Raw genomic sequence first — 57671 nt, forward strand, 5'->3', positions numbered from 1 at the left:
TTTAAAGAAAGCGTAATAGCTCACTAGTCGAGTCGGCCTGCGCGGAAGATGTAACGGGGCTCAAACCATACACCGAAGCTACGGGTATCATCTTCGGATGATGCGGTAGAGGAGCGTTCTGTAAGCCTGTGAAGGTGAGTTGAGAAGCTTGCTGGAGGTATCAGAAGTGCGAATGCTGACATGAGTAACGACAATGGGTGTGAAAAACACCCACGCCGAAAGACCAAGGTTTCCTGCGCAACGTTAATCGACGCAGGGTTAGTCGGTCCCTAAGGCGAGGCTGAAAAGCGTAGTCGATGGAAAACAGGTTAATATTCCTGTACTTCTGGTTATTGCGATGGAGGGACGGAGAAGGCTAGGCCAGCTTGGCGTTGGTTGTCCAAGTTTAAGGTGGTAGGCTGAGATCTTAGGTAAATCCGGGATCTTAAGGCCGAGAGCTGATGACGAGTGTTCTTTTAGAACACGAAGTGGTTGATGCCATGCTTCCAAGAAAAGCTTCTAAGCTTCAGGTAACCAGGAACCGTACCCCAAACCGACACAGGTGGTTGGGTAGAGAATACCAAGGCGCTTGAGAGAACTCGGGTGAAGGAACTAGGCAAAATGGCACCGTAACTTCGGGAGAAGGTGCGCCGGTGAGGGTGAAGGACTTGCTCCGTAAGCTCATGCCGGTCGAAGATACCAGGCCGCTGCGACTGTTTATTAAAAACACAGCACTCTGCAAACACGAAAGTGGACGTATAGGGTGTGACGCCTGCCCGGTGCCGGAAGGTTAATTGATGGGGTTAGCTAACGCGAAGCTCTTGATCGAAGCCCCGGTAAACGGCGGCCGTAACTATAACGGTCCTAAGGTAGCGAAATTCCTTGTCGGGTAAGTTCCGACCTGCACGAATGGCGTAACGATGGCGGCGCTGTCTCCACCCGAGACTCAGTGAAATTGAAATCGCTGTGAAGATGCAGTGTATCCGCGGCTAGACGGAAAGACCCCGTGAACCTTTACTATAGCTTTGCACTGGACTTTGAATTTGCTTGTGTAGGATAGGTGGGAGGCTTTGAAGCGTGGACGCCAGTTCGCGTGGAGCCATCCTTGAAATACCACCCTGGCAACTTTGAGGTTCTAACTCAGGTCCGTTATCCGGATCGAGGACAGTGTATGGTGGGTAGTTTGACTGGGGCGGTCTCCTCCTAAAGAGTAACGGAGGAGTACGAAGGTGCGCTCAGACCGGTCGGAAATCGGTCGTAGAGTATAAAGGCAAAAGCGCGCTTGACTGCGAGACAGACACGTCGAGCAGGTACGAAAGTAGGTCTTAGTGATCCGGTGGTTCTGTATGGAAGGGCCATCGCTCAACGGATAAAAGGTACTCCGGGGATAACAGGCTGATACCGCCCAAGAGTTCATATCGACGGCGGTGTTTGGCACCTCGATGTCGGCTCATCACATCCTGGGGCTGAAGCCGGTCCCAAGGGTATGGCTGTTCGCCATTTAAAGTGGTACGCGAGCTGGGTTTAGAACGTCGTGAGACAGTTCGGTCCCTATCTGCCGTGGACGTTTGAGATTTGAGAGGGGCTGCTCCTAGTACGAGAGGACCGGAGTGGACGAACCTCTGGTGTTCCGGTTGTCACGCCAGTGGCATTGCCGGGTAGCTATGTTCGGGAAAGATAACCGCTGAAAGCATCTAAGCGGGAAACTTGCCTCAAGATGAGATCTCACTGGAACCTTGAGTTCCCTGAAGGGCCGTCGAAGACTACGACGTTGATAGGTTGGGTGTGTAAGCGCTGTGAGGCGTTGAGCTAACCAATACTAATTGCCCGTGAGGCTTGACCATATAACACCCAAGCAATTTGCTGACCTGAAAAGGCACCAGATTGCGGTGTGTGAAGACGAAACGAACCGAAAGTTCGAAGTTCACAAACACCTAGCTGTCACATACCCAATTTGCTGAAGCGAGGCCATCTGGTCCCGAGTCAGTACCCGAATTTCTTGACGACCATAGAGCGTTGGAACCACCTGATCCCATCCCGAACTCAGCAGTGAAACGATGCATCGCCGATGGTAGTGTGGGGTTTCCCCATGTGAGAGTAGGTCATCGTCAAGATTAAATTCCGAAACCCCAATTGCGAAAGCAGTTGGGGTTTTGTTTTAGTAGAAGTTCCTGTTTTTGCTGGTTTGTTACCGTGTTGACGGGCCAGATAAAGAATTTCTTGACGACCATAGAACATTGGAACCACCTGATCCCATCCCGAACTCAGCAGTGAAACGATGTATCGCCGATGGTAGTGTGGGGTTTCCCCATGTGAGAGTAGGTCATCGTCAAGATTGAATTCCGAAACCCCTGTCTGCTAACGCAGACAGGGGTTTTGTCATTTAAGCGTGTACGAAAGATCATGCCGTTCTGCGAGTCTTGCTGCTGCGTCTTGCCCGCCACTTGCGCCACCAGATATAAACGCCCGTCCCTGACAACCCCGCAATCAACACACCCAGTACCGCGATCATTACCTGCCCTGTCACCCCGATGATCCGTCCCCCATGTATGGGCAACTGGAGTCGATAGAACTGCTCTCCAAGCGTGCCCTGTCCCGCGACCTCCTGTCCCAATAATCGGCCATCGGTACCGTGAAAGAACAACCAGGATTTACCGTGAGCGTCCGTATCGTGCTGTCCAAATCCTGCGCCGTAGAAGTTGTACTCAAAGCTGTAATACAACTCGCCGATCGCGGCCGTCAGTCCTAATCGTTCCCCTTCCTGCAATGCCCTTTCGTACGCCTGTTGATAGCTCAACTGTGTCGTCCCCAGTTGATTGGCGGGCATTCGTCCTCTGGCTTCATAAACGCTCGGCTCGATGGGCGAAAACAAAGAAACCGCAGGCTTGAACACTTGGCTCGGCAAGTTCATTGCTACGCTGCTGACGGCGATCGGTAACAGCAGTAGCCACAACCACAATCCTCCGGCGCGATGCAGGTCGAAGTTCAAGCGGTAGGCATGCCCGCCTTTGACCTTCCAAGCAGTCGCCCACTTCTTCCAGAAGGGCTTGCCCCGCGGCAAGGTCAGGAACAATGCGACAAAGCAGTCGATCACCCACGCGATCGCCACCCCACCCATCAACAGCAATCCCCAGTTACCGGGCAATGTCAGGTTGTAATGAAACTCCAGAATGAACGGGATGAAGTTCTCTCGTTGAAAACAGCATTCACCCCAGTAGCGCGCGCCTTTTTGCTCCGCGCTGATCGGGTCCAGATAGAACACCTGATTGCGCTCATCGAACGGCTGGCCCGTCGCCGGATCTTTACGCGGAACGGCCGCCAGCAGCGCCGTATGCCCCGCCTCCTGCGGATACTCCATGTACCAGACTTGCAGTTTCGGATGTGCAGTTTGCACCGCCTCTACCAACGCGCCGGGCGGCAGGCGCTCACCCACTGACGTCGCTTTATAGAATTGCGGATTCAGCCATTCATCCAGTTCATGATTGTACGCCAGCACACTGCCTGTAAGGCCCGCCAGCAATAGAAACACCGCAATGGCCAGGCCGATATATCGATGCAATAAAACCAGAAACGCACGCATACAGAACACCCCCGAAGAAACGACAAAGCCAGCCCCTGATATCAGGGGCTGGCTTTTTATGCACAGGACACGGCTTTAGAACTGATAGCTGACGGTCGCCGCTACGTTGCGTTCTTCGCCCATGTAGCAGAAGTTCAGACTGGCGCAGGACGCGACATAGGATTCATTGGTCAGGTTGTTCGCGTTGAGCCGTACATCAACACCCTTCAAACCAATCTTGCCCAGGTCATAACCAATCGAGGCGTCGAACAACGTGTAAGACGGCACCCTCATCGTGTTTTCCGCATCGGCCCAGCTGTAGCCGACATATCGCACGCCGCCACCCAGGCGAAGACCATCAAGTGCGGCGCTGTCGAATTTGTAGTCAGCCCATAGCGAGGCCATGTGGCGCGGCGCTTGAGTCGGCGAGTTGCCCTTGTTTTCGATTACATCGCTCGGCGTACTCAAAGTGCTGATCATCGATTTTGAATATTCGATATCAGTGAAGGTGTAACTGCCGAGTACTTTGAAGTTGTCGGTCAGTTGCATGTGCGCCTCCACCTCCAGACCTTGCGAGCGCACAGCGCCGACTGCGCGATAGAAGTTTTCCTGCGGCAGTTTGGTCGCGAGGTTTTCCTGGTCGATGCGGAACAGCGAGGCGGTGAACAGGTTATCGGTGCCCGGCGGCTGATACTTCAAACCGACTTCCCACTGTGTGCCATCGGTAGGGGCGAGTGGATTACCGGCGCTGTCGGCATAGGAGTTCGGGTTAAACGACTCGGAGTAGCTGATGTATGGCGCCAGACCGTTATCGAACAGGTATAACGCGCCGGCGCGGCCAGTGAGTTTCGTGCGCCGATCATTGATTTCTGTACCAACCGGACGCCCCGCTTCGGCGATGCGGTTTTCATCGGATGTCTCGACCCAGTCCTGACGCAGGCCCAGCGAGAAGCGCCACTTGTCCATCTCGATCAGGTCTTGCAGGTACACACCGGTCTGTTCGAGGCGACGCAGATAGCTGGTGTCGCCGTACATTTCGATCGCCGAGTTGCCGTATACCGGATTGAACGCATTGATCGGCGCCAGCCCACCACTGGTCCAGTCGACCACGGTTTTGCGCCGTTGATAATCCGCGCCCATCAGGACTGTGTGCTTGGTCGCGCCGGTGAAGAATTCGGCCTGCAGCATGTTGTCGACGATAAACGCATGCAGGCGCTCATCACCGCCGGTGTAATAACGGTTCAGTTCATTGCTGGTCGGAGTGGTCCAGCCATAGGCGTAGACCTGATCCATGTTCACTTTGGAATCGAGATAACGGAAATTCTGCCGCGCCGTGAAGACATCGTTGAAGCGATGTTCGAACTGATAGCCAAACGACTGCTGGTCACGGGAGTAGCCATCGATCCCCGGCTCGCCCTCGAAGAAGCGCGGTGAGATGCGCTCGCCATTGTGCTGATGGATTGTGCCGTCCGCCGGAACGCCGCCGTGATAGCCGCCGTCCGGATCGTGCTGCAGATAGGCTTGCAGAGTCAGCGAGGTGTCTTCGCTGAAATCGATGCTCAACGTCGGCGCAAGGGCGAAGCGTTTTTCCTTGTTATGGTCGAATTGCGTGTCGGACTGATCGCTTAGTCCGGTCAGACGATAGGCAATGCGCTTGTCGTCATCGACCGGACCGCTGAAGTCAAAACCAACCCCACGCTGGCCTTGCGTCCCCACCGTGGCTTGCACCTGATGGTAGGCCTCATACAACGGCTTTTTGCTGGTCAATGCGACCAGGCCTCCGGGCGAACTGCGGCCGTACAGCACGGACGACGGGCCTTTGAGAATGTCCACACGCTCAAGGAAATACGGATCGACCTGCATGGTGCTGTAGGTGCCGCTGTCGCCCATCGACTTGAGGCCGTCGAGGTAGATGTTGTCCACCGAGCCGTCGTTGAAACCGCGCATCGCCACGTAGTCGTAACGGTGCGTAGCGCCATACGGGTTGGTCAGCACGCCCGGGGCGTAGCGCATCGCTTGCGAGACGGTCTGCGAGCCTTGGTCATCCATTTGCTCGCGCGTGACCACCGATACGCTTTGCGAGGTTTCCAGCAATGCGGTACTGGTCTTGGTGGCGATCTGGCTGTGCGTGGCGTTGTAGCCGGCCATGCTGCCCAGCGCGTTGCCGAGGGCAAAACCTTTGATATCAGTGGTCGGCAAGGCCAGAGCTTCGCTTTCAGCGAGTGGGCGCAGAATGTAGCTGCTGCCGTCCTGGCTGACGGCTTCCAACCCTGAGCTGCCGAGCAAATGGCTCAAGGCCTGGTCGGTCGAATATTCACCCTGCACGCCGGGTGATTGCTGACCTTGAGTCTGTTGCGGTGTCATCGCCAGGGTGATACCGGCCTGCCGGGCAAACTGATTCAACGCCTCGCCCAATGGCCCGGCAGCAATGTTGTAGCGGTGGCTGATCTCGGTGCCGGTGTTGGCGGCCAGACTCAGGCTCGGTAACACGCTGACGCCCAGCGCGGTGGTCAGCAGTGCGGCCCGAACCGCATGGCGCAGCAGTGTCGATTCTGCAGTGAAATTCAGAGGGTTCTTACAAGTGGCGCGGACAGTCATTGTGGATTTCCGTAGGCAGTCGCGGGGGCTGAGTTGAAGTGCTTACTGACTAAGCCGGACTGCCTGCGAAAACCCGCCAAAAAATGTTCAGACCGCACGCTCCAGAGTCACCCACCAACGGGTGCGATAACGCAATTGCACCGGCAGCGTCTGCGGCAGGACCGCCAGCAGCCTGTCGGTGTCCTCCAGACGGAACACCCCAGAGAGGCGCAAGTCTGCGATATCCGCCGCGCAACTCAGAAACCCCGGGCGATAACGGGCGACTTCAGCAAGAAAATCACCCAGGCGCATATTGCGCGTGACGATCAAACCGTCGAGCCAGGCGCCCGCATCCATATCCGGCGTAGGCGCTGCGCGCAAACCGCTTTGGTTGACCAGAAAACTTTGCCCGGCGAGCGCTTCGAGGGAATGACCGCCAGCGCGAACCAACACTCGGCCGCGGGTAACGCTGAGCCGCGTGCACTGATCGTCCTGCCGCAAAATGAAACGCCCATCGACCGGCGCATAACTGCCGTGGCGGTTCTCTACGCGCAGCGGTCGATCGGATGCCGCGCCTTCGTCAGAGCCGCCGCAGGTAACGATGATCTCGCCACGGGTCAGTTTGATCAGGCGCTGCTGCGCGGTGTAATCCAGGTCCACGGCGCTGGCGGTGTTGAGTTCGATCCGCGTGCCGTCGGGTAACTGGAAACCGCGCCGTTCGCCGGTCGCCGTCGCGTAGTCGGCGCGCCATTGCTGCCAGGCGGCGCTGTCCTTGGCCAGCCATGCGGCGGAGCCCATCAACAGCGCGCCCGACAACAACTTCAAAGCCTGGCGTCGGCCCAATCCCTGCGCACTGTTTTCCAAGGTATTGAAAGCGACCTGCGCGCCCGGCACGGCGCGCAGACTGGAACTCAATTCGGCTTGCAGCGACTGCACCCGCTGCCAGGCGATTTCATGTTCGTGATGCTCGGCGCGCCACTGCTCGCATTGGCGAGTCAGACGCGAATTGCCGTGGTTATTGCGCAGCCGCAGCAGCCAGTGAATCGCTTGCTTGACCACGTGGTGACGCGGTTCGACGCGGCGACCGAGTGAGAGATTATCCACAGGCATCAGCTTTCATATCGCAACACATAGCAGTGATACAGCGCATCGGCGACGTATCGTTCCACTGAACGTACCGACACGCCCAACTGCTCGGCGATCTGTTTGTGAGTCAAACCCTCGCACTGCGCCAGGAGAAACGCCTGACGCACTTTCGGCTTCAAACCCTCAAGCATGCGCGCAATGCTTTCCAGCAGTTCCAGCACCAACGCGCGCGATTCGGCGTCAGGTACTTCGCCTTCAGGCAAATGAGCAATGGTTTCCAGATAGGCCCGCTCGATTTCCTCGCGACGCCAATGATCGATCACCAGGCCGCGCGCGATGGTCCGCAGGAAAGCGCGAGGCGCTTTGAGTTCGAGGCGTTCAGTACGTTGCAGCAGGCGCAGGAAAGTGTCCTGAGCCAGATCCGCCGCATCCGCTGCGTTGCCCAGCCGCGCGCGCAACCAGGCATTGAGCCAGCCGTGATGACTACCGTAAAGCGCCTGTACGACCAACTCAGGTGAAGACATGACACGCCAGCCCGAACGTCACAAATGATAATTAGTCGCATTGTCATCAAGGGTTACAGATTTTGCAACCGTCGTCCCTATGGCGGTTGTGAAAAATTCCCTCGCAGCCGCTCTGGCACGCCGTTCGGCGGGAATCCTGTCCTAAAACCGTCCATTTCTCACGCGGCCCTAAGATTTCTCCGCCGTTGGCCGACAGACTGGTGAGAAATGCGTGCACCAAAGTAGAGCGGCCAGAAGAACGCTGCCTGCGCTGTACATGGAATGTTGCAACCGGAACGCATCCCCACTTTTGGCATAAGAAGTCCCATGAAATGAATCTCAAGTTCAGCCATAAAATCCTCCTGGCCGCTTCGGGCGTCGTCGTCCTGGCGTTCGCGCTGTTCACGCTCTACAACGATTACTTGCAGCGAAACACCATTCGCCAGAACCTGCAGTCTTCCGTGCAGCAGGCCGGTGACCTCACCGCCAGCAGCGTGCAGAACTGGATGAGCGGACGGATTCTGGTGCTGGAAAACCTCGCGCAGAACGTTGCCCATCAAGGCAGGAATGCCGACTTGCCGGGTCTTGTCGATCAGCCGGCCTTCACGTCGAACTTCCAGTTCACTTACGTCGGCCAGGCCAACGGTGTCTTCACCCAGCGCCCTGATGCGAAGATGCCGGACGGTTACGATCCGCGTCAGCGGCCTTGGTACAAGCAGGCCGTGGCCGCCGACAAAACCATGCTGACCCCGCCGTACATGGCGGCCGTCGGTGGCCTGGTGGTGACCATCGCCATGCCGGTGAAAAAGGACGGTGAATTGCTCGGTGTGGTCGGTGGTGACCTGAGCCTGGAAACCCTGGTCAAGATCATCAACTCGGTGGACTTCGGTGGCCTCGGCCATGCGTTTCTGGTCAGTGCTGACGGTCAGGTGATCGTCAGCCCGGACAAAGACCAAGTGATGAAAAACCTCAAGGACATCTACCCGAACACCAGTGTGCGCATCGAGAAGGGCAACCAGAACGTCGTGCTCAACGGCCAGGAACGCATTCTCTCGTTCACCCCGGTCAGCGATCTGCCGAATGCGCAGTGGTACATCGGTCTGTCGATCGATCGCGACAAGGCCTACGCCGCACTCAGCCAATTCCGCACTTCGGCGTTGATCGCCATGTTTGTCGCGGTCGCGGCGATTGCTTTGCTGCTGAGCCTGTTGATCAATGTGTTGATGCGTCCGCTGACCACCATGGGCCGCGCGATGAAAGACATTGCCCAGGGCGAGGGCGATCTGACCCGGCGTCTGGTGGTCGAGAGCAAAGACGAGTTCGGTGAACTGGGCAGCGCGTTCAACCAGTTCGTCGAGCGCATTCACGCTTCGATTTCCGAAGTGTCGTCGGCGACTCGTCACGTTCACGACTTGTCGCAACGGGTGATGGCGTCGTCCAACGCTTCGATCGTCGGTTCCGACGAGCAAAGTGCGCGCACCAACAGCGTGGCGGCGGCGATCAATCAGCTGGGCGCCGCTACTCAGGAGATCGCGCGCAACGCGGCGGATGCTTCGCAGCACGCCAGTGGCGCCAGCGAGCAAGCTGACGACGGTCGTCAGGTGGTCGAGCAAACCATTCAGGCGATGACCGAGCTGTCGCAGAAAATCAGCCTGTCGTGCACACAGATCGAAACCCTGAACGCCAGCACCGACAACATTGGCCACATTCTCGATGTGATCAAAGGCATCTCGCAGCAGACCAACCTGCTGGCGCTCAATGCCGCCATCGAAGCCGCGCGTGCCGGTGAAGCCGGGCGCGGTTTTGCCGTGGTTGCCGATGAGGTGCGCAACCTTGCGCATCGCACCCAGGAATCGGCGGAAGAGATCCACAAGATGATTACCTCGCTGCAGGTCGGCTCGCGTGAGGCGGTCAGCACCATGAACGCCAGCCAGGCGTCAAGCGAGCAGAGCGTGGAAGTGGCGAATCAGGCCGGTCTGCGTCTGGTCAGCGTGACCCAGCGTATCGGCGAAATCGACGGTATGAACCAGTCGGTGGCAGCTGCGACTGAAGAGCAGACTGCGGTGGTGGAAACTCTCAACGTCGACGTCAACCAGATAAACCTGTTGAACCAGCAGAGCGTGGCCAACCTCAACGAAACGTTGAAGGATTGTGATGCGTTGTCGCAGCAGGCGAACCGGTTGAAGCAGTTGGTCGACAGCTTCAAGATCTGATTCACAGATCGCAGACCGCGTTATCGTTCTTCGCGAGCAGGCTCGCTCCCACAGGGAAAATGCATTCCAAATGTGGGAGCGAGCCTGCTCGCGAAAGCGGCGGTTCAATCACCGCCAAACCGATGCCTTAAACAAACAACTTCAAGACATTGCCCATCGCATCATCGGCAAACCCCTGCACGAAATCCCTGAATCCCGGCAACGCCTCTTCTCCGCCGGAAGCTGGTTCAGCAATGATCGTCCAGGTCGCTCGCGACTTCCCTTCGCTCAGCGATTCCACCTGCATTGCCGCCCACAGATTCGCCACCCCCAGGGTGTTGTAAATCGTCGTCCAGGTCATGCGCTGTGCCTGTTCATCGCGCGAGTTGAGTTGTTCGACCACGACGTTGCCGTCCTTGAAGATTTTCTTGCGCAGCGAAGACACGCCCTCGCCGGTCATTTCGGTGTGTGACAGCGCCGGAATGAATCGTTCGAAGCCAGCGAAATCACCGACGACCGCCCAGACTTGTGCCGCGTCCGCCGGCACTTCCACCGACGACACAACGTGGCAGCCTTGCGGGTTTTTGATCAGTGTGTCGGGTTGCAGATTGCTCATGGTGTTGCTCCTTTTGGATGAGTCAGATGAAGTTGATTTCTTTCAGGTAGTCGCAGCCGCGACGCAGCAGCGCCGGGGATTTCTGCGGGTAGTGCGCGCCCATCTGCTGCACGCCGGCCTCGGCGTTGGCGTGGCCGATCAGCGAGATGTCACCGATGTCTTCTTCAAAGCCGTTGAGGTAGAAACCGAGCACGCCGAACAGCGCGTTGTCGGCGTCGACCCGGTTCAGTTGCTGCTGCCAGTCGGCGACGCTGACCAGCGCAAACTCGCTGCCGGTTTCGCGGAACGAAGCGACGTAGGCATCCCAGCTCAGCGGCTCGGGATTGTGCAGATTGAACACTGAGCGTTGCGCTGAATAACGGCTGGCATGGAAGGCGATGAAGCGGGCGAGAAAGTCCACCGGCATCAAGTCGAAATTCAATGCAAAGGCCGGCACCTGACCGAGCTGGATCGAGCCTTTGAGCATCAGCATCAAGCGGTTCTTGTGCGGCTGGCAGACGCCGCTCAGGCTGTTGAAGCTGATGTTGCCGGGGCGATACAGATTGACCCGTACACCGCGCTCGCGCGCCCGCTCAAGGATGCGTTCGCCGACCCACTTCGACAGGTTGTAGCCGTTGCGAATGTAGATCGGCGGCGTCGCGGCGGCGGGCAGTTCCAGCACCCGACCGGCATCATCCACGGTGCTGGATGCCGACAGGGTCGAGACGAAGTTGAAGACCTTCTTACTGCGCCCCTCGCACAGCTTCAGCAGGGCGAAGATCGGCTCGACGTTGTCCGCCGCCAGGGACTCGTAATCGAGTACGTGGTTGACGTTGGCGGCGTTGTGTACCAGCGCACCGAACTCGCGGTCCAGGCGCTGATAATCCTCATCGCCCAGGCCCAGTTGCGGGCGACTGATATCAGCTGCGTAAACCCGCACACGGCTGAGATCGAGGTGCTCCAGACGGTTTTCGCGCAGTGCCTGAGCGAAGCGTTGCGTCGCCGTTTGCCCGGCGCTATCACGTACCAGACAGGCGACCTCGCTGGCGCCCCAACCGAGCAGCGCTTCGACGATGTGCACGCCGACAAAACTGTTGGCACCGGTGACGATGACCTTGTGCACATCGCCCATGCGGCTGATCGGCAACGGTTCGATATCAAGCTCGCGCTCGGCGTCGGCCATGGCCTGGGCGCTGAGTACCGCGCTGTCGGCGCTGCCGCGCACCAGCGTCGCCAGTTTGCTGATCGTCGGCTGTTCGATGAAGCGATTGATTGAAATGCTTCGGCCGAATTCCTCACGCAAGCGCAGCAACATCCGCGACAGCAGAATCGAATGACCGCCGAGATTGAAGAAGCTTTCGTCAGTGGAAATGTCGCTGGTCGGCAGCTCCAGCAATTCGGCCCAGATCTCCAGAAGCAGCGCTTCGTCAGCATTGGCCGGCAGGCATTTCGCAGCGCTGTCCTGCACCGTCACCGGCAATGCCAACAGCGCCTTGCGATCGACTTTGCCGTTACTGGCGAACGGCATCTGCGCCAGTTCGGTCCACGCTCCCGGTTGCATGTAGTCCGGCAGAAACTGCCGGGCGTGAGCCTTCAATTCGTCGCGGGCAGCCTCGGTTTGTGGCTGGGCGAGGAACGCCAGAATGCGCCGCTGACTGTCGATGACCACGGCAATCTGCCGATACAAGCGGCTCTCGCGCAGGCAGCGCTCGATCTCTTCCGGCTCGACGCGGAAGCCACGGATTTTCACCTGATTGTCGCGCCGCCCGCACAGCTCGATACCATGCTCGCCCCATTGGGCCATGTCGCCGCTGCGGTAGGCGCGCAGGGTCTCGCCGCCGGGCAATGACAGGCTCAGATAACGCTCGGCGGTCTGCTGCGGATTGTTCAGGTAACCGAGGCAGACACCGGGGCCGACGATGAACAGCTCACCGACGGTTTGATCGGGCACCGGTTGCAGATCGTCGTCGAGAATCAGCACCCGAGTGTTGGCGATCGGCCCTCCCAGCGTGCGGTTGCCGTCCCCGGGTTTGAGCTGGCGCGCGGTGATCAGCACGGTGGCTTCGGTCGGGCCATACAGGTTGTGCAGGGTGCCTTGGCGGGTCAGTTGCTCGATGACGTACGGCTCGCAGACATCACCGCCGGTCATCACCTGCACGCCCTCCAGTTGCTCCAGTGGCAGGATGCTCAACAATGCCGGCGGCAGGAAGGCGTGGGTCAGTTGCCGTCGGCGAATCAGCGCAACCAGCTGCAATGGATCGCGGCGCTGGGTGTCGTCGGGCACGACCAGTTCCGCCCCTGCGAGCAGGCTGGGGAAGATGTCGATCAGCGACGAATCGAAGCTCAGCGATGAGAACTGCAACACCCGACTCTCGGCGTGCAACTGCACGTAGTCGGCGTACCACGCGGTGAAGTGGGCGAGATTGGCCTGGCTGAGCAGCACGCCTTTCGGATGCCCGGTGGTACCCGAGGTGTAGAGCGCCATGCACGGCGCATCGAGCACCGGGCGGTGCTGCATCAGCGGCCGGTCGAGAGCGGCGTTCGGCGCTTCGATGCCACTGACATCCAGCCCCGCCATCGATTCGCTGAGCGCCTGCTGTCCATCGTGAAGCAACAGCACCGCACCAGCGTTTTCCAGGATGTATTGCTGACGCGGCAATGGATGGCTGGGCTCCAGCGGCAAGTACACCGCGCCGCTGCCGAGAGTCGCCAGAATCGAGGCGAACAGTGCCGGGCTTTTGCCTTGGCAGACAGCGACCACCCACGGCTGCGGATGTTGCTCGAGCAAGGGCAGCAGGCGCTGTTGAATCGCGCGGCTGTGGGCGTGAAGCTGCTCGTAGCTGATGGTCTTCCCGCCGACATGCAGCGCCGGTCGTTCGGCATGCTCGATCAGGCTCTGTTGCAGGCGCTCGATCAGCGGGATTTGCGCCTGCTCCAGCAGCGCCGGGTTTGCCGTGTCGTTGAGACGGTGGACATACGCCAGTTTGTCGAGGAACAGCAGGTCTTCCAGGCGTTCGAAATCCGGCGCTTTGAGGGCCGGGGCATGCCTCAAATAATCGGCATCGCGGGAAAAGCGGCTGACCAGCAACGCCACTTCGTCGACCACATGGGCAAGCGCTCGTTGGCGTAGCGACTGACCGTTGCCGGATGGCTCATCGCCAATCGGCACACGGCTGATCAGCGACGAGCCGAGAAAGCACAGCAAGTCGAGGGTCGGCAGGCCGCCATGCTCTTGCGCGGCGACACCCAGGCGCAGGTGCAGATGCGGGATGGCGCAGAAGTCGCCGGCAGCGATAAAGCCATCGTCGATGATCAGATCCACCGCCGTTTGAGCCACGCCGCTGCGGGTCACAGCATGGCCATGCTGTTCGAGCTCCCGGGCCAGGTCGGTCATGGCCTGGCCGGCGCCGGTGAGCAAAATGTCGAGACGTTTCATGTCGGTCTCCTCAAACCAGATAGTCGCGCAGGGCGTGCTGCACGCACGGTGTGTCGAGCAGCGAGCTGTTGTGGAAAAACCTGACGATGTTGCCCACCAGCGGGTGGTGGCGATTGATCGGGAAGGCCAATCCGGCAATTTCTTCGCGCAGTGAATGGCGCGTGGTTTCGCTGACCGGCAGCGCATCGATCAGGCGCAAATCGAAGGACTTCTGGATGTCGTTGGTCAGGTAATGGCCGATGAACACCGGCAGAATCTGCGCGATGGTTTCGCGGTCCGCGTCGCTGGCGGTGTGCCAATAGATGCGCACCATGCGCGCCCAGAAACTCGAGTGGCGACCCTCGTCGAGCAAGTGGTCGGCCATCAGGCCCTTGATTGATGGCTTGACCGAATCGTCGCGGGCGAACGCGGCGACATCACCGGTCACGGTGTTTTCGGCGATCGCCACGCAGATCAATTCCACCGCGCTGCGCAGGTGTTGCGGCGCCAGCGCAACAGCGGCGGGAATCGCCCGGCTCAATTCGATTTCGTCGGGCAACGGAATCGGTTCGATACCGGTCAGTGCCACCGTTTGCTGCATGAAATCCATGGCCACCAGCGCGTGGTAATCCTCATCGACCACCACGGTCATCGCGTCGTAACGACAGGCGAACGGGAACGCCACGGCGAAGCGATTCTTGGCAATGCTGCGGGCGGTCTTGTCGACGATTTCGGTCTCGAAAATCACTACGTCATTGATGAATTTGTACAACGTCTGCACTAGGGCGAAATCACGTTGTTGCGGGCATTCACGCAGGAAGGTTTCGCTGAGCACCAGCGGCTGGCGGCTGAGTGGATAGATCAAGCGCTGATCGTCTTCGAGCAACCGCCGTGGACGGGTGCGGATGGTCGCGCGGCTTTCCCAGGCCTCGGCGAAGGATTGATAGTCGGCAGCGTTCATTGGGCCACCTCGGCAACTTTTGCGCCCATGCTCAAGCGCAGCCCGTCCCACAAGGCGATGCGGCTTTCCACGGCAGCGATGGCGCTGGCGTAAACCTCGGCTGCGCGCTGCGGATCGCCGTCCACCAGACGCTCCAGCAACTGCTCGGCGGCGGGGCCGTGATCTTCGGAATCGACTTCGATATGCCGTTGCAGGTAGTAGCGGAAGGTCGGCGCCTGTTCGATGCCGATGCCCCAATCATCGAGGATGCGCTGGAACATCGTCGGAATAACGCTCTCGCGACCGTGCAGGAACGCCGCAGCGACGCTGTGTCCCGGCGCATCCAGAGCAATGCGCAAGGTATCGCGGACAAACTGCGCGGCCGCCGGGTCGACATCGACGCTTTGCAATGCGACGTCATAACTCACGCCTTCGCGCTGCAACGCGACGAAGCGCTCCACCGCCGAGGTGCTCGCGCCGATTTCGCGCATCGCATCCAGGTACAACTCGAAGTGGCTGTAGTGGCCGGCATCGAGGCGATCGTCCGATTCCTCGCCCAGCACGATCTCGTTGATCAACCGAGCGGCGTGGGGATCGCGCGGCGGCAACCAGGGCAAACGCGTGCAGGTCAGTTCCTGTTGCAGGCGCTTGGTCAGCGACATGAAGTCCCATACGGCAAATACATGGGTTTCCATGAAACGGCGTAATACCGATAACGAAGTAATCTCGGAAAAGATCGGGTGAATACTCAGTTCGGCTTTCTTCAGGGCGAGTTGCTGCTTAGTGGGCATCATGATGTCCTTTATCATTGATTGAAGTGCACGGTTCTTTTCAGTCGCTGTAAGCGGTCGAGCAAGTTGGATAGCAAATTAATCGGGCAAATATTGATTACGCTGTGGCGCCGTTGCGGCGCCACGGTTGCTGCATCTGCTGCGTAAGGTATGCCGCGCTGAACGGCGAAGTTCAAACCTGGCGAGAGAAAAACTAATACAGGGCAAACGTAATTAACAAGTTTATTTTCAATTAATTTAAGTGAGCTGTTTTTTGAATATGAAAGTTGCCGATAAAACTTTCGGATCAAGTTTTATTTGGGCGTAGTTACTCCTTTCGGCTAATAACGGCCAAAATCGATAACAAGAGTGAATGCCTCACTCGAAGCAACTTTTTAAACAAGGGAAGTTTATGAATTCAAAGGGGGCGAAAGTTGGCCGGGACCGGCGCCATGACTTCCTGTTTCCCGTGACAAGGCTCCTTCCGTAGGTTCCTGTTGCGGGGACTGTGCCGTCAGGGCGGCGCGTCCCCGTTCTGTAGGGGTGGCGCTGGAAGAGTGCGGGTAAATTGCCGTCAGGGCTATTACCGATTGGTCATCGGCGGGCAGCGGAAACGCGTCGGCAGGGTCGGGGCGGTCGCCAGCGGGCACGCCGATCCGCTGCCAGACCCGGCAGCAGAGCGGTCGCGAAGATTTGTAAGGGGATTATTCGACGTACGAGATATCAGCGTGCGGTGTGGCGCTTCTGTGCGGCGGGAGTCGCGAGGTAGCGGGTGATGACCTCGACGCCACGGTTGAGGTGCTGCTCCAGCATTTCGAGCGAGCGCGGGATGTCCCGCTCGATCACGGCCTGGAGCATGGCGCGATGGTCATCCTGGGACAGCTTGCCCAGGCCCATGGCTTCCAGATTGAAACGCAGAAAACGTTCTTCTTCATTCAGACCGTCTTCCACCAGACGCAGCAGTCGCTGATTGGGCGCCTTGCTGTACAGGGCCATGTGGAACAGACGGTTGAGGCGGCCGATCTCGTTGTAGTCGTGCTGCGCTTCCAGTTCTTCGATGTAGCCGGCGGCGAGTTGATGCTCGGCCTCAGTCAGCAGCGGAATGGACTGCCGCAATGCCTCCGATTCGAGCAAAATGCGCAACTCGTAGGTTTCAGCGGCATCGCCCTGGATCAGTGGCGCGACTACGGCGCCTTTGTGCGTGGTGACGCTGAGCAGCTCTTGCGCTTCGAGCTGACGCAAGGCTTCGCGCACCGGCATGCGGCTGACCCCGAACAGATCGGCCAGATCCTGCTGGCGCAGCGCAGTGCCACAGGGCAGGCGGCCATCGAGAATGGCCGAGCGCAGGGTCTCTTCAATCACCGACCGGGCCAGATGCGCAGGAATCGGTCCTTCGACTTTGATGCTGTGCAGCGGTTTGGGCTTCTGAGTCACGACAACACACCCTGTAGGTCGCAATATTTGGATCCAAATGACACTAGTGATTGCTCTACAGGTTGTCAAACCTTGTAAAACGTTGCGCGGCAATCTCAAGTCTAGCGGGTCTTCGATGATCTCACGGTGCCATTGTTTTTTGCCGGGCTAAGCTTCACCATCAAACGCTTCCTTTCTGTCCTTCTGGAAACCTGCAGTGGCGGTACGTTTCGCGATCCCTCGGACCTTGCGCTGGCTTGGCTGCGCATTGCTGCTGGCCGGCGTCATGCTGGGCGGTCTGCACGCCGATTGGGATTTTTCCGCGATCAGCCGCAAGGCCACTGCTCTTTATGGGCCACTGGGCGCCGGGCAGCAGCGCATCGATGCCTGGCAGAATCTGCTGGCGACGCAGAAGCAGGCCAGTGAGATGGATAAGCTCAAAGTGGTGAACCTGTTCTTCAACAAGCAGGTGCGTTACGTCGAAGACATCGATCTGTGGCGCGAAGTGGATTACTGGGAAACCCCGATCGAAGCGCTGTGGAAGGGCGCCGGCGACTGTGAAGACTATGCCATCGCCAAGTATTTCAGCCTGCGCCATCTCGGCGTTTCCAGTGACAAGCTGCGCATCACCTACGTCAAGGCGCTGCGCCAGAACCGCGCGCACATGGTGTTGACGTACTATGCGACCCCCGATGCCATGCCGCTGGTGCTCGACAGCCTGATCGATCCGATCCAGCCGGCGGCGCAGCGAACCGATTTGCTGCCGGTCTACTCTTTCAATGCCGAAGGTTTGTATCTGCCAGGCGCCAAGGGCAATAAAAAGGTCGGCGACACCAAACGCCTGTCACGCTGGCAGGATGTGCTGAAAAAAATGCAGGCCGAAGGTTTCCCGGTCGAGACGACTAACTAGGAGCACGCGCTCAGATGTCTTTGTTCAAACAGCTGTTGATCGCTATCTGTCTGTTCCTGGTCGTGGCCTTCACCGGCAGCTTCATGGTCAGCCTGGAGAGCTCGCGCACCCAGTACGTCAACCAGTTGCGCTCCCACGCACAGGACGCGGCGACGGCGCTGGCGTTGTCGCTGACGCCGAATATCGACGACCCGGCGATGGTCGAGCTGTTGGTCAGTTCGATTTTCGACAGCGGTTATTACGCGAGCATCCGCGTGGTCGACGTGAAGACCGACCAGACCATTGTCGAGCGTAGCGGTACCCCGGCGGTGAGCAACGTGCCGGACTGGTTCGTCAAATTGATCGGCCTCGAACCGGCTGGTGGCGATGCACTGGTCAGTCGTGGCTGGGAGCAGGCGGCGCGGGTCGAAGTCGTCAGCCATCCGATGTTCGCCGTGGCCAAGCTGTGGCAGAGCGCACTGGGCAGCCTTGGCTGGTTGCTGATCTGCGGTGCATTGAGTGCGGTGCTCGGCGCGCTGTTGCTGCGTCGGCAGTTGAAGCCCCTCGATTACATGGTTCAGCAGTCCCATGCGATTGCCCGCCGCGAGTTTCTCAGCCTGCCGGATCTGCCGCGCACGCCTGAATTGCGTCGCGTGGTGCAGGCGATGAATCAGATGGTCGAGAAGCTCAAGACGCTGTTTCAGGAGCAGGCCGAGCGCAGTGAAAAACTGCGTACCGAGTCCTATCAGGACAACCTCACCGGCCTGGCCAACCGCCGCTATTTCGAAATGCAACTGAACAACCGTGTGAGCAACCCGGAGCAGGCCAGTTCCGGTTATTTGCTGCTGTTGCGGGTCAAGGATCTGGCCGGGCTCAACCAGCGTCTCGGCGGCCAGCGTACCGACCAATTGCTCAAGGCTGTCGGTGAGCAACTGACCCGCGAGTGCGCCAGATATCCACAAACCCAGGACTTGGTCACGCGTATTCGCGGCGGTGAATTCGCCGTGCTGGCGCCGGGGCTGGTGCGTGAGGAAGCGCTGCAGTTGGCGCAGAATCTCGACAATGCCCTGAGCAGCCTGCATGCCACTGGCGCGACCGATGTGCCGGCGGTGGCTTCGATCGGGCTGGCGCCCTTCGCTCACGGCGACTCCCCGCAAGCGGTGCTGACACTGGGCGATCAGGCACTCGCGCAGGCCGAAGGGCAGGGCGAGCAGAATTGGGCGTGCATCGATCAGAGTCTGGTGGCGGAGGTCGGTGACGACCATCACGCTTGGCATCGACTGCTGGATCAGGCTTTGAGTCAGCAGCGTTTCGAGTTGTATTTCCAACCGGTGGTCGCCGCGCAGGACACGCAACTGGTGCTGCATTACAAGGTCCTGTCGCGCTTGCTCGACGAGCAGGGCCAGACCATTCCCGCCGGGCGCTTTCTGCCGTGGCTGGAGCGCTTCGGCTGGACCGCGCGACTCGATCGGCTGATGCTCGAACGCGTGCTTGATCAGATGAAAGGGCACGAGGATTCGCTGGCGCTGAACCTGTCCTCGGCGACGCTGGCCGACCCGCAGGCGCTGAACAAGGTCTTCGAGATTCTGCGCGCGCATTCCAATCTCGGCGCGCGTCTGACTCTGGAAATTGGCGAGGAGCAATTGCCTGAACAGGCGGTGCTGGAGCAGTTGACCCGACGCCTGCGCGAGCTCGGTTTCTCGCTGAGCCTGCAACGCTTCGGCGGGCGCTTCAGCATGATCGGCAACCTGGCGCGGTTGGGTCTGGCGTACTTGAAGATCGATGGCAGCTACATTCGGGCGATCGATCAGGAGAGCGACAAGCGCCTGTTCATCGAAGCGATCCAGCGCGCAGCGCACAGCATCGACCTGCCGCTGATTGCCGAGCGGGTCGAGACTGAAGGGGAGTTGTCAGTGATTCGCGAGATGGGCTTGTATGGCGTGCAGGGGCAGTTGCTCGGTGAGCCGAAGCCTTGGGGGTGAGCCAAGAAGCGCCCTCACCCTAACCCTCTCCCAGAGGGAGAGGGGACTGGCCGTGGGATATTTACGAGATACGCCGACGTGCAAGAGCTCCACTGAATCCAGAATCGACTCGATCTCTCAGGTCGATGGATAGCGCAAGACACCTCGATCGGCCCCCTCTCCCTCCGGGAGAGGGCTGGGGTGAGGGTAAGCTTTGGATCCTGGGAGGATCAGATCAACCCGCCCTCATCCTCATCGATCAACTGGCTCAACCCGCCCAGCGCTTCACGTGCCTGGGTACGGTCCATCAGTTTGGCCTGGGCCGCCGCTGGCAGGTCGGTGACGCGGATCACGCCTTTCTGGGTCAGCACCTGAATCAGGTCGTCGAGTACCCGAATCATTTCAAAGTCGCTCTGCTTGAGCTGTTTGAGGCTGTTTTCCACGGCTTCGTTGGCGTACCACGCCTGAATTTCATGGTTATCGGCGGGCAGCGTTTCCGTGGCCTCGGCGTACGCCGCAGCTTCCACGCGAATCAACTGGCCCTGCGCATCGCGTTGCACGTAAAACATTGAGCATCCCTCACAAATGAACAGCGTCATGCTGTCAGCAGCATAGCCAACTGCGCGCCAGTATGCGGGGCGACGATCAAATCGTCACCGCTGCATTGCCCGCAAACGCGACGGCCGCCCCACAGGAGGCGGCCGTCGTTGTTTCAGCCTCAGCTGTTGTTGTGATCGACCTTGATGGTCGGGTCGCTGCCGGCAATCAGGTTGTGCAGGTTGGCGCTCGCCCAGTTGTTGCCTTCCAGTTTGATCGTCACGTCCGGCGTGGCCGCAGCGGCATCGCCCGAGTTGAATTTGCCCGCCGAGCTGACTTGCAGCGACGACGTGCCATCCACCGTGGTGATCTTCAGGAAGTTGTCGATCGTGCTGCCGGTCTCGCCCTGCAACAGGTCGCGCAGGTCGATGCGGTCGCCTTCGCTGGCTTTGAAATCCTTGATCACGTCGTTACCGGTGTCGCCCGATTTCCAGACGAAGGTGTCGCCACCGGAACCGCCGATGAGGATGTCGTTGCCCTGACCGCCGATCAGCGTGTCGTTGCCGGTGCCGCCGAGCAGGATGTCATTGCCTTTGCCGCCGTCGAGCAGGTCGTTGCCGCCCGAGCCGAACAGGATGTCATTGCCCGCGCCACCGAGCAGCGTGTCGTTGCCATCGTGCGCGCCGGATACATCGAACGCCTGATAGTGCTCGGTGATGTACTGGTGCACGTTGCTGGTGCTGACTTTGCTGACGTCGACGCCGGTCTCTTTGGCAACGAACGCCTGCATCGCCTGGTAACCCTCGCCGGCAATGCCGTTGAAGCTGACCAGATCGCCGAACAGGATGTCGTTGCCTTCGCCACCGTTGACGGTGTCGTTACCCGGCATCGTCGCTTCGGTATGGCCGATGATCGAGTTGGCCAGGTCCTTCGGATCGATGTTGGTTTGCGGCGTTTTGTCCGAATCGTACGGCTTGAGGTCGTTGAGGCTGACGTCGTTGTTCAGACCAATGGCTTCGACGCTCGACAACCCGCTCAACAAGGCAAAGCCGCTGGTCGAGTTGCTGGTCGTCGACGAGTTGGTGCTGTTGCCGGTACCCGCGAGGTTCGACAATTCATAAGTACCGTCGCCCTGCGCATGAATCGTGCCCAGGGTCTCGCTGCTCCAGCCCCACCACGAGTTGTAGGTTTGCAGCACAACGCTGCCGGCACTGTTGATGGTCAGGTAGTGCGAGTTGTCGATGTAGGTGCTGAACGTGTCGCCCTGCTTGTAGTTGCTGGTGTTTACCACGCTGTCGAGTTTCACGTTGCCATACAGCGTCGGGTTGGTCTGCTCGCCGGTCTGGTAGTAAGTCGGCTGGCCATCGGTGATGAAGTACGTGAGGTTCTTCGCCCCGGTGTTGGCCACTGCGTCGGCGCTCTGGAACCAGTTGGCCGTGGTCTTGAACACGTCCTCATAGTTGGTACCGCCGCCAGAGCCCATCGAGTTGAGTACGGCTTTGAGCATCGTCAGCGCGTTCGGGTCGTTGAGATTCACCGACACCGATTTGTTGACCTGGGTATCGAAGTCCACCAGGAATATGTTCACCGTGCCCGAGTTGCTGCCGCCCAGGCTTTGCTTGAGGCTGTTGAACACCGAGGTCAGCGAGTCTTTCGCGGCGTTCAGCGACGAAGTGCTCATGCTGCCCGAGCTGTCGACCATAAACGCAATGTTGTAGTTGGTGCCCGGCACCACGGTCAGGCCGCCGATGTCAGCGACGATGATGTCGTTGGCGTCGGTGCCGATGACGTTGTCATCACCCGAGGTGGCGGTGACCGCGTTGTACACCGCAGGCACTACCGTGACCGGAATGGTCGCGGTGCTGCTTGCCGAGCCGCCGACCTGTTCGGTGGACGTCGAGGTCACGGTCAGGTTGAACTGGCCGTTGTAGTAGGTCGGCGGAGTCACGGTCAGAGAGCCGAGGTTCCAGCCGGTGACGTTGGCTTCGCCATTGCTCGCGGTAACGGTGAAGGTATGCCCCGCGCCATCGCTGAGCACCGAACCGACCGGTGCGCCGCTGATCTTCACGCTCAGGGTTTCCGAGCCGTCGGTGTCGGTCAGCGCGGTGCTGATTGCCGACAGTTTCACCGTGGTGCCTTCAGCGCCGGTGTTGAGCTTGTAGCCGTCGTAATAACCTTCGCCGTTGGTGCCGTGCAGATCGGAGACGGTCACGCCCGAGTTGATCAGGTCCTGCACACCGGTGTAGATCGGCACGCCGGCGTTGCTCAGATCGATTGGCGTGCCGCCGTTGACCGACAGGTTGACGTCGTAGCTGCCCGGGCCGCTCTGATTGTGGTGGTAGATGTCGAGCGTGTAGTAACCGCTGGTGGTCGGGGTGAACGAGCCGTTGATCGCACCGCCCGCGCCCCAGGTACCCGACGCCACGTTCTTGCCGCCGATGGTGATCAGCAGGCTGTCATCGGCCACGCCGCTGAAGCTGTAGGTCTTGCCGGCTTCCAGGTAGATCAGGCCCGAGGTCTTCGACGCCGTACCGGCGGCGACACTGCCGTCAGACTGCACGTTGGTGACGTTGCCGCTGGAGTTCGGTTTGCCGGCGGCGTCGATCACGTTTTTCAGGGTGGTCGAGTTCGCGCCGCTGCCGTCAGTGCCCAGCCCCGCGAGACCGGTCCAGACTTCCTTGATCAGGCCAGTGGATTTCACGCTGTTGTCAGCCACGGCTACGGTCGGCGCATCCGCCACTGGCGTGATGTCGATCTTCACCGTGCCGGTGCTGCCCAGCGTCTGGCCATCGGTAGGCTGGAACTTGATCTGCGCGTAGTCCGCCTGATTGTTGCCCAGGCCGGTGCCGCCATAACCGTTGGTGCCCGACTCGTTGGCATCCGGCAGGAAGCGCAGCTTGCCGGCGTCGATGTCGGCCTTGCTGAAGGTCTGGTTGTTGGCAACATCCTTCCAGGTCGAGCCGTCCAGATACTGCAGTTTGCCCTCGCCCGGCAGTTGCGTGATCTTGATACCGAGGCTGCTCGCCGGGCTGTCGACATCGCTGACGCCGAAGGTCGACCAGCCGAGTACCAGCGGCGTGTCTTCGTTGCCGGTGACATTGCTCGGCGCAGCAACCGGTGCATCGTTGACCGCCACCACGTTGACCGTGGTCGTCGCGGTGTTGGAGTAATTGCCGCCATCAGTCACCGTCACGGTGATGACGCGCGGCACGGTGCTCGGGTTTTCGCTGCTGTTGGTGAAACTGATGTTCTTGATGGCCTGCATGTAGTCGGCCAGGGTCGCGTTACCCGAGAGGGTCAGGGTCACCGTGCCGTTGGTGCTGTTGGCATTGATGGTGATGCCGTTGACGCTATTGCCCAGATTCAGCGCATCGCCGTCCTGACGGTTGGTCAGTACCACAGTGGCGCCGGTCAGCATCGTGCTGTCCGGGTCGGTGATGCTGATGTCGGTGTCAGCGATCGAAACGCCGGCGCCCGGGGTGTTCTCGGTGAACGTCACTTTGTAATCGGCACCGGTCGCACCGCTGGAGTTGTTGGCGTCCAGATTGAGCACCGGTGGCGCATCGTTGTCGATGATCGAGGTGCTGACGCTGTCATTGGTGCTGCTGACCGCTAGGTTCTCGAAGTTGCCGCCGGTAGCCGAATCGATCTTGACCACGAAGTTCTCGGTGCCTTCGGTGATCTTGTCATCGAGGGTAGCGACGTTGAACTGCGCGCTGCTGGCGCCCGCCGGGATCTTCACGGTGTACACGCCGGTGAAGTCCGAACCGTCGGCGGCGGTGCCGCTGTAGACGATTTTCAGGGTCACTTCGGTCTGCGCCGGGTGATTGAGGCTGACGGTGTAGCTGGCGGTCTGACCTTCGGTCACCGAGCTGCTGCCAGTGATGCTGACGGTGGTGGTGTCGACGGTGTCGGTGACGCTGGTCACCGCTGGCGTCGTGCTCGGTACCAGTTTTTCGAAGTTGCCACCGGTGGCGCTGCTGATGGTCGCCTGCACGGTGCCGGCGTCTTTGTAGACGTCGTCAGCTGGCGCTGGAACGTTCACGGTGCCGGTGGTTTCGCCCGCTTTGATGGTGATCACGGCACCGTTCGACAGGGTCACGGTCACTGGCGAGCCAGCGGCGTTGGTCAGGGTCGCGGTGTAAGTGATCTGGCCACCTTCAGCCACCGAACCGGTCGCCGACAGGGACAGGTTGGTGGTGTCGACGGTGTCGGTCACGGTGGTGCTGACCGGAGTCTTGTCGGCGACGAGATTTTCGAAGTTACCGCCGCTGACGTTGGTAATCGAGTTGGTCAGCGGCGCGTTGCCGTTCAGCGCATCGTTCGGTGCGACGGCAGTTACGGTGCCGGTAGTCTGGCCGACCGCGATGGTGATGTTCTGGCCGTTGGCCAAAGTGACCACCACTGGCGAACCGGTGACTGGCGCGCCGACGGTCGCGGTGTAGACGACGTTGCCGCCTTCTGCCGCTGTGGCGGTTGCGCTCAGTTTTACGGTGGTGGTGTCGATGGTGTCGGTGACGCTGGTCACGGCTGGCGTGGTGCTCGGTACCAGGTTTTCGAAGTTGCCACCGGTAGCGCTAGTGATCGTTGCCTGGACGGAACCGGCGTCTTTGTAGACGTCATCGGACGGGGCCGGAACGGTTGCGGTGCCGGTGGTTTCGCCAGCCTTGATGGTGATCACAGCGCCGTTCGACAAGGTCACGGTCACTGGCGAACCAGCGGCGTTGGTCAGGGTCGCGGTGTAGGTGATCTGGCCACCTTCGGCCACCGAGTTGGTGGCGCTGAGCGACAGATTTGTAGTGTCGGTAACGTCGGTGACAGAAGTCGAAACCGGAGTTTTGTCGGCGACTAGATCTTCGAAGTTGCCGCCGGTTACGCCAGTGATCGAGTTGGTGATCGGAGCGTTGCCAGTCAGCGCATCGTTCGCAGCAACAGCGGTTGCGGTGCCAGTGGTCTGGCCGACGCCGATGGTGATGGTCTGGCCGTTGGCCAGAGTCACGACGACAGGCGAACCGGTTACCGGCGCGCCGACGGTGGCGGTGTAAGTCACGGTGCCGCCTTCAGCCACCGAAGTATCGGCGGTCAGTTTGACGGTCGACGTGTCGATGGTGTCAGTGACTGTCGTCACCGCTGGAGCAGTGCTCGGAACGAGGTTCTCGAAATTGCCGCCGGTGGCACTGGTGATCGTCGCCTGCACGGAGCCGGCGTCTTTGTAGACGTCATCGGACGGTGCCGGAACGGTCACATTACCGCTGGTTTCGCCAGCCTTGATGGTGATCACAGCACCGTTCGACAGGGTCACGGTCACTGGCGAGCCAGCGGCGTTGGTCAGCGTAGCGGTGTAAACGATCGAGCCACCTTCAGCCACAGAACCGGTCGCCGAGAGCGACAGGTTGGTGGTGTCGGTAACGTCCGTGACAGAAGTCGAAACTGGAGTTTTGTCTGCAACCAGATCTTCGAAATTGCCGCCAGTTACGCCTGTGATCGAGTTGGTGATCGGGGCGTTGCCGGTCAGCGCATCGTTCGCAGCAACAGCAGTTGCAGTGCCAGTAGTCTGGCCGACGCCAATGGTGATGGTCTGGCCGTTGGCCAATGTCACGACGACAGGAGAACCGGTAACTGGCGCACCGACGGTTGCGGTGTAAGTCACGGTGCCGCCTTCAGCCACCGAAGTATCAGCCGTCAGTTTGACGGTCGAAGTATCGATGGTGTCAGTGACCTGAGTGATCGCTGGAGTGGTGCTCGGCACGAGATTTTCGAAGTTACCACCGGTGGCACTGGTGATCGTCGCCTGGACGGAACCGGCGTCTTTGTAGACGTCATCGGACGGTGCAGGAACGGTTGCGGTGCCGGTGGTTTCACCAGCCTTGATGGTGATCACGGCGCCGTTCGACAAGGTCACGGTCACTGGCGAGCCAGCGGCGTTGGTCAAGGTCGCGGTGTAGGTGATCTGGCCACCTTCAGCCACCGAGTTGCTGGCGCTGAGCGACAGATTGGTGGTGTCGTTGACATCCGTAACAGTGGTCGAAACCGGTGTTTTATCCGCCACCAGATCTTCGAAGTTGCCGCCGGTTACGCCAGTGATGGAGTTGGTGATCGGCGCGTTGCCGGTCAGCGCATCGTTCGCAGCAACAGCGGTTGCAGTGCCAGTAGTCTGACCGACGCCAATGGTGATGGTCTGGCCGTTGGCCAATGTCACGACGACAGGAGAACCGGTAACTGGCGCACCGACGGTTGCGGTGTAAGTCACGGTGCCGCCTTCAGCCACCGAAGTATCAGCCGTCAGTTTGACGGTCGAAGTATCGATGGTGTCAGTGACCTGAGTGATCGCTGGAGTGGTGCTCGGCACGAGATTTTCGAAGTTACCACCGGTGGCACTGGTGATCGTCGCCTGGACGGAACCGGCGTCTTTGTAGACGTCATCGGACGGTGCAGGAACGGTTGCGGTGCCGGTGGTTTCACCAGCCTTGATGGTGATCACGGCGCCGTTCGACAAGGTCACGGTCACTGGCGAGCCAGCGGCGTTGGTCAAGGTCGCGGTGTAGGTGATCTGGCCACCTTCAGCCACCGAGTTGGTGGCGCTCAAGGACAGATTTGTAGTGTCGGTAACGTCGGTGACAGAAGTTGAAACTGGAGTTTTGTCCGCCACCAGATCTTCGAAATTGCCGCCAGTTACGCCAGTGATCGAGTTGGTGATCGGAGCATTACCGGCCAACGCATCGTTCGCAGCAACAGCAGTTGCAGTGCCAGTAGTCTGGCCGACGCCGATGGTGATGGTCTGACCGTTGGCCAGAGTCACGACCACAGGCGAGCCGGTGACTGGCGCGCCGACGGTGGCGGTGTAAGTCACGGTGCCGCCTTCAGCCACCGATGTATCGGCGGTCAATTTGACGGTCGACGTATCGATGGTGTCGGTGACAGTCGTCACGGCTGGAGCAGTGCTCGGTACCAGGTTCTCGAAGTTGCCACCGGTAGCGCTAGTGATCGTTGCCTGGACGGAACCGGCGTCTTTGTAAACGTCGTCGGACGGTGCAGGAACAGTTGCGGTGCCGGTGGTTTCGCCAGCCTTGATGGTGATCACGGCGCCGTTCGACAGGGTCACGGTCACTGGCGAGCCAGCGGCGTTGGTCAGGGTCGCGGTGTAGGTGATCTGGCCACCTTCGGCCACCGAGTTGGTGGCGCTCAAAGACAGATTGGTGGTGTCGACGGTGTCGGTCACGGTGGTGCTGACCGGGGTCTTGTCGGCGACGAGATTCTCGAAATTGCCGCCGCTGACGTTGGTGATGGCGTTGGTGATCGGGGCGTTGCCGGTCAGCGCATCGTTCGCAGCAACAGCGGTTGCAGTGCCAGTAGTCTGGCCGACACCGATGGTGATGGTCTGGCCGTTGGCCAGAGTTACCACAACTGGCGAGCCGGTGACCGGAGCGCCGACTGTGGCGGTGTAGGTCACGGTGCCGCCTTCAGCCACCGAAGTGTCGGCGGTCAGTTTGACTGTCGAGGTATCGATGGTGTCGGTGACAGCCGTCACGGCCGGAGCTGTGCTCGGTACCAGATTCTCGAAGTTGCCACCGGTAGCGCTAGTGATCGTTGCCTGGACGGAACCGGCATCTTTGTAGACGTCATCGGACGGTGCCGGAACGGTCACATTACCGCTGGTTTCGCCAGCCTTGATGGTGATCACAGCACCGTTCGACAGGGTCACGGTCACTGGCGAGCCAGCGGCGTTGGTCAGCGTAGCGGTGTAAACGATCGAGCCACCTTCGGCCACGGAACCGGTCGCACTCAGCGACAGGTTGGTGGTGTCGGTAACGTCCGTGACAGAAGTCGAAACTGGAGTTTTGTCTGCAACCAGATCTTCGAAATTGCCGCCAGTTACGCCTGTGATCGAGTTGGTGATCGGGGCGTTGCCGGTCAGCGCATCGTTCGCAGCAACAGCAGTTGCAGTGCCAGTAGTCTGGCCAATGCCGATGGTGATGGTCTGACCGTTGGCCAGAGTTACCACAACTGGCGAGCCGGTGACCGGAGCGCCGACTGTGGCGGTGTAAGTCACGGTGCCGCCTTCAGCGACCGAAGTATCGGCGGTCAGTTTGACGGTCGAGGTATCGATGGTGTCGGTGACTGTCGTCACGGCCGGAGCAGTGCTTGGTACCAGGTTTTCGAAGTTGCCGCCGGTGGCGCTGGTGATCGTCGCCTGGACGGAACCGGCGTCTTTGTAAACGTCATCGGACGGTGCCGCAACGGTCACATTGCCGGTGGTTTCGCCTGCTTTGATGGTGATGACAGCGCCGTTCGACAAGGTCACGGTCACTGGCGAGCCAGCGGCGTTGGTCAGCGTAGCGGTGTAAACGATCGAGCCACCTTCGGCCACGGAACCGGTCGCACTCAGCGACAGGTTGGTGGTGTCGGTAACGTCCGTGACAGAAGTCGAAACTGGAGTTTTGTCTGCAACCAGATCTTCGAAATTGCCGCCAGTTACGCCAGTGATCGAGTTGGTGATCGGGGCGTTGCCGGTCAGCGCATCGTTCGCAGCAACAGCGGTTGCAGTGCCAGTAGTCTGGCCGACACCGATGGTGATGGTCTGGCCGTTGGCCAGAGTCACGACCACAGGCGAGCCGGTGACCGGAGCATCCACAGTGGCGGTGTAGGTGACCGTGCCGCCTTCAGCGACCGAGGTATCGGCGGTCAGTTTGACCGTCGAAGTGTCGATGGTATCGGTGACATTCGTCACCGCTGGAACCGCGCTTGGCACCAGGTTCTCGAAGTTGCCGCCGGTCGCACCCTCGATGGTCACTTCGACTTTGCCGGCATCTTTATAGACGTCATCTTTAGGTGCGTCGACGGTCACGGTGCCGGTGGTTTTGCCTGCATCGATAGTGATGGTGGCGCCGTTCGACAGGGTCACGGTCACCGGTGTGCCGGCCGGGTTGGTCAGGGTTGCGGTGTAGGTGATCTGGCCGCCTTCGGCGACCGAGTCGCTGGCGCTCAGGTTCAGATTGGTGGTGTCGGTAGTGTCGGAAACCACGGTGTCTGCGGACTTGCCGTCGACCACCAGTTTTTCGTAATTGCCACCCGTGGCGCCATCAATGGTCACGCTCAACGAGCTGCCGCCCGCCAGCGGGCTGTTCGGCGCGACGTAGTTGACGCTGCCGGTGGTTTCGCCAACGGCGATGGTGATGGTCTGGCCGTTGGACAGGCTGACGGTGACCGGCGAACCGGTCACTGGCGCGCCCACGGTCGCGGTGTAGACCACGGTTTCGCCTTCAGCGACGTTCGCAGTGGCGCTCAGCGACACGGTGGTGGTGTCGATGGTGTCGTTGACCGTGGTCACCGCCGGCGCTGTGCTGGTGACGAGGTTTTCGAAGTTGCCGCCGGTTGCGCTCTGGATGGTCGCTTCAACGCTGCCGGCGTCTTTGTAGACGTCATCTTTCGGTGCATCGACGGTCACGGTGCCGGTGGATTTGCCGGCCTCGATGAGGATTGTCGCACCGTTCGACAGGGTCACGGTGACCGGTGTGCCGGCGGCGTTGCTCAGGGTTGCGGTGTAGGTAATCTGGCCGCCTTCGTTCACCGCGCCGGTCGCGCTGAGCGACAGGTTGGTGGTGTCGACGGTGTCGGTCACGGTGGTGCTGACCGGGGTCTGGTCGGCGACAAGATTTTCGAAATTACCGCCGCTGACGTTGGTGATCGAGTTGGTCAGCGGCGCGTGGCCGGCGAGGACGTCGTTCGGCGCGGTGGTGCTCACGCTGCCGCTGGTCTTGCCGACTTCGATAGTGATGTTCTGACCATTGGCCAGGGTGACGACCACAGGCGAACCGGTGACCGGCGCGCCGACGGTGGCGGTGTAGGTGACGGTGCCACCTTCGGCCGCGGTTTCGGTGGCGGTCAGTTTGACCGTCGAGGTGTCGACGGTGTCGGTGACATCGGTGACCGCTGGCGTGGTGCTTGGCACCAGGTTTTCGAAGTTGCCGCCGGTGGCGTCCTTGATCGTGACTTCAACTTTGCCAGCGTCTTTATAGACGTCGTCGGCAGGTGCCGGAACGGTGACGCTGCCGGTGGATTTGCCGGCCTCGATGGTGATCACCGCGCCGTTGCTCAGATTAACGGTCACCGGGGTACCGGCCGGGTTGCTCAGGGTCGCGGTGTAGACAATCGAACCGCCCTCGGCCACGGAGCCGGTCGCGGACAGCGACAGGTTGGTGGTGTCGGCGACGTCGGTTACCGAGGTCACCGCCGGGGTTTGGTCGGCGACGAGATTTTCGTAATTGCCACCGCTGGCGCCGTCGATTTTCACACTCAGGGTGTTGCCGCCGGCCTGTGCGTCGTTCGGCGCGGTGAAGTTGACGCTGGCGCTGCTGGCGCCGACCGGAATGGTGATGGTCTGGCCGTTGGACAGGGTCACCAGCACTGGCGAACCGGTGACCGGGGCGGTCACGGACGCGGTGTAGACAACCACACCGCCTTCTACCGCGCTGGCGCTGGCGGTCAGCGAAACCGTGCTGTTGTCGATGGTGTCGGTGACATCAGTTACCGCAGGCGTCTTGTCGATCACCAGGTTTTCAAAGTTGCCGCCGCTGGTCTTGGTGATGCTCGCATCGACCTTGCCGGCGTCCTTGTACACGTCATCGGCGGGGGCGGCGACGGTTGCGCTGCCGGTGCTCGCGCCTTTGGCAATGTTGATCACCGCGCCGTTGCTCAGGGTCACGCTCATGGCGGTGCCGGCCGGATTGCTCAGGGTGGCGGTGTAGACGATCGAGCCGCCCTCGGCAACGCTGCCGGTGGCGCTCAGGCTGATGTTGGTGGTGTCGACGGCGTCGGTGACTTTGGTCACCACAGCCGAACGATCGGCCTCAACGCGCTCGAAATTGCCGCCGCTGTGGCTGGCGATCGCCGTCCGCACGTTGCTGCCATCGATGTACGGGGTGTTGGCGGGCGCCGGGAAATTCACCGAGCCGCTGGTCGCGCCAGCGGCAATGTTGATCACCGCGCCGTTGGCCAGGGTCACGGTCATCGCAGTGCCGGCCGGATTGCTCAGGGTCGCGGTGTAGGTGATCTGGCCACCTTCGCTGACGGTATCGCTGGCAGTCAGGGTCAGTGCGGTTGTGTCGACGGTGTCGTTGACCGTGGTGCTGACCGGGGTCTTGCTGACGTCGAGTTTCTCGAAGTTGCCGCCGCTGGCATCGGTCATGGTTACGGTGAGCTTGCTGACGTCCTTGTAGACGTCATCGCTCGGTGCGGCAATCGTCACCGAACCGCTGGTCTTGCCGGCTTCGATGGTGATGGTCTGGCCATTGCTCAGGTTGACGGTCACCGGCGTCTGCGCGGCGTTGGTCAGCGTTGCGGTGTAAGTGATCGTAGAGCCTTCGAGCACATAGCTTTCTGCGCTGAGGGTCAGGTGCGTGGTGTTGACCGTGTCGGCAACATTGGTCACCGCAGGCGTAGTATCCGGCACCAGATTTTCGAAGTTGCCACCGGTGGCGTCCTTGATGGTCACTTCGACTTTGCCGGCGTCTTTGTAGACGTCATCGGCAGGTGCCGGAACGGTCACGGTGCCGGTGGTCTTGCCGGCTTCAATGGTGATGACCGAGCCGTTGCTCAGATTCACGGTCACAGGCGCGCCGGCCGGGTTGCTCAGCGTCGCGGTGTAGGTGATCTGCCCGCCTTCGTTGACGTTGCCGGTGGCAGTCAGCGCGACGCTGGTGGTGTCGACGGTGTCGGTCACAGTGGTGCTGACCGGGGTCTTGTCGGCGACCAGATTCTCGTAGTTGCCACCGCTGACGTTGGTGATCGAGTTGGTCAGCGGTGCGTGACCGATCTGCACGTCATTCGATACCGGGGCGGTAACGCTGCCGGTGGTCTGGCCGACGGCGATGGTGATGTTCTGGCCGTTGGCCAGGGTCACGACAACTGGCGAGCCGGTGACGGGCGCGCCGACAGTGGCGGTGTAGGTGACGGTGCCGCCTTCAGCGACCGAGGTGTCGGCGGTCAATTTGACCGTCGAGGTATCGATGGTGTCGGTGACTTGAGTGACCGCTGGCGTGGTACTCGGAACGAGGTTCTCGAAGTCGCCGCCGGTGGCGCTGGTGATGGTGGCCTGCACGGAGCCGGCGTCTTTGTAGACGTCGTCGGACGGAGCCGGGAAGCTCACATTACCGCTGGTTTCGCCTGCCTTGATGGTGATGACGGCGCCGTTCGACAAGGTCACGGTCACTGGCGAGCCAGCAGCATTGGTCAAGGTTGCGGTGTAAGTGATCTGGCCGCCTTCAGCCACGGAAGCGGTCGCGCTCAGCGACAGATTGGTGGTGTCGGCCACGTCGGTGACGGTGGTCGAAACTGGAGTTTTGTCCGCCACCAGATCTTCGTAGTTGCCACCGCTTACGCCAGTGATCGAGTTGGTCAGCGGAGCGTTGCCGGTCAAGGCATCGTTCGGTGCGGTGTAGGTGATGGAGCCGGTGGTCTGGCCGACGGCGATGGTGATGTTCTGACCATTGGCCAACGTCACGACCACAGGCGAGCCGGTGACTGGCGCGCCGACGGTGGCGGTGTAAGTCACGGTGCCGCCTTCGGCAACCGAGGTGTCTGCGCTCAGCTTCACCGTCGAGGTATCGACGGTGTCAGTGATTTCGGTCACAGCCGGCGTAGTGTTCGGCACCAGATTTTCGAAGTTGCCGCCGGTGGCGTCCTTGATGCTGACTTCGACCTGGCCGGCGTCTTTGTAGACGTCATCGGCCGGCGCTGGAACGCTAACGGTGCCGGTGGTTTTGCCGGCATCAATGGTGATCACCGAGCCGTTGCTCAGGGTCACGGTTACCGGGGTGCCGGCCGGATTCGTCAGCGTGGCGGTGTAGGTGATCTGGCCACCCTCGGCCACGGAACCGGTGGCGCTGAGGCTCAGGCCAGTGTCATCCACCGAATCGGTAATCGTGGTGACCGCAGGCGTGTTGCTTGGCACCAGATTTTCGAAATTGCCACCGGTTGCACCAGTGATCGTGGTGCTGACGGTGCCGCCATTGTTGTAGACGTCGTTGGCTGCAGTCGGCACGTTGACGGTGCCGACGGTTTCGCCCGCAGCAATGGTGATGGTCGAACCGTTCGACAGAGTGACGGTTACCGGGGTTTGCGCCGGGTTGGTCAGTGTCGCGGTGTAAGTGATCTGACCGCCTTCAACGATGTTGTTGGTCGCGGTCAGAGTCAGGCCAGTGTCATCGACCGAGTCGGTGATGGTGGTCACGGCTGGTGTGGTGTTTGGCACCAGATTTTCGAAATTGCCACCGGTAGCGCCAGTGATCGTGGTGCTGACGGTGCTGCCATTGTTGTAGACGTCATTGGCCGCAGTCGGCACGTTGACGGTGCCAACGGTTTCGCCAGCCGCAATGGTGATGGTCGAACCGTTCGACAGAGTGACGGTTACCGGGGTTTGTGCCGGATTGGTCAGTGTCGCGGTGTAAGTGATCTGACCGCCTTCAACGATGTTATTGGTCGCAGTCAGGGTCAGGCCGGTGTTGTCGACCGAATCGGTGATGGTGGTCACCGCCGGCGTGTTGCTTGGCACCAGGTTTTCGAAATTGCCACCGGTAGTGCCAGTGATGGTGGTGCTGACAGTGCTGCCATTGTTGTAGACGTCATTGGCCGCTGTGGGCACGTTGACGGTGCCGACGGTCTCGCCGGCAGCAATGGTGATGGTCGAGCCGTTGGACAGAGTGACAGTTACCGGGGTTTGCGCCGGGTTGGTCAGGGTGGCGGTGTAAGTGATCTGACCGCCTTCAACGATATTGTTGGTCGCAGTCAGGGTCAGGCCGGTGTTGTCGACAGAATCGGTGATCGTGGTAACGGCTGGCGTGGTGTTTGGCGCCAGGTTTTCAAAGTTGCCGCCGGTAGCCCCGGTGATCGTCGTCGTAACGGTGCTGCCATTGTTGTAAACGTCATTGGCCGCTGTTGGCACGTTGACGGTGCCAACGGTTTCGCCGGCAGCAATGGTGATGGTCGAGCCGTTGGACAGGGTGACGGTTACCGGGGTTTGCGCCGGGTTGGTCAGGGTCGCGGTGTAGGTGATCTGACCGCCTTCGACGATGTTGTTGGTCGCGGTCAGGGTCAGGCCAGTGTCATCGACCGAATCGGTGATGGTGGTGACCGCAGGCGTGTTGCTTGGCACCAGGTTTTCGAAATTGCCGCCGGTAGCCCCACTGATCGTGGTGCTGACGGTGCTGCCATTGTTGTAAACGTCATTGGCCGCAGTCGGCACGTTGACGGTGCCCACGGTTTCGCCAGCAGCAATGGTGATGGTCGAACCGTTGGACAAAGTGACAGTTACCGGGGTTTGCGCCGGATTGGTCAGTGTCGCGGTGTAAGTGATCTGACCGCCTTCAACGATGTTATTGGTCGCAGTCAGGGTCAGGCCGGTGTTGTCGACCGAATCGGTGATCGTCGTGACCGCAGGCGTGTTGCTTGGCACCAGGTTTTCGAAGTTGCCACCGGTAGCGCCAGTGATCGTGGTGCTGACGGTGCCGCCATTGTTGTAGACGTCGTTGGCCGCAGTCGGCACGTTGACGGTGCCCACGGTTTCGCCAGCAGCAATGGTGATGGTCGAACCGTTGGACAGGGTGACGGTTACCGGCGTTTGCGCTGGATTAGTCAGTGTCGCTGTGTAGGTGATCTGGCCGCCTTCGACGATGTTGTTGGTCGCGGTCAGCGTGAGGCCGGTGTTATCAACCGAGTCTGTGATGGTGGTAACGGCTGGTGTCGGGTTCGGCACCAGATTTTCGAAGTTGCCGCCGGTAGCCCCGGTGATCGTGGTCGTAACGGTGCTGCCATTGTTGTAAACGTCATTGGCTGGGGTCGGCACGTTGACGGTGCCGGTAGTCTGGCCAGCGCCAATGGTAATGGTCGAGCCATTCGACAGCGTGACGGTGACCGGAGTTTGCGCCGGGTTAGTCAGCGTCGCGGTGTAGGTAATCTGGCCGCCTTCGGTCACGCTCGAACCAGCCGTCAACGTGACGGTAGTGGTGTCGACGGTGTCGGTGACTTGCGTGGTCGCCGGGATAGTCGGCGGGGTCACGGTGATGCCGTTGCCGCCGCTGGTGCCAGTGACGGTCACGTCGATCTGGCTCGGGTCGTTGTAGACCGTGTCGTTCGGTGCCAGCGGCACGTTGACGGTGCCGGTGGTGGCGCCGGCGGGAATGACGATGACTGCGCCGTTGGACAGGGTGATAGTCAGGTCGGTCAGCGGCGCCTGGGTCAGGGTCGCGGTGTACACCAGCACGCCGCCGGCTTCGGTGATGGTCGGCGTGGCGCTGAGGCTCAGGGTCGAGTCACGCAGTGCGTTGGTGGTGGTGTCGGTGGTCAGGCCGCCCGTGGTGTCCTGCGCGACTTGCCCGGCAGAATTGATGCCCGCCGTGGGGAAGCCAATGGTCGGATCGACGCGGCCAGCGGTGGCGTCGAGCATGACGAAGCTGTGACCACCACCGGCCGCACCGCCGGTACCTGCGGCGGTCGGGCCGGCCGCGGTGGACTCGAGTGCGGTGGTCGGGTCGACACCGGCGGCGATGGCTTGCTGCAGTTCTTCTACAGAAGGCGCGGCCTGCGCCGTGGCTTCGGCCAGGTCAGTGCTGGAGTCAGGCGAGCTGGCGCTCCACTGGGTGTCACGGCCCAGATCGAGCATGCGGCCATCGGCCAGTTCCAGCGACACCGCGCCGGACAGACCGGTATCGATCTGGTCGCCGACATATAGGCGATCGCCTTCAACGAGTACGCGACGCACGCCCTCTGGGGACACCACGAAAACCTGACCGACAATGCTTTTGACGACGGCAACAACACTGCTCATTGAAGACTCTCCGGGGTGTCACATTCAGTTGACTTCCATGGACCTGACGGGCGTCGGCGCCACTTCAGTCTGGACGTACTTTCTATAAATGGATAACTTATTGACGCTGTATTTCCGTCAATAATCTGGCTATAAATTATCGCGATTAACTTTATGCCAAACTATTGACCTTCTGGGAGCCATCCTAAACAATCGCCCCACTAATGTCACATTGATATTTCCGCGGCGACCTGTCCTTCAGCCTGTCATCCAGTTCCTGTTTTGAACTTTCCGACATACGGTCTTTCGGGTTGCCATCATCCGACGCAGCACCACGTTTCTGCTGTGATTCAAGACAAGAAGTTCCGGGAAAATTCCAACCATGCGTTCGCTTTTGCTCCTTGCCGCTCCCTTCGCTCTCGCCGCCTCTTTTGTACAAGCACAATCCTTACCAGAAGCCATGCAACAGGCGCTGGATGTCCATCCGGAGATTCAGGCGGGGGTCAATAGTCGATTGGCGGCGGATTATCAGTTAAAGGCTGCGAAAGGGGGATACCTGCCCAAGGTCGATCTGCTGGGCGGTTATGGCCGTGAAGGCACTGACAGTGTGACCACGAGAGCGAACGGTGGAAGCAATCACTGGGAGACGTTGAACCGCAGCGAGTCAAGTTTACGTCTCTCGCAAATGGTTTTTGACGGTTTCGCGACGTCTAACGAAGTTGCGCGTCAACAAGCCAACGTCAGCTCCCGTGCTTACTCGCTGCTGGGTACTTCCGAGCGTACTGCACTGACCGTCGCCCAGGTGTATCTGGACGTGCTGACCCGTCGCGAATTCGTGCGTCTGGCCGAGGAGAACCTCAAGAGCCACCAGCGCATCTACGACCAGATCCAGTTGCGCACCCAGCGCGGCGTCGGCAGCGGTGCCGACCTTGATCAGGCCGAAGCGCGCATGGCCCAGGCCCGCAACAATCTGATCACCGAGCAGACCAACCTCGCCGATGCGGAAACCAACTTCCTCAGCGCCGTCGGTCAGATGCCCGATCAGCTCGAGCGCCCGGCGCCGTTCATGGCGATGATGCCGGCCAACCTCAATGAAGCCCGCGCGCAAATGCTGGAAAACAGCCCGATCCTGCGTTCCGCCGAGTCGGACATCGCCGCTGCCGAGAAGCAGTTCGCCACCGCCAAATCGACCTTCTACCCGCGTTTCGACGCCGAACTGGGCCGCTCCGCCGACAACGATCTCGATGGTCAGAACGGCCACAACAATGAATGGCAGGCCATGCTGCGCATGCGTTTTAACCTGTATTCCGGCGGCAGCAACAAGGCCGATCTGGAATCCAAGTCGTACCTGGCCAACCAGGCGCTGGACATCCGCAACAACGCCCTGCGTCAGTTGAATGAAGAGCTCGGCCTCGCCTGGAACGCGCTGAACAATGCCAACGCCCAAGTGCCGATCGCCCAGCAATACGTCGATCGCAGCACCTCGGTGCGTACCGCCTACCAGCGTCAATTCAGCCTCGGCGAACGCACCCTGCTGGATTTGCTCGACAGCGAAAACGAACTGTTTACCGCCTCGCGGCGTCTGGCGGAAATCAAGAACATTCAGTTATTTACTCAGTACCGAATCAAGGCGACCATGGGCCAATTGCTCAAAAGCCAGGGAGTGGTCGCGCCGTTGGCATCCGTTGTGCAGAACGACGTGAAGCCCAAGGTCCAGCTGCCTGGGATGAACTGAGTTATCCCTTTCAACTGTTAAAGAGTGTCGAGCGTGGAATCAGAAGTCAGTCGAGTTCAACTCAGCCATGATCCACGCGCGTTGCATGACGATCCGTTGCTGGATGGTCTGCTCGCCCTGTGCATGCTGCACCAGAAGCCTGCCAGCGCGGCGATGCTGACCACCGGCCTGCCGCTGCCCAAACAACGTTTGAGTGTCGAGTTGCTGCCGCGCGCAGCAGCTCGCGCCGGCCTGCAGGGGCGGGTGTTGCAGCGCAAGCTCGAAGAAATTCCGGCGATCGCCATGCCCGCGCTGTTGCTGCTCAAGGATGGCCGCAGCGCCGTCCTGCTCGGCTGGCAGGGCGACGACGAAGCACGCGTGCTGCTCAGCGAAAGCGATGGCGGCGAATCGGTGGTCAGCCGCGAACTGCTGAGCGACGATTACACCGGCAAAGTGTTCTTCGCCCAGCCGCAGCACAAATTCGACGTCAACCACGGCACGCTGATCCCGCGCGCACGCTCGTGGTTCCGTGACACCCTCAAGCGTTCGCGCTGGCTGTACGCCGATGCGATCGCCGCCAGTTTCCTGATCAACATCATCGCCATGGCCGCGCCGCTGTTCGTGATGAATGTCTACGACCGCGTGGTGCCGAACCAGGCCGAAGCAACCCTTTGGGTGCTGGCGCTGGGCATCACCGGCGCTTACATCTTCGACTTGATCCTCAAGAGCCTGCGCAGCCTGTGCCTGGATCTGGCCGGGAAGAAAACCGACCTGATCATCTCCGCCACGCTGTTCGAGCGCATCGTCGGCATGGCGATGAAATACCGCCCGGCGCGGGTCGGCAGCTTTGCGCAGAACATCCATGAGTTTCAGAGCCTGCGCGACTTTCTCGCCTCGCTGACCCTGACCAGTCTGATCGACCTGCCGTTTACCATTCTGATTTTCATCGTCATCGCCATTCTCGGCGGGCATCTGGTGTGGATTCCGGTGCTGGCGTTCCCGATTGCCCTGTTGATCGGCTACGCCTTGCAGAAGCCGTTGATCGCGACCATGGAGCGCACCATGGCGCTGGGCGCCGAGCGCCAGTCGAGCCTGATCGAAACCCTCGCCGGCCTGGATGCGGTCAAGGTCAACAACGCCGAAAGCGAGCGCCAGTATCAGTGGGAGCAGACCATCGGCACCCTCAGCCGTCTCGAGCTGCGAGTGAAAATGCTCTCCGGCCTGGCGATGAACATCACCTTGCTGATCCAGCAACTGGCCGGGGTGATCATGATCGTCTTCGGCGTGTACCAGATCATCGCCGGCAACCTGAGCATGGGCGGGCTAATTGCCTGCTACATGCTCAGTGGCCGCGCCCTCAGCCCGCTGGCGTCGCTGTCCGGCCTGCTCACGCGCTATCAACAGGCGCGGGTGACCATGACTTCGGTCGACCAGATGATGGAGCTGCCTCAGGAGCGCAACTTCGAGGAGCGCCCGCTGAGCCGCAAGGTTCTGCAGGGTGCGATCGAATGCCGTCAGCTCAGCTTCACCTATCCGGACCAGCAGAACCCGGCGCTGAAGAACATCAACCTGGTGATCCGTCCCGGCGAGAAGATCGGCATCATTGGCCGCAGCGGCTCGGGCAAGAGTTCGCTGGCGAAACTGCTGGTGGGCCTGTACCAACCGGACGACGGTGCCTTGCTGGTCGACGGCGTGGACATCCGCCAGATCGACGTCAGCGAACTGCGCTACAACATCGGCTACGTACCGCAGGACATCCAGCTGCTGTCCGGCACCCTGCGTGACAACCTGGTGTCCGGCGCGCGTTACGTCGAAGACGAGCTGGTGCTGCAAGCCGCCGAACTGGCCGGCGTCCACGAATTCGCCCGTCTGCACCCGCAAGGCTACGAGCTGCAAGTCGGCGAGCGTGGGCAAAACCTCTCCGGCGGTCAGCGGCAGAACGTCGCCCTGGCCCGGGCGCTGTTGCTCAATCCACCGATTTTGTTGATGGATGAGCCAACCAGTGCGATGGACAACACCGGCGAAGAACGCCTCAAGCAACGCCTCGCAGCAGTGATTGAAAACAAAACCGTGGTGCTGGTCACGCATCGGGCATCGCTGTTGTCGCTGGTCGATCGCCTGCTGGTGATCGATCGCGGGCAGATTCTCGCCGACGGCCCGAAAGCCGCCGTGATGGAAGCGTTGAAGAAGGGGCAGATCAGTGTTGCTTAAGTCCGGTGTCAAGGAGTCGATCCGTCGCTACTTCAAGGGCTCTGCCTCGCTGCAGGGCCAGCCGCTGCCAGAGGTCAACAAGGCGCTGATCGAAGACGCCCCGCGCGTCGTGCGCCTGACCATCTGGGCGATCATCGGCTTTTTCGTGTTCCTCATGCTCTGGGCCAACTTCGCCGTGATCGACGAGGTGACCAAGGGCGACGGCAAGGCGATTCCGTCGTCGAAGATTCAGAAAATCCAGAACCTGGAGGGCGGTATCGTCTCCGAGCTGTTCGTCAAGGAAGGCCAGATCGTCGAGGCCGGCGCGCCGCTGATTCGTCTCGACGACACGCGTTTTGCCTCCAACGTTGGCGAAACCGAGGCTGATCGCCTGTCGATGCTGCTGCGGGTCGAGCGTCTGAGCGCGGAAGTCGATGATCGTCCGCTGAATTTTCCCGAGGACGTGCTCAAAGCCGTGCCGGGTCAGGCGAAAAGCGAAGAGTCGCTGTACATCAGCCGCCGTCAGCAATTACACGATGAAATCGGCGGCTTGCAGGAGCAGTTGATCCAGCGTCAGCAGGAGCTGCGTGAGTTCAGCTCCAAGCAGGCGCAGTACCGTCAGCAACTCGGCTTGCAGCGTCAGGAAATCAACATGTCCGAGCCGCTGGTGGCGCAGGGCGCGGTCTCCCCGGTGGAAGTGTTGCGCCTCAAGCGTGCCGAAGTGGAAACCCGTGGCCAGCTCGATGCGACCACGCTGGCCATCCCCCGCGCGGAATCGGCGATCAAGGAAGTGCAGCGCAAGATCGACGAAACCCGCGGCAAATTCCGCAGCGAAGCGCTGACCCAACTCAACGAAGCGCGCACCGATCTGAACAAGGCCCAGGCCACCGGCAAGGCGCTGGAAGACCGCGTCAGCCGTACGCTGGTTACCTCACCCGTGCGGGGTATCGTCAACAAGTTGCTGGTCAACACTATCGGCGGTGTGATCCAGCCGGGCAGCGACATGGTCGAAATCGTGCCGCTGGATGACACCCTGCTGGTCGAAGCCAAGATCCGCCCGCAGGACATCGCGTTCCTGCATCCGGGTCAGGAAGCGATCGTCAAATTCACCGCCTATGACTACACGATTTACGGCGGCCTGAAGGCACAGCTGGAGCAGATCGGTGCGGATACCATCACCGACGAAGACAAGAAAACCACTTATTACGTGATCAAGGTGCGTACCGAGCGCAGCCACTTGGGCACGGATGAAAAGCCTTTGCTGATCATTCCCGGGATGGTCGCTTCGGTGGATATCATCACTGGCAAGAAGTCGGTGTTGAGCTATTTGCTCAAGCCGATCATTCGGGCGCGGGCTGAGGCGTTGCACGAGCGCTAGATCTTCGGCGCTGGTGACGGCCTATTCGCGAGCAGGCTCGCTCCCACAGGAGATTGCATTCCAACTGTGGGAGCGAGCCTGCTCGCGAAGGCGTCCTCCGAAGCGCTACATATCCGTCGGTAAGTGACACAAATGGTCACCCACCCCCTCACCATTCGCCATATCGTTATTCATTAACGGTATTTAATCTCCAGTTCTTATAGCTATAAAGTCACCCACCTGCGTACCTGCCGACCAATCGGCGCGCCGCACGACCTGAACCGACACGCAATCCAGCGTGAGTGTCTGATCGACGAGCGCGTCCGTGAGCGCGCCGTGCGTGGGAGATGATTGATGTCCGCCGCTACTGCCACCGAAAGCGCCGCAACTGCCGCGCCGCAAATCTTCGAAATTCGCCCCTTCAGCGGTGCCGTCGGCGCCGAGATCGTTGGCCTCGACCTGCGCCGGCCGGTCAATGATCAGGACTTCGCGCGGATTCACCGCGCGCACCTGGATTTCCACGTCGTGGTCTTCCGCGATCAGCAGATTACCCCGCAACAGCAAATCGATTTCAGCCGCCGCTTCGGCGTGTTGCAGATCCACGTGCTCAAGCAGTTCCTGCTGGCCAATCACCCGGAAATTCTCATCGTTTCCAACATCATTGAGAACGGCCAGAACATCGGTCTCGGAGACGCCGGCAAGTTCTGGCATTCCGATCTCTCCTATAAAGAGCTGCCAAGTCTCGGCTCGATGCTGCACGCCCAAGAGCTGCCCGCCGAGGGCGGCGACACGCTGTTTGCCGACATGCACAAAGCCTGGGACAACCTGCCGGCTGCGTTGCGTAATGCGGTCGAAGGCCGCTTTGCCGCGCATTCCTACACCGCGCGCTACAGCGAAAGCAAATTCGAGGGCAACTGGCGCCCGACCCTGACCCCAGAGCAACTGGCCCAAGTCGCCGAAGTGGTGCACCCAGTGGTGCGCACCCATCCGGAAAACGGCCGCAAAGCCTTGTTCGTCAGCGAAGGCTTCACCACGCGCATCGTCGGTCTGCCGGAAGACGAAAGTCGTCAGCTGCTCGGCGAACTCTTCGCTCACAGCGTGCTGCCGCAAAACATCTACCGCCATCAATGGGAGCCGCATGATCTGGTGTTCTGGGACAACCGCTCGCTGATCCATCTCGCCGCCGGCTGCCCCGCGCATCTGCGCCGCAAGCTGTATCGCACGACCATTCAGGGCGATGCGCCTTTCTGATTTGCCGGAGATCGACCATGAACGCCCCTTTGCCAGGCCACGCGGCCAGCAACCCGATCGCCCACAGCGAAGCGTTGCTGGCCGTCGATCACGTCAGCCTCGAATACCGCACGCCGCAGCGCGTGGTGCGCGCTACCCATCAAGTCAGTTTCGCCGTCGACCCGGCTGATCGTTTCGTCCTGCTCGGCCCGTCCGGGTGCGGGAAATCGACCTTGCTCAAAGCGGTCGCCGGATTCATCCAGCCCTGCGAAGGCGAGATCCGCCTGCAAGGCCAGCGCGTCGATGCGCCGGGGCCGGACCGCATTGTGGTGTTTCAGGAATTCGACCAGTTGCCGCCTTGGAAAACCGTGAAGCAGAACGTGATGTTCCCGCTGCTGGCCTCGCGCACCTTGAACAAGAAAGAAGCCGAAGAGCGTGCGTTGCATTATCTGGAAAAGGTCGGCCTCGCAGCGTTCGCCGACGCCTATCCACACACTTTGTCCGGCGGCATGAAAGCGCGGGTGGCGATCGCCCGGGCGTTGGCCATGCAACCAAAAATTCTTTTGATGGACGAACCCTTCGCTGCACTCGATGCGTTGACCCGCCGCAAGATGCAGGAGGAGTTGCTGCTGCTCTGGGAAGAGGTGCGCTTCACCTTGTTGTTCGTCACCCATTCGATTGAAGAAGCCCTGGTGGTGGGGAATCGCATCCTCTTGTTGTCGCCACATCCGGGCCGGGTGCGCGCCGAAGTGCACAGCCATCAATACGACCTGCACAGCCTCGGCGGCGTGGCGTTTCAGGCGTCGGCGCGGCGCATTCATCGTCTGCTGTTCGATGAGGGCCAGACGCCGGAGACCCAACGTGATCACGACTTCAACGACATTCGCATCGCCTATTGAGCGGCCAGGAGGACTACCCGATGAGCCATTCATCATCCGTGCGTGAAGAATTCGAAACCGTGCTCGAGCCGCTGACCGCAGTGCCGGTCGAGCGCGAGTTGCCGCTTGGCACGCGCCTGTGGCAACAGGGCTGGTTGCGCAAAAGCCTGATCCTGATTGTGCTGGCGATCATCTGGGAGGTGGTCGCGCGGATTCAGAACAACGACCTGATGCTGCCGAGTTTTCTGCAAACCGCGCAGGCCCTGTTCGACGGGCTGCTCAGTGGTGAGCTGCTGGCCAAGGTGTGGATCTCGCTGGTGGTGCTGATCAAAGGCTACCTGATCGGCATCGTCCTTGCCTTTGCCCTGACGACATTGGCGGTCTCGACCCAGTTGGGACGTGATCTGCTCAGCACCATGACTTCGATGTTCAATCCGTTGCCGGCGATTGCCCTGCTGCCGCTGGCGCTGCTCTGGTTCGGCTTGGGCCAGAACAGTCTGATTTTCGTGCTGGTGCATTCAGTGTTGTGGGCGTTGGCGCTGAACACCTATGCCGGATTTCTCGGTGTGTCCGAGACGCTGCGCATGGCCGGGCGCAACTATGGCCTCAAGGGTTTGCGCCTTGTGTTGTTCATCCTGATCCCGGCGGCACTGCCGTCGATTCTCGCCGGTTTGAAGATTGGCTGGGCGTTTGCCTGGCGTACGTTGATCGCGGCCGAATTGGTGTTTGGCGCGACCAGCGGCAAGGGCGGGCTGGGCTGGTACATCTTCCAGAATCGCAATGAGCTGTACACCGACAAGGTGTTTGCCGGGTTGGCGGTGGTGATCCTGATTGGCCTGTTGGTGGAAAATCTGGTGTTTGCCACCCTCGAGCGCGTGACCGTCAAGCGCTGGGGTATGCAGCGCTGAGGTCTTCGTTGGCTGGGCCGGCCTCTTCGCGAGCAGGCTCGCTCCCACATGAGAACGCATTCCAGGGTGGGAGCGAGCCTGCTCGCGAAGAGGCCAGCGCTGGCATCGTCACTCTTTAGGGATGTTTGTTAGCATTGTGCCCGGATCAATCCAGATCGGCCAAGAGTGCTCAGCATGCAACTCCCGGACATGAACCTTTTGGTCGCCCTCGATGCCTTGCTCGACGAGGGCAGTGTGGTCGGCGCGGCGCGGCGGATGAACCTCAGCCCGGCGGCCATGAGCCGCACGCTGACGCGGATTCGCGAAGCCATCGGCGATCCGATTCTGGTGCGCGCCGGGCGTGGCCTGGTGCCGACCCCCAAAGCCCTCGAACTGCGCGAACAGGTGCGCGACGTGGTCGAGCAGGCGGCGCTGCTGTTTCGTTCCGCCGACAGCGTCGAGCTAGGCACCTTGCGTCGACGTTTCAGCATTCGCGCCAATGATTTCTTCGTCGGCGTTTACGGCGGCAAGCTGTTCGACACCCTCGACCAACTCGCCCCGCATTGCGAATTGCGCTTCGTCCCGGAAGGCGATGGCGACGATGAAGCGCTGCGCGAAGGGCGCATCGATCTGAGCGTCAGCAATACCCGTCCGCTCACGCCGGAAGTGAAAGTGCAGAACCTGTTCTCCACGCATTTCGTCGGCCTGGTGCGCGAGAACCATCCTTTGCTCGACGGCGAAATCACTGCCGAGCGCTACGCCGGTTTTTCCCATATCAGCATGTCGCGCCGTGGCATCGCTCGCGGCCCGATCGACACGGTGTTGAATGCGTTGGGGCTGGAGCGTCGAGTGGCGGTGATCGCGCCGAGTTTCCATGCGGCGATGTTTGCCCTGCCGGACTCCGACCTGATCCTGCCGGTGCCTAAAGAAGCCCTGCTCAGCGTGCGGCGGCTGGGCCTGAAACTGCGTTCATTCGACCTGCCGATTCCGCTGCCCATGCTGATGCTGACCCAAGCCTGGCACCCGCGCTTCGACAAGGACCCGGCCCACCGCTGGCTGCGCGAAACCCTCAAGACCTGCTGCGATGAAACGTGGCTGGCGGCACAGCCGTAAATCATCAGACACCATCGAATCCCTGTGGGAGCGAGCCTGCTCGCGAAGGCGTCGAGTCAGTCACCTCAATGGCGGCTGGTCCACCGCTTTCGCGAGCAGGCTCGCTCCCACATAGGCATTCACCGTTGTGTCTGATGCACTTATAACCTGCCAATAAGTCAATTTTCGTCAGCATCAAGCCCCACTAAAATGCTCCGGTATTTCACCCCCGGAGCTTTTCATTCATGACATCCCTGACGGTCACGGCGCCCCTCGCCGCGACCAGCCCGGCGACGGCGGCTGCGCCACCGGTGTTCGGGGCGCGGATCATCATTGGTCTGGTCGGCGTGCTGTTGGCCGTGCTGGTCTCGGGCCTCAACGAGATGGTCACCAAAGTCGCACTCGCCGACATTCGCGGCGCGCTGCACATTGGCTACGACGAAGGCACCTGGCTGGTCGCCAGCTACACGGCCACGTCGGTCGCGGCCATGGCCTTTGCGCCGTGGTGCTCGGTGACCTTCTCGCTGCGCCGCTTCACCCTCTGCGCGATCGGCCTGTTTACCTTGCTCGGCGTGCTGTGCCCGTTCGCGCCTAATTACGAAAGCCTGTTGTTGATGCGCATCCTCCAAGGTCTCGCCGGCGGTGCATTGCCGCCGATGCTGATGACCGTCGCGCTGCGCTTTCTCCCGGCGAACATCAAACTGTACGGACTGGCCGGCTACGCACTGACCGCGACTTTCGGCCCGGGACTCGGCACGCCGCTGGCCGGTCTGTGGACTGAATACGTCGGCTGGCAATGGACCTTCTGGCAGATCATCGTGCCGTGCCTGATCGCCATGGCCGCAGTGGCTTACGGATTGCCCCAGGATCCGCTGCGCTTGGAGCGTCTCAAGTCGTTCAACTGGAAAGGCCTGCTGCTGGGCTTTCCAGCGATCTGCATGCTGGTGATCGGTCTGTTGCAGGGCAATCGACTGGACTGGTTCGAGTCGAATCTGATCTGTGGATTACTCGGTGCCGGTTCGCTGCTGCTGGTGGCTTTTATGATCAATGAATGGTCGCAGCCGATTCCGTTTTTCAAGCTGCAGATGCTCGGCATCCGCAACCTGCTGTTCGCCCTGATCACCCTCGCCGGGGTGTTGATCGTGCTGTTGGCGGTGGTGCTGATTCCGTCGAGTTATCTGGCCCAGGTGCAGGGTTATCGTCCGGCGCAAACCGCGCCGATCATGCTCATTGCTGCGCTGCCGCAGCTGATTGCGCTGCCATTGGTGGCGGCGCTATGCAACTTGCGCTGGGTCGATTGCCGCTGGGTGCTTGGCATTGGTCTGAGCATGCTCGCGCTGTCCTGCCTCGGCGGTTCACACCTGACTTCGGCGTGGATTCGCGATGACTTCTACGTCCTGCAATGGCTGCAGATTTTCGGCCAGCCGATGGCGGTGTTGCCGCTGCTGATGTTGTCGACCGGCAGTATCACGCCGATGGAAGGCCCGTTCGCGTCGGCGTGGTTCAACACCGTCAAAGGTCTCGCCGCAGTGGTCGCCACCGGCGTGATCGAAGCGCTGACCACCGCGCGCCTGCATTTCCATTCGACCATGTTGGTCGACAGCCTGGGCAATTCGCCGCTGGCCGATCACAGCGATCCGGGCCTCGCTCACCGCGTGCACGAGCAGGCGGTGGTGCTGACTTCGGCCGATCTCTACGTGTGCATGGCCGGCGTCGCCGTGGCGTTGATCCTGCTGATTTTCTGGCTGCCGACGCGGATTTATCCGCCGCGCGCGCCGACCTGATCGCTGTACTGAAACTGAAGGTTTTTTATGACTCAATCCAAGCAAAAACTCGCGGTGGCCGTGGCTGCCGCGCTGGCGGTGGGCGTGCTGGTGTACCTGGCGATGCCCGGGTTGTTCGGCCAACGCACCGAGCAAACCACCAATGACGCCTTCGTCTCCGCCGACTACACGCTGGTGGTGCCGCGCGTGGCCGGGTTCATCAAGCAGGTGCTGGTCGAAGACAACCAGCAGGTCAAGGCCGGGCAATTGTTGGCGCTGATCGATGACCGTGATTTGCGCGCAGCGGCGGAAGCGGCGGACGCGCAAACCCTGGTCGCGCGGGCGCAATTGCAGAACGCCAATGCGACCCTTGAGCGGCAGGCGTCGCTGATCGCTCAGGCGCAGGCCACCGTGGTCTCGGCCAAAGCGCAAATGGCTTTTGCGCAGCAGGAACTGAACCGCTACAACCATCTCGCCGGAGTCGGTGCCGGCACCGTGCAGAACGCGCAGCAGGCGCGCACGCGCATTGATCAGGCTTCGGCGCGTCTCGACACCGCGACGGCGAAACTGGCGGCCGAACGCAAACAAGTCGAAATCCTCACTGCCCAGCGCAACGCCGCTGAAGGCAATCTGAAACACGCGCAGGCGGCACTGGAAATCGCCAGTTTCAACCTCTCTTACACGCGCATCATCGCGCCGCAGGACGGCATGATCGGCGAGCGCGCGGTGCGTGTCGGTGCCTACGTCACCCCGGGCAGCAAATTGTTGGCGGTGGTGCCGTTGCAGCAGGCTTATGTGGTCGCCAATTTTCAGGAAACCCAGTTGACCGACGTGCAGCCGGGTCAGGATGTGCAAGTGCGGGTCGACAGCTTGGGCGGCGAAGCCCTGACCGGCCGCGTCGAGAGCATTGCGCCAGCGACCGGCGTGACCTTTGCTGCGGTGAAACCGGATAACGCCACCGGTAACTTCACCAAAGTGGTGCAGCGGATTCCGGTGAAGATCATGCTGGAACCGGGCCAGCCACTGGCCGAGCGCTTGCGGGTGGGGATGTCGGTCGAGGCGAGTATTGATACCGCCAGCTCGAAGGCGTCCGGGCGCGAGGTGACGCAGCGATGATCGGTGTTGAATCGGTTGGCCTCATCGCTGGCAAGCCAGCTCCCACAGGGGTCATTGGCAGGCTGAACCATTTTGCACAACCTGCACAATCCTTGTGGGAGCTGGCTTGCCAGCGATGGGGGCATAGGCAGCAGCTCACCCTGAGTGCCTTGCTTGCAGTCAGCCTCAGTGCTTGTACCGTCGGCCCGGACTTCCAGAAACCCGAAGCCACCCAACCTGCCGACTGGGCCAAACCGGCGCGGTCCGCCCCAAGCCAGGCCGTCAGCGAACCCTTGAACGAACGCTGGTGGGAAACCTTCCAGGACCCGCAGCTGTCCGCGCTCACCCAGCGCGCGCTGAACAGCAACCTCGACCTGCAACTGGCCAGCAGCCGCCTGCAACAAAGCCGCGCCGCGCGCCAGGTGATCACCGCCGAGCGTTATCCGAACAGCACCGCCAGCGGCAGCTACGCACGTAAACGCAACAGCGGCGAAGGCTTGAACGATCCATCGGGAAATAACGGCGACGAGGCTTTCAACCTGTGGGATGCCGGTTTCTCGGCGTCATGGGAACTGGACTTCTGGGGCCGCGTGCGCCGTGAAACCGAAGCCGCTGATGCCAATCTCGAAGTGGCAGAAAACGACCGTCGTGACGTACTGCTGACCGTGCTCGCCGACACCGCGCAAAACTACATTCAGCTGCGCGGCGTGCAGAACACCCGCGCCGTCACCGAGCAGAACCTCGACGTCGCCCGCCACAGCCTGAAACTCTCGCAGCTACGGCTGGCCGATGGCGTGGCGACCGATCTGGACGTCGCCGAAGCCGCCGCGCAAGTCGCCGCCATCGAGGCACGGCTGCCGGCGCTCGAGCAGCGTCAGGCGCAACTGATCAACGCGATCAGTCTGTTGATGGGCGAGCCACCGCAAGCTCTCGCTCAAACGTTATCCACAGACGCGGCAGTGCCGCAGTCGCCACTGCAAGTCGCCATCGGCCTGCCGTCGCAATTGGCCGAACGCCGCCCCGATATCCGCCAGGCCGAAGCGCGTCTGCACGCCGCCACCGCCAACATCGGCGTGGCCAAGGGCGATTTCTATCCGCGCATCACCCTGTCCGGCAACCTCGGTTCCCAGGCCATGCAGCTGAGCGATTTCGGTTCATGGGGCTCGCGTGCCTTTGCCATCGGCCCGCAATTCAGCTTGCCGTTGTTCGACGGCGGTCGCCTTCGCGGCATGCTGCAACTGCGCGAAGCCCAGCAACAAGAAGCGGCCATCGCCTACCAGCAGACTGTGCTGCGTGCCTGGCATGAAATCGACGACCAGCTGACCGCCTACAACGCCAGCCAGCGCCGGCGCGACAGCCTCGCCGAAGCCGTGCGTCAGAACCAGATCGCCCTGCGCACCGCGCAACAGCAATACGTCGAAGGCGTGGTCGATTTCGTCAACGTCCTCACCGTGCAGAGCGCCTTGCTCGCCACGCAGGAGCAATGGGTAGAAAGCTCGACCGGGGTGTCACTGGCGATGGTCGGTTTGTACAAGGCGCTTGGCGGTGGATGGCAGTCGGTCTATCCGGCAGCGCAACTGGCCGCAGGCTCACCTGACGTCGCCAGACCCTGAACCCGCAGCGCCAGCTATGATCAACTCCATTGCAGCAAACGGCGCAACGCCGGACCTGAATTGCAGAGGAGTTGCATCATGGAAAATCCGCAGCACAGCCTACCGGCCCTGTTCAAACAACTCGGCCTCGATGACGATCCGACTGGCATCGACAAATTCATCGCCAGCCATTCGCCGCTCAAACCGGAATTGCATCTGGCTGACGCGTTTTTCTGGACGGAAAGTCAGGCGCAGTTTCTGCGCGAGGAGATTCTGGATGATGCGGATTGGGCGGAGGTGGTGGATCAGTTGAATGTGATGTTGCGCAAGGGGCGGGCTGATTACTTCGGCTGAGGCCAAGTCCGTGCCGTATGCACCAGCGCCATGATCCAGACGGCATCTCTCTCCGTTTGATAGACAAGACGGTAACTGGGATGCGGAATCAGCTCACGCGTACCGGCAATGATGCCGGCACGGCCAATCAACGGATTGTCGGAAAGGCGATGAACCGCTTCGCTGAAGCGCAGATCCATTTCGATGGCCGCTCTTGGGTTGGCGGCCTGCAAGTAGTCCCAAATGTCTGCACGATCCTGTGCGGCGGCTGGCGTCCATATGATTTTCATAGGTGATCTTCTGCCTGCCTGCGCTTTGCCGCGAACGCTGCTTCTACGTCTTCGTTGTTCAATCCGTCTCCGGCACGTACGGATTCCCGAGCGATTTCAACCTTGCGTTGCAGGAACGCTTCATATTCGCGGGCCTCTCGCTGGGTTTGAACATACTGACGCATCATGTCTCGCATGATTTGCGACGCCGGCCGGTGTGCCGCTTCGGCTTCCGCCATGAACTCCTCCCGCAGTTCCGGCTCCAGTTTCATTGTGAAAACGGCTTGTTTTGACATGTTGGGCTCCTGAATTTGGTGATGACAACATATATACCTTGTCAGTATCGAAGGAGATAGCTTTGAGTCAGATAGGGCGACTAACGGAGAGATTTGTTTCAAAACTTGACTGAAATTCCCATCCAGTGCGATATTGATAGTTAGCAAACTAACAGTGTCCGTTATCCCGTGTCCGATTCCCTCGACAGTCTCCAGATGAACATCAGCAGCGCCATGGTGGTGGCCGCCCGGCATTGGCGGAAGATCTGCCAGACCACGCTGGTCAATTACGGAATTTCCGAAGCCTGCGCCGTGCCCTTGTTGATGATCGGGCGTTTGGGCGAGGGCGTGCGTCAGGTGCAAGTCGCCCAGGCTGCGGGGATGGAGAGTCCTTCACTGGTGCGTTTGCTCGATCAGCTGTGCCACGCCGGTTACGTCTGTCGCACCGAAGATGCCCAGGATCGCCGCGCCAAGTGCCTGAGCCTGACCGATACCGGTCGCGAGCTGGTGCAGGCGGTGGAGGCTGAGCTGGTGCGCTTGCGTCATGAGGTGCTGGAAGGCATCGAGCGCAGTGATCTGGAAGCTACGCTTCGGGTACTGAGGGCTTTTGAGGCGGCGAGTTCGCCTGTGGTGGTCAATTCTTGAACGGTTTTTTCACTGGCATGCCGCCGGCCCGTGACTGGTTTTACGGGGTTCGTACCTTTGCAGCGTCGATGATTGCGCTGTACATCGCGTTGCTCATGCAAATGCCGCGTCCGTATTGGGCGATGGCCACGGTGTATATCGTCTCCAGCCCGTTTCTCGGCCCGACCAGCTCCAAAGCGCTGTACCGCGCGGCGGGCACTTTCCTGGGCGCGGCGGCGGCGGTGCTGTTCGTGCCGATGTTCGTGCAGAGCCCGTATGTGCTGGTGGTGGTGATTGCCTTGTGGACGGGGATCTTGTTGTTCATGTCCCTGCATCTGCGCACCGCCAACAGTTATGCGCTGATGCTGGCCGGTTACACCTTGCCGCTGATTGCCCTGCCGGTGGTCGATAATCCGCTGGCGGTGTGGGACGTGGCCGAGGCGCGTACCGAAGAGATTTTCCTTGGCATCGCCGTCGCTGCGGTGGTCGGTGCGATGTTCTGGCCGCGACGGCTGGCGCCGGTGTTCAATGATGCCGTGAGCAAGTGGTTCGCCGATGCGACGAGCTACAGCCTGAAGTTTCTCAGCCGCGATGTGCAGCCGGAAGAAGTCACCGCGCTGCGCATGGCCATGGTCGCCAATTTCAACAGCCTCGAGTTGATGATCGGCCAGTTGCCCCACGAAGGCGCGCGGCCACAAACCGTGCGTAACACCAAGGAACTGCGCGGCCGGATGATTCACCTGTTGCCAGTGATCGATGCCCTAGAGGATTCGCTGTACGCCCTCGAACGCCGCACCCCGGAACTGGTGGAAAAATTCCAGCCATTGCTGACTGCGACCCGGGAATGGCTGGACCACGCAGACGCCAATCTCGAGCGCTGGCAAGCACTCAGAGATCAACTCGACGCGTTGCAACCGAGCGCCGAAGCGCTGGAGGAGCGCAAACAGTTGCTGTTCTCCAATGCGATTTACCGCCTCGGTGAATTCATCGATCTGTGGCAGGACTGCCGCAGCCTGCAGGATGCGATTCTTTGCGAGCTCCAGGACAGCTGGCGCGCGGTGTACCGGCACTGGCGCCTGGGCCGGTTGACGCCGTTCATCGATCGCGGGCTGATGCTCTACTCGGTGACCTCGACCATTCTGGCGATCATCGTTGCTTCGGTGCTGTGGATCCTGCTCGGCTGGCCGGACGGTGGCAGCGCGGTGATTCTGGCGGCGGTAGCGTGCAGCTTCTTTGCCTCGATGGACGACCCGGCGCCGCAGATTTACCGGTTCTTTTTCTGGACCGGGATGTCGGTGCTGTTTGCCAGTCTTTACCTGTTTCTGATTCTGCCCAACCTGCACGATTTCCCGATGCTCGTGCTGGCGTTTGCCGTGCCGTTCATTTGCATCGGTACGCTGACCGTGCAGCCGCGTTTCTACCTCGGCATGCTGCTGACGCTGGTCAATACCTCGTCGTTCATCAGTATTCAGGGTGCCTACGACGCGGACTTTTTCGCCTTCGCCAACTCCAATCTGGCTGGACCGCTGGGGCTGTTGTTCGCCTTCATCTGGACGCTGGTGGCGCGGCCATTCGGTGCCGAACTGGCAGCCAAGCGTCTGACCCGATTCAGCTGGAAAGACATCGTCAGCATGACCGAACCGGCCAGCCTCGCCGAGCATCGGCAGTTGGGCGTGCAGTTGCTCGATCGGCTGATGCAGCACCTGCCGCGTCTGGCCCTGACCGGTCAGGACACCGGCATCGCGATGCGTGAAGTGCGTGTCGGTCTGAACATGCTCGATCTGCTTGCCTACACCCCGCGTGTCACCGGCGTGCCAAACGCCCTGCTGCGACAAGTGGTGGGGGAGGTCGGCGAGTATTTTCGCGCCTGCCTCAAAGCCGACGAACGCCTGCCGGCACCGAGCGGTCTGCTGATGACCCTCGATCGCGCGCGCCGTGCGCTCAACGGCCAGGGTGACGATGAAACCCGTCTGCACCTGTTGCACGCCTTGAGCGGTCTGCGTCTGGCCTTGCTGCCCGGCGTCGAGTTCGTCTCCAGCGCCGAGCCCGAAGAACCGCTGCCCGATGGAGCGCCCCTATGATCGGTGATCTGGATATCAGCGGCATCTTCCTGCCGACCCTGCTGGTGCTGATGGGCATCACTTACGTGCTGTTTTTGTTGGTGCATGGCGTGCTGCAACGCCTGCATTTTTACCGTCTGGTCTGGCACCGGGCATTGTTCAACGTGGCGCTCTACGCCGTGCTGCTGTACGGCGTGGACTCACTCAGTCGATACCTGATGACATGAAAAAACCGTTTCTGACCATCGGTCGCGTGGTTCTGACCCTGCTGATCGTGACTTTTGCCGTTGTCCTCGTCTGGCGCATGGTGATGTATTACATGTTCGCGCCGTGGACCCGAGACGGCCACATTCGTGCCGACATCATTCAGATCGCCCCGGACGTGTCCGGGCTGATCCAGCAGGTCGAGGTAAAGGACAACCAGTTGATCAAGCGTGGTCAGGTGCTGTTCAGCATCGACCAGGATCGCTTCAAACTGGCTCTGCGCCAGGCCAAGGCCGCCGTTGCCGATCGCGAAGAAACCCTCGCCCAGGCGCAGCGTGAAGCCAAGCGTAACCGTGGCCTCGGTAACCTGGTGCCGGCCGAACAACTGGAAGAAAGCCAGTCGCGCGTCGCCCGTGCGCAGTCGGCATTGGCCGAAGCCTTGGTGGCGGTCGACAGTGCACAGCTCAACCTCGATCGCTCGGTGATCCGCAGCCCGGTCGACGGTTACGTCAACGACCGCGCGCCGCGTCCGCAGGAGTTCGTCACCGCCGGGCGCCCGGTGTTATCGGTGGTCGACAGCAATTCATTCCACATCGACGGCTATTTTGAAGAAACCAAACTCGACGGCATTCACGTCGGGCAATCGGTGGATATTCGCGTGATCGGTGACCGCGCCAGGTTGCGCGGGCATGTCGAAAGCATCGTCGCCGGCATCGAAGACCGCGACCGCACCAGCGGCAGCAACCTGCTGCCCAACGTCAACCCGGCGTTCAGTTGGGTGCGCCTGGCGCAGCGGATTCCGGTGCGCATCGCATTCGATGATGTACCGGCCGACTTCCGCATGATTGCCGGGCGTACCGCCACTGTGTCGATCATCGACGATCAGCATGAGGAGCCGCAGCCATGAGCAGGGCCTGGTTGATCGCCGGGTTGGGCATGATGCTCTCGGCCTGTCAGATGGTCGGCCCGGATTATCAGGTGCCCGCCGACGCGGCGGTGCAGCGCAAGGATATTCAGGGTGAGCTGGCAGTCGCCGGCAAACCGGTAATCTCGGAGCCGGTGCCGGCGGACTGGTGGCGGCTGTATAAAGACCCGCGCCTCGATCAACTGGTACAGCAGGCCATGGCTTCCAACACCGACCTGCGCGTGGCGGCGGCGAACCTGTCGCGGGCACGTGCTCAGGTGGATGAAGCCGAGTCCGCTGGCGGCTGGAGCGGCGGGGTGAAAATGGGTGCGCAACGTTTGCAGGAATCCGGTCAGGCGTTCCTGCTGCCGGAAAAAGTCCCGGTGGCCAACATCGCCGATATCGGTATCAGCGCTTCGTACCAGTTCGACCTGTGGGGCACCTTGCAGCGCGGTATCGAAGCGGCCAAAGCCAATGCCGATGCGACTCAGGCCGCAGCCGACACTGCGCGTATCACCTTGGTGGCGGACGTGGTTCGCGCCTATACGCAAGTCTGCGCAGCCAATGAAGAGCGGGAAATCGCCGAGCATTCTCTCGACCTGCAATCGCAAAGCACCACGCTGATCCAGCGTCTGCGCGATGCCGGGCGTGGCGACGAGACCCAGGTCACCCGTTCGCAGACCCAATTCAAATCCCTGCGCGCCGACTTGCCGCGCTATGAAGCAGCGCGTCAGGCCGGGCTGTTCCGTCTGTCGATGCTGCTGGCCAAACCGGTCGAGCAGTTGCCGGCAGGTACCGCCAGTTGCGCCGAGTTGCCGAAGATCGCGCAACTGGTGCCGGTTGGTGACGGCGCTGCGCTGCTCAAGCGCCGCCCGGATATTCGTCAGGCCGAGCGGCGTCTTGCTGCGGCAACCGCCGGCATCGGCATCGCCACCGGTGAGCTGTACCCGGACATCAGCATCGGCGCGACCATCGGCACCGTCGGCATCATTGATGACCTCGGCGACCCGTCGACCAACCGCTGGGGCTTCGGCCCGTCGCTGAGCTGGAAAGTACCGACCAACGGCGCCCGCGCGCGCATCCGTGAAGCCGAGGCCAACACTCAAGGCGCGCTGGCGCATTTCGACGGCGTGGTGCTCAACGCCATCCGCGAGACCCAGACCGGTCTGGCCCAGTACAGCGCGCTGCTGCAACGCCGCGATGCGCTGGCCGAAGCCGAGCAGTCGGCGAAGCTCGCCGCCGAGCAGACGCACCGCTTCTTCCAGGCCGGCCGCGAGTCGTTCCTCGCCGACCTGCAAGCAACCCGCACCTACACCGATGTCACCGCGCAACTGGCCGCCGCCAACACCCAGGTCGCAATGAGCCAGATTGATTTGTTCCTCGCCCTGGGCGGTGGCTGGGAAAGCGGACGAACGAACACCTCGAGCGCCAGCAAACCCTGAGGCCGTTGCTATGCTTTGAAGTGTTGGAGGGGCGCCCCATGCCAAGCGCTCCTGCAATGCACATTGCTCGTGCTGGCCCAGGGGAAACCAATAATGAAAAACCCTTACGCTCTCGGCTTCTGGTGCGCTCTGGTGGCGCTGGTGCTGCTCTCGGCCACGTATTTCTACGGGATCATGCTGGCCCACCAGATCGACACGGCAATGGTTTTCCTCGACAGCGCCGTTGCGTTGATCGCGGTGATGGCGATCGTCGTCGTCGCGTGGACCTCGATTCAGCTGCAACGGGTCAAGAAGCGCCAGCTCGAGCGCGGCAAGATGCTCGTGCTGATCTGGGACACCAAAGTCGCCCTGCGCCGGGTTGAAACCGTGTTCGACCGCTACTTCTGGGGCAGTTACTGGCAGCCCGGGCGAACCTTCGCCGAGGTCATGGGCGAGCTCACCGGCACGCCGCTGGAAAAAAGCCTCGAAGGGCTGAAGAAGCAATGCCTGGAACTCGACAAGCAGATCGCCGATGACGGCTGGCACTGGCTGAGCAACGCCCGCGAGCTGTCCGACGTCGCCACGGCCATGGCTCGTGAACGCTATCAGCTGGATTTCTGCGATGTGCGGGCGGATACCACCGGCGGAGCGGTGATCGATCGTGACTTCGAAGTGCTGGTGTATACCTGGACCGCGCGGCTGAAGAGCTTTGATCATCAGCTGGATGAAATCGAGGTTCAGTATTCCTGAAATCAAAAGATCGCAGCCTTCGGCAGCTCCTACAGGACAATCGGATTGCAAATGTAGGAGCTGCCGAAGGCTGCGATCTTTTTGCTCTCCCAAGTGTCCATAGACACTCTTTAACCTTTAAACATTGGGCCGTCGTCCGCGCCCGGTGCTAATCTCCACCGCTTAATTGCGCACAGTCGAGCCGCGACCCGATCCCGGGTTCAAGGAAGACGACTTCATCCACAGCCACGGAAACCGATCAGGTCATTCATGAATAAATCAGCAGGCGTGCTTCTCGGAATTGTTGTTGCCATCGGCGCGATCAGCGCAGGCGGGGCCTGGTACACCGGGACCAAGATCGAAGGCGTACTGAACAACGCCGTCAGCAACGCCAACAAAGAGCTGCAGACCGCCATGGCCGGCTCCAACGGCACCGCGTCGCTGGAACTGGTGTCGCTGGAACGCCACACCTTCACCAGCACCGCGCACTATCGCCTCAAGGGCGAGGGCGAGATGTTCGGCGATGCCCCGGTCGAGTTGCTGTTCGTCGACCACATCGAACACGGCCCGCTGCCGTTCTCGCGTCTGGTCTCGCTGAAGTGGCTGCCGGTCATGGCCACCAGCAACTACGAGCTGGAAAAGAGCCCGTCCACGGAAAAATGGTTCGCCGCCACCAACGGCGCCGCGCCGCTCAAGGGCGTGACCAACATCGGCTACGACGAATCGACCACCAGCACCCTCAACCTGGTGCCGTTCGAAACCGCGCTGGATGAGCAGTCGAGCCTGAAGTTTTCCGGTCTGAGCATGGACATCGCCGCCAGCGCCCAGGCGCAGAAGGT

At 60.7% G+C, this 57671-nt stretch carries 34 protein-coding genes, 3 rRNA genes and 1 pseudogene (2 of these 38 only partly in view); 25 read left to right on the plus strand and 13 right to left on the minus strand.

What is annotated here, in order from left to right:
- The 3 genes from AB4N85_RS22425 to rrf (AB4N85_RS22435) all read left to right on the plus strand — a co-directional run.
- Window positions 1–1823 (plus strand): 23S ribosomal RNA (locus AB4N85_RS22425) (it extends 1071 nt beyond the left edge of the window).
- A 154-nt stretch (window positions 1824–1977) separates the two neighbouring features.
- Window positions 1978–2093, plus strand: a 5S ribosomal RNA gene (gene rrf / locus AB4N85_RS22430).
- 105 nt (window positions 2094–2198) lie between these two features.
- A 5S ribosomal RNA gene (gene rrf / locus AB4N85_RS22435) occupies window positions 2199–2314 on the plus strand.
- Between the two features lie 66 nt (window positions 2315–2380).
- Here rrf (AB4N85_RS22435) and AB4N85_RS22440 read toward each other — a convergent pair.
- From AB4N85_RS22440 to AB4N85_RS22455, 4 genes are all read right to left on the minus strand, one after another.
- Entirely contained in the window at window positions 2381–3559 is a 1179-nt protein-coding gene (locus tag AB4N85_RS22440) for a PepSY-associated TM helix domain-containing protein (RefSeq protein ID WP_252868564.1), read from the minus strand.
- Between the two features lie 75 nt (window positions 3560–3634).
- Entirely contained in the window at window positions 3635–6136 is a 2502-nt protein-coding gene (locus AB4N85_RS22445; RefSeq protein ID WP_460065904.1) for a TonB-dependent siderophore receptor, read from the minus strand.
- A gap of 87 nt (window positions 6137–6223) precedes the next feature.
- Window positions 6224–7225, minus strand: a complete 1002-nt coding sequence (locus tag AB4N85_RS22450; RefSeq protein WP_460065906.1) for a FecR domain-containing protein — start codon at window positions 7223–7225, stop codon at window positions 6224–6226.
- The gene (locus tag AB4N85_RS22455) at window positions 7225–7725 is read right to left on the minus strand and encodes a sigma-70 family RNA polymerase sigma factor (protein ID WP_041479723.1); all 501 of its coding nucleotides are present in this window, start codon (window positions 7723–7725) and stop codon (window positions 7225–7227) included. The genes AB4N85_RS22450 and AB4N85_RS22455 overlap by 1 nt, the downstream gene beginning before the upstream one ends.
- A 311-nt stretch (window positions 7726–8036) precedes the next feature.
- On the opposite strand from AB4N85_RS22455, the pseudogene AB4N85_RS22460 reads away from it, so the two are divergent.
- Both AB4N85_RS22460 and AB4N85_RS22465 read left to right on the plus strand, forming a co-directional pair.
- Window positions 8037–9062 (plus strand): annotated as a pseudogene (locus tag AB4N85_RS22460) (HAMP domain-containing protein); the annotation flags it as partial.
- Window positions 9063–9131: 69 nt separating this feature from the next.
- Window positions 9132–9917 carry a methyl-accepting chemotaxis protein gene (locus tag AB4N85_RS22465; RefSeq protein WP_370593577.1) on the plus strand — a complete coding sequence of 262 codons (786 nt, stop codon included), beginning with the start codon at window positions 9132–9134 and terminating at the stop codon, window positions 9915–9917.
- 127 nt (window positions 9918–10044) lie between these two features.
- Here the strand turns inward: AB4N85_RS22465 and AB4N85_RS22470 are convergent, their stop codons facing one another.
- The 5 genes from AB4N85_RS22470 to AB4N85_RS22490 all read right to left on the minus strand — a co-directional run bounded on the left by AB4N85_RS22470 (window position 10045) and on the right by AB4N85_RS22490 (window position 17050).
- Window positions 10045–10512: an SRPBCC family protein gene (locus AB4N85_RS22470; RefSeq protein ID WP_353188769.1), complete on the minus strand. Its 468-nt coding sequence runs from the start codon at window positions 10510–10512 to the stop codon at window positions 10045–10047.
- Between the two features lie 22 nt (window positions 10513–10534).
- Window positions 10535–13927 (minus strand): non-ribosomal peptide synthetase, encoded by a 3393-nt coding sequence (locus AB4N85_RS22475; RefSeq protein WP_460065909.1) that lies wholly within the window; start codon window positions 13925–13927, stop codon window positions 10535–10537.
- Between the two features lie 10 nt (window positions 13928–13937).
- Entirely contained in the window at window positions 13938–14867 is a 930-nt protein-coding gene (locus AB4N85_RS22480) for a diiron oxygenase (protein ID WP_252868569.1), read from the minus strand.
- Entirely contained in the window at window positions 14864–15640 is a 777-nt protein-coding gene (locus AB4N85_RS22485; RefSeq protein WP_252868570.1) for a DUF3050 domain-containing protein, read from the minus strand. Before AB4N85_RS22485 ends, AB4N85_RS22480 begins: the two co-directional genes overlap by 4 nt.
- A gap of 699 nt (window positions 15641–16339) precedes the next feature.
- Window positions 16340–17050, minus strand: a complete 711-nt coding sequence (locus AB4N85_RS22490; RefSeq protein WP_056786898.1) for a GntR family transcriptional regulator — start codon at window positions 17048–17050, stop codon at window positions 16340–16342.
- 196 nt (window positions 17051–17246) lie between these two features.
- Between AB4N85_RS22490 and lapG the strand changes: the two genes are divergently transcribed.
- Window positions 17247–17939, plus strand: coding sequence for a cysteine protease LapG (lapG, locus tag AB4N85_RS22495; protein WP_056786901.1), 693 nt, complete (start codon window positions 17247–17249; stop codon window positions 17937–17939).
- A 14-nt stretch (window positions 17940–17953) separates the two neighbouring features.
- On the plus strand, window positions 17954–19900 hold the full coding sequence (gene lapD / locus AB4N85_RS22500) for a cyclic di-GMP receptor LapD (RefSeq protein ID WP_460065916.1): 1947 nt from the start codon (window positions 17954–17956) through the stop codon (window positions 19898–19900).
- A 209-nt stretch (window positions 19901–20109) separates the two neighbouring features.
- On the opposite strand, the gene AB4N85_RS22505 is transcribed toward lapD, so the two are convergent.
- Both AB4N85_RS22505 and AB4N85_RS22510 read right to left on the minus strand, forming a co-directional pair.
- On the minus strand, window positions 20110–20448 hold the full coding sequence (locus AB4N85_RS22505; RefSeq protein ID WP_016772279.1) for a hypothetical protein: 339 nt from the start codon (window positions 20446–20448) through the stop codon (window positions 20110–20112).
- Between the two features lie 149 nt (window positions 20449–20597).
- Window positions 20598–36236 carry a LapA family giant adhesin gene (locus AB4N85_RS22510; protein WP_460065919.1) on the minus strand — a complete coding sequence of 5213 codons (15639 nt, stop codon included), beginning with the start codon at window positions 36234–36236 and terminating at the stop codon, window positions 20598–20600.
- A 361-nt stretch (window positions 36237–36597) separates the two neighbouring features.
- On the opposite strand from AB4N85_RS22510, the gene AB4N85_RS22515 reads away from it, so the two are divergent.
- The 11 genes from AB4N85_RS22515 (at window position 36598) to AB4N85_RS22565 (ending at window position 50367) form a co-directional block, all read left to right on the plus strand.
- Window positions 36598–37950 carry a TolC family outer membrane protein gene (locus AB4N85_RS22515; protein ID WP_095181152.1) on the plus strand — a complete coding sequence of 451 codons (1353 nt, stop codon included), beginning with the start codon at window positions 36598–36600 and terminating at the stop codon, window positions 37948–37950.
- A 33-nt stretch (window positions 37951–37983) separates the two neighbouring features.
- Window positions 37984–40140, plus strand: a complete 2157-nt coding sequence (locus AB4N85_RS22520) for a type I secretion system permease/ATPase (protein ID WP_122508361.1) — start codon at window positions 37984–37986, stop codon at window positions 40138–40140.
- Window positions 40130–41497: an HlyD family type I secretion periplasmic adaptor subunit gene (locus AB4N85_RS22525; RefSeq protein ID WP_024011116.1), complete on the plus strand. Its 1368-nt coding sequence runs from the start codon at window positions 40130–40132 to the stop codon at window positions 41495–41497. Before AB4N85_RS22520 ends, AB4N85_RS22525 begins: the two co-directional genes overlap by 11 nt.
- A gap of 333 nt (window positions 41498–41830) precedes the next feature.
- Window positions 41831–42727, plus strand: a complete 897-nt coding sequence (locus AB4N85_RS22530; protein ID WP_460065923.1) for a TauD/TfdA dioxygenase family protein — start codon at window positions 41831–41833, stop codon at window positions 42725–42727.
- Window positions 42728–42744: 17 nt separating this feature from the next.
- Window positions 42745–43605, plus strand: a complete 861-nt coding sequence (locus tag AB4N85_RS22535) for an ABC transporter ATP-binding protein (RefSeq protein WP_460065926.1) — start codon at window positions 42745–42747, stop codon at window positions 43603–43605.
- Between the two features lie 20 nt (window positions 43606–43625).
- Window positions 43626–44492, plus strand: coding sequence for an ABC transporter permease (locus AB4N85_RS22540; protein ID WP_041477414.1), 867 nt, complete (start codon window positions 43626–43628; stop codon window positions 44490–44492).
- 174 nt (window positions 44493–44666) lie between these two features.
- Window positions 44667–45584: a LysR family transcriptional regulator gene (locus AB4N85_RS22545; RefSeq protein ID WP_460065929.1), complete on the plus strand. Its 918-nt coding sequence runs from the start codon at window positions 44667–44669 to the stop codon at window positions 45582–45584.
- A gap of 224 nt (window positions 45585–45808) precedes the next feature.
- The gene (locus AB4N85_RS22550) at window positions 45809–47347 is read left to right on the plus strand and encodes an MFS transporter (protein WP_460065931.1); all 1539 of its coding nucleotides are present in this window, start codon (window positions 45809–45811) and stop codon (window positions 47345–47347) included.
- A gap of 27 nt (window positions 47348–47374) precedes the next feature.
- Window positions 47375–48442 carry an HlyD family secretion protein gene (locus AB4N85_RS22555; protein WP_460065934.1) on the plus strand — a complete coding sequence of 356 codons (1068 nt, stop codon included), beginning with the start codon at window positions 47375–47377 and terminating at the stop codon, window positions 48440–48442.
- Entirely contained in the window at window positions 48439–50034 is a 1596-nt protein-coding gene (locus tag AB4N85_RS22560; RefSeq protein ID WP_460065937.1) for an efflux transporter outer membrane subunit, read from the plus strand. The genes AB4N85_RS22555 and AB4N85_RS22560 overlap by 4 nt, the downstream gene beginning before the upstream one ends.
- 78 nt (window positions 50035–50112) lie before the next feature.
- Window positions 50113–50367: a DUF2789 domain-containing protein gene (locus AB4N85_RS22565; RefSeq protein WP_130887562.1), complete on the plus strand. Its 255-nt coding sequence runs from the start codon at window positions 50113–50115 to the stop codon at window positions 50365–50367.
- On the opposite strand, the gene AB4N85_RS22570 is transcribed toward AB4N85_RS22565, so the two are convergent.
- Together AB4N85_RS22570 and AB4N85_RS22575 are read right to left on the minus strand one after the other, a co-directional pair.
- A complete protein-coding gene (locus tag AB4N85_RS22570; RefSeq protein ID WP_016772268.1) occupies window positions 50355–50636 on the minus strand; it encodes a type II toxin-antitoxin system RelE/ParE family toxin in 282 nt (93 codons plus the stop codon). The genes AB4N85_RS22565 and AB4N85_RS22570 overlap by 13 nt on opposite strands.
- Window positions 50633–50911: a hypothetical protein gene (locus AB4N85_RS22575; protein WP_016772267.1), complete on the minus strand. Its 279-nt coding sequence runs from the start codon at window positions 50909–50911 to the stop codon at window positions 50633–50635. The genes AB4N85_RS22570 and AB4N85_RS22575 overlap by 4 nt, the downstream gene beginning before the upstream one ends.
- A gap of 195 nt (window positions 50912–51106) precedes the next feature.
- Between AB4N85_RS22575 and AB4N85_RS22580 the strand changes: the two genes are divergently transcribed.
- From AB4N85_RS22580 to AB4N85_RS22610, 7 genes are all read left to right on the plus strand, one after another.
- A complete protein-coding gene (locus tag AB4N85_RS22580) occupies window positions 51107–51535 on the plus strand; it encodes a MarR family winged helix-turn-helix transcriptional regulator (protein ID WP_016772266.1) in 429 nt (142 codons plus the stop codon).
- Entirely contained in the window at window positions 51532–53595 is a 2064-nt protein-coding gene (locus AB4N85_RS22585; protein WP_460065942.1) for an FUSC family protein, read from the plus strand. Before AB4N85_RS22580 ends, AB4N85_RS22585 begins: the two co-directional genes overlap by 4 nt.
- The gene (locus tag AB4N85_RS22590) at window positions 53592–53801 is read left to right on the plus strand and encodes a DUF1656 domain-containing protein (protein ID WP_016772264.1); all 210 of its coding nucleotides are present in this window, start codon (window positions 53592–53594) and stop codon (window positions 53799–53801) included. Before AB4N85_RS22585 ends, AB4N85_RS22590 begins: the two co-directional genes overlap by 4 nt.
- Window positions 53798–54685: an efflux RND transporter periplasmic adaptor subunit gene (locus AB4N85_RS22595; protein WP_056786955.1), complete on the plus strand. Its 888-nt coding sequence runs from the start codon at window positions 53798–53800 to the stop codon at window positions 54683–54685. Before AB4N85_RS22590 ends, AB4N85_RS22595 begins: the two co-directional genes overlap by 4 nt.
- Entirely contained in the window at window positions 54682–56124 is a 1443-nt protein-coding gene (locus AB4N85_RS22600) for an efflux transporter outer membrane subunit (RefSeq protein ID WP_252882969.1), read from the plus strand. Before AB4N85_RS22595 ends, AB4N85_RS22600 begins: the two co-directional genes overlap by 4 nt.
- Window positions 56125–56217: 93 nt before the next feature.
- Window positions 56218–56853 carry an NADH:ubiquinone oxidoreductase subunit N gene (locus AB4N85_RS22605; protein ID WP_150742987.1) on the plus strand — a complete coding sequence of 212 codons (636 nt, stop codon included), beginning with the start codon at window positions 56218–56220 and terminating at the stop codon, window positions 56851–56853.
- Window positions 56854–57102: 249 nt separating this feature from the next.
- Window positions 57103–57671, plus strand: the beginning of a protein-coding gene (locus AB4N85_RS22610) for a YdgA family protein (protein WP_310219463.1). Its footprint extends 937 nt past the window's final position; the window shows 569 of its 1506 coding nt (coding positions 1–569); its start codon is at window positions 57103–57105; the stop codon falls past the right edge of the window.

It is taken from the genome of Pseudomonas sp. H1_G08 (genome assembly GCF_054681355.1).

What these genes read in the sequence shown, in the direction of transcription:
- AB4N85_RS22450 (WP_460065906.1), bottom strand. Translation starts at nt 7,225, where the DNA reads ATGCCTGTGGATAATCTCTCACTCGGTCGCCGCGTCGAACCGCGTCAC.
- AB4N85_RS22505 (WP_016772279.1), bottom strand. Translation starts at nt 20,448, where the DNA reads ATGTTTTACGTGCAACGCGATGCGCAGGGCCAGTTGATTCGCGTGGAA.
- lapD (WP_460065916.1), top strand. Translation starts at nt 17,954, where the DNA reads ATGTCTTTGTTCAAACAGCTGTTGATCGCTATCTGTCTGTTCCTGGTC.
- AB4N85_RS22480 (WP_252868569.1), bottom strand. Translation starts at nt 14,867, where the DNA reads ATGAACGCTGCCGACTATCAATCCTTCGCCGAGGCCTGGGAAAGCCGC.
- AB4N85_RS22570 (WP_016772268.1), bottom strand. Translation starts at nt 50,636, where the DNA reads ATGAAAATCATATGGACGCCAGCCGCCGCACAGGATCGTGCAGACATT.
- AB4N85_RS22550 (WP_460065931.1), top strand. Translation starts at nt 45,809, where the DNA reads ATGACATCCCTGACGGTCACGGCGCCCCTCGCCGCGACCAGCCCGGCG.
- AB4N85_RS22535 (WP_460065926.1), top strand. Translation starts at nt 42,745, where the DNA reads ATGAACGCCCCTTTGCCAGGCCACGCGGCCAGCAACCCGATCGCCCAC.
- AB4N85_RS22595 (WP_056786955.1), top strand. Translation starts at nt 53,798, where the DNA reads ATGAAAAAACCGTTTCTGACCATCGGTCGCGTGGTTCTGACCCTGCTG.
- AB4N85_RS22580 (WP_016772266.1), top strand. Translation starts at nt 51,107, where the DNA reads ATGAACATCAGCAGCGCCATGGTGGTGGCCGCCCGGCATTGGCGGAAG.
- AB4N85_RS22465 (WP_370593577.1), top strand. Translation starts at nt 9,132, where the DNA reads ATGGCGTCGTCCAACGCTTCGATCGTCGGTTCCGACGAGCAAAGTGCG.
- AB4N85_RS22485 (WP_252868570.1), bottom strand. Translation starts at nt 15,640, where the DNA reads ATGATGCCCACTAAGCAGCAACTCGCCCTGAAGAAAGCCGAACTGAGT.
- AB4N85_RS22515 (WP_095181152.1), top strand. Translation starts at nt 36,598, where the DNA reads ATGCGTTCGCTTTTGCTCCTTGCCGCTCCCTTCGCTCTCGCCGCCTCT.
- AB4N85_RS22455 (WP_041479723.1), bottom strand. Translation starts at nt 7,725, where the DNA reads ATGTCTTCACCTGAGTTGGTCGTACAGGCGCTTTACGGTAGTCATCAC.
- AB4N85_RS22565 (WP_130887562.1), top strand. Translation starts at nt 50,113, where the DNA reads ATGGAAAATCCGCAGCACAGCCTACCGGCCCTGTTCAAACAACTCGGC.
- AB4N85_RS22555 (WP_460065934.1), top strand. Translation starts at nt 47,375, where the DNA reads ATGACTCAATCCAAGCAAAAACTCGCGGTGGCCGTGGCTGCCGCGCTG.
- AB4N85_RS22575 (WP_016772267.1), bottom strand. Translation starts at nt 50,911, where the DNA reads ATGTCAAAACAAGCCGTTTTCACAATGAAACTGGAGCCGGAACTGCGG.
- AB4N85_RS22540 (WP_041477414.1), top strand. Translation starts at nt 43,626, where the DNA reads ATGAGCCATTCATCATCCGTGCGTGAAGAATTCGAAACCGTGCTCGAG.
- AB4N85_RS22510 (WP_460065919.1), bottom strand. Translation starts at nt 36,236, where the DNA reads ATGAGCAGTGTTGTTGCCGTCGTCAAAAGCATTGTCGGTCAGGTTTTC.
- AB4N85_RS22560 (WP_460065937.1), top strand. Translation starts at nt 48,439, where the DNA reads ATGATCGGTGTTGAATCGGTTGGCCTCATCGCTGGCAAGCCAGCTCCC.
- AB4N85_RS22545 (WP_460065929.1), top strand. Translation starts at nt 44,667, where the DNA reads ATGCAACTCCCGGACATGAACCTTTTGGTCGCCCTCGATGCCTTGCTC.
- AB4N85_RS22605 (WP_150742987.1), top strand. Translation starts at nt 56,218, where the DNA reads ATGAAAAACCCTTACGCTCTCGGCTTCTGGTGCGCTCTGGTGGCGCTG.
- AB4N85_RS22600 (WP_252882969.1), top strand. Translation starts at nt 54,682, where the DNA reads ATGAGCAGGGCCTGGTTGATCGCCGGGTTGGGCATGATGCTCTCGGCC.
- AB4N85_RS22530 (WP_460065923.1), top strand. Translation starts at nt 41,831, where the DNA reads ATGTCCGCCGCTACTGCCACCGAAAGCGCCGCAACTGCCGCGCCGCAA.
- AB4N85_RS22590 (WP_016772264.1), top strand. Translation starts at nt 53,592, where the DNA reads ATGATCGGTGATCTGGATATCAGCGGCATCTTCCTGCCGACCCTGCTG.
- AB4N85_RS22475 (WP_460065909.1), bottom strand. Translation starts at nt 13,927, where the DNA reads ATGAAACGTCTCGACATTTTGCTCACCGGCGCCGGCCAGGCCATGACC.
- AB4N85_RS22445 (WP_460065904.1), bottom strand. Translation starts at nt 6,136, where the DNA reads ATGACTGTCCGCGCCACTTGTAAGAACCCTCTGAATTTCACTGCAGAA.
- AB4N85_RS22440 (WP_252868564.1), bottom strand. Translation starts at nt 3,559, where the DNA reads ATGCGTGCGTTTCTGGTTTTATTGCATCGATATATCGGCCTGGCCATT.
- AB4N85_RS22470 (WP_353188769.1), bottom strand. Translation starts at nt 10,512, where the DNA reads ATGAGCAATCTGCAACCCGACACACTGATCAAAAACCCGCAAGGCTGC.